The sequence below is a fragment of the Microcoleus sp. AT9b-C3 genome (assembly GCF_036705485.1).
In the GTDB taxonomy this organism is placed as follows: Bacteria; Cyanobacteriota; Cyanobacteriia; order Cyanobacteriales; family Microcoleaceae; genus Microcoleus.
Window position 1 is genome coordinate 1 of the sequence record NZ_JAUBUR010000046.1, and the last position, 44,204, is coordinate 44,204.

Consider the following 44,204-nt stretch of genomic DNA (forward strand, 5'->3'; position numbering starts at 1 on the left):
TCCTTCTTCCTTCTTCCTTCTTCCTTCTTCCTTCTTCCTTCTTCCTTCTTCCTTCTTCCTTCTTCCTTCTTCCTTCTAAACACAAAAAACACCGCTCCTCAAAACAGGAGAACGGTGTATAGGGGGTGTTATGGGTTGTTGTCTGGGATTAACCTTAACAAATCACGATCGGCTGAGGCTATGCCTTGTGATGGTTCAAAAATTGGCACAAACCTGCACTATCGCCCGCAGCTCGATCGACCTTTCGACCTTTGCGATTAGCCCAACCATTCCACAACGGCATCCTGCTTGGTATTGGTGCGCCGTTCTGGGGTTTCGCGGTTGAATTTCAAGTGGATGGCGCGGTTTTGTTCGCCGTCTGCAGCTACTGCAAAAATCGGATAGTCGATTAAGCCGTCTTGGAAGGACATCTGGAAGCGGAAAGTGCCGTCAGCATTGAGTTTAATCGGCTGTCCGCCTACGTATACGGTAGCGTCGGGTTCGGTGGCGCCGTAAACGATCAGTTCCGCATCAGCAACTAACCAGAACTGGCGGGGGCGCATCGGGGCTGCGAAGCCAACTCCCGACATACCAACACCGGACATACCGAAACCGGACATGGTGAGCCCGGACATACCGACACCCGACATGGTGAGGCCCGACATACCGACACCCGACGCGGTGAGGCCGGACATACCGACACCAGACGCGGTGAGGCCCGACATGGTGGGAGCCGCCCACATTCCGACGCCGGAGGGGAACACGTAGGAACTGAGAGCTTGTTCGTGGATGCCGACTTGCTGGACGGAACCGGCGACGTGCTGCATGGAACCGAAGATAGAACCCGCTACCCGCAGGGATTCGGCAGATTCTGCCATGCCGAAGATTTGTTCGTAGATAGCATTTTCGGTGCTGTAACCGAAGCCATTGGCTGCTTGTGCCATTTTCTTGGCCGGAGGAACCAGTTCGGCGAAGGTTTTGCCTTGCAACTCTTCTTCCCAATCCAGGGTGATGAATTGATCTTCAATCCAGTCGCTGGGATAGACGGGAGGAACGCGGACTTCTGCCGATCGAGCTAATACCAGCCAGCGACCATCTGCACAGCGGTAGCCGATGTCGATCGCGTAGTCCCGATCGCTCACGGGGATTGGCACATACCATTCCCGCGCCAGTTCGTCGCAGGGATATTCTTGAATGCTGTGCGGGCTTTGAATGTCGAGGTTAACATCTGTAACGTCGTAGATCCGCAGGGCGAGTTGCTGTCCTCCTTGGCGGCGCATTTCTTCTTTGCGATCGTTGGGAATGTCCCAGTAAGTGTAGGCCCATTCAGGGTCGCGGGGCATTAAAACCACGCGGCTTTCGCCGTAGCCGTTGGGCAAATCTGCTAAACCTTCATCTACAGACGACAAAGAACCGCCTGTTCTATCTTCTTGACCGAGTTCAAACTTTGCTGCTTCCACTGCTTCTTGTGCCTCTAGTTTGCGAGATGGGCTGTAGGAAAATTTGGTGCGCTGAATTTCTTGAATGGATGCCAGAAGTTGCGATTTCCGCATCCGGCTGTAGCGAGAGACTCCACATTCGCTAGCAACTCTGCGGAGTTGTCGCAAAGTCATCTCTTCTAATGGTGGGCGTTCTTTTGCCATGAGTTTGTTCTCCACTAATTTAGGATGGCGGGTTAGATTTTTTTCTTTCAACACAATTGTGTTGACTTTTTGAGTTAGAAACTCTTTTAAATCTACATATTATCGAGCTTCCAAATCTCTCCAACCTTTGAAGCCTTGCTGATTTTTAGCTTGTCTTTTCCCCTATGCGATCGAGGGTTTGGACTTATTGGCTTCTGCGCGCACCGTTCGATCTAAATAAAGCTTTATCTGTCGATTCTTGATTGACAAGATCGATTTTGTGAGTGCGATCGGTGCTGCTAGCAACGCTGTGCTGGCAGCACACGCGCTATTCGACTCCCAGGGCTGCTTAATCGAAGCATTTCTTTGGGATCGCTTTGTCATGACTTAATGTTGCAGACAACTTGCGATCGGGTCAAGGGGTCTTTTGCCTCAATCCTGGGTACTTATACGCATTTTCGTGATTTTGGGGATCAATATGTCAGGAAATCTTGACATTTGGGAGATCTGGGGGATCGGTGTTGAAGCGAATGTCAGGATTTGATGACAAATTGGGATAGGGGGCTGTTGGTGGGTTTGGAGGGTGGGGGCGATCGTTTAGAATGGATATGTCTTTGCGAATATGACAAAGTGGAAGACTTTCTCTACAATCCAATACGCTTGGGTTAGTGCTAAAAACAGATCGTGCGTAGGTTGGGCGGAGTGGAACGAACCCTCCGTTTCACTCCGCCCAACATTTTCGCTACAATTTTCCTTAACTGAACCGTATTGCTCTATAATCCTTCTAACAAGAAGGCTTCGCGGGAGCATCCCGATTTTGCAAAAATATTAAACTGCAAATTAACCATTCAAGTAGGCAAAACGCAGTTGTAACATTTGCGAAACACTTTCAGATTTCTACTATGAAGAATGAAATTTTTAGCCTTGTACCTATCTGCTTGACGGCTGATTCTACCGCTCCCGATCCGAGGGAGCCTGGTTGGAATTACTGACAAGTCTCATTCAATCCGATAACAACTAACTAACATCATTATTCATTTTCAATCCTCACCTGCCAAGTCTCCAAAGTAGTACCTATTATTTTATCAAGATTTGTCAAAGCATTAAAATAGGCAATTCTCGCATTAAGTTCTGCATTTCTCGCCTCTATTAAATCATTCTGAAAATTCACAATATCGATACTCCGAGAAGTTTCCAGTCCCAATCTTCTTTTGTCCTGCTCTATTTCTAATTGCTTTTGCGCTAACTCCCTTGACCTTTGAGCTAGTTCTACTTGCTTAAGATTCAAATTTATATCTCGAATTGCATTTCTGACCTCAACTTCCAGCTTTTGATTGTGCTCCTTTAAAATATTCTCAGCTTGTAACAGCTTAACACGACTATTCTGAAAATCTCGCTCAATTTCTCTATTTCCAAATTCGCGAGTCAAAACCAGTCCTGCTCTCAAATCCGAGCTGCTGTCTGAAAGATTAGTAGCATTATTATGATAACTTGCATTTACATCCAATTGCCATTTTCGATTATTTTCCGCTACGAGCAATTTATATTTAGCGATTTCCTGGTCGAGCTGTACTTGTAAATAATCAGGACTATTTGACAGAGCTAATGGTAGAATCTTAGAGAAATCCAGAGGGTAAGTCTGTACAGTAGCAGCTTCTATTGCTATTATATTAAGATTGCGATCGAGGTCTAGAACTTGCAGCAGTGCTAATCTTGCCTTCTTCAGTTGCTCCTCACTAGCTAATACTGTCACTTCCTGATCTGCCACAGCTTTTTCACTTGTAAAAATATCAACTTTTGCTAGCCTTCCTGCCTCAATTAAAACCTGATTAGTCTCCAATTCTTGACGGGCAATTTCCAGAGAGCTTTGTGAAATTTTAACTTGTTCCTGAGCCTTAATCAACTCTCGATAGGTTAAAATTACTGAGGTGATTGTCTCAATTAACGTCAATTTCAAACTCAGAATATTTCTTTTTTCACTCAGGCGAGCAATCTCAATTGGTGCTCGATTGACAGCAGCTCCAGCTCCCCTTAACACAGGTTGGGTAAAATTTAACGTTAGATTTTGACTTAAAGAACCTTCACTATTAATGCCAAAACCATTCGCATCTTGTCCTTGTTTACTACTCCAAACAAAACTTATATTCCCTCCTGTGGGAATTTTGACACTCACTTGGGCCGATAAATCGACTTCGCCAGTAGTGGCGACTCTTCCCCCATTCCTCAAAGGAATTGATGAGACGGACAGTTTCGGTGTAAAACTAGGGACAAACAAGCCTTCTGCTACGGCTAAATCTTGTTTTTGGGCGATGCGTTCCAGGTATTGATTTTTGATATCTCTGTTGTTTTCTAAGCCTAAAAATATAACTTCCGGTAGTGTCAGTTCAACCCCTAATTCATCCGCTATAGATTGCTGTTGAAGAGTTGGGTTTTGGCTATTTTCAGGTATTGGTTCTGCTGTTATATCTGGATTTGGTGGAGCTTCAAAAATTACTCTTGATTCTGGTTGAACAGGTTTTTTTTGAGTAGAAGTTGTTAATACTTGGGAATTGGGAACTGGGGATTGGGAATTGGGAAGTGGTGAGTATTTGATTTTACTTGTTGGATTTTCGCCGCGGAATTGAGGAATAACTATTCTCTGGTTTGTAGTTGGCGTTTTTCTCTGATTTTCGAGTTTAATGAGCGCCTGATTTTGCGGTAGATTTTGGATGTGTGGGAGATGTTTTTTAGTGGTAAGTGGCAAAATTTTGGGCGCGATCGCAGATTTAGAGCTAACATCAGTTTTGACTGTTGAACTAGACTTAAAAGCAACAGCAAATATCGCCAATAGCCCACAGCTTGCAACCATAACTAGGCTAAAACGAAATATCCAAGGAATCTCGTAGCGAGCAGGGGAATCGCTATTTGGGAGATAATCTTCGTGCGGTTGCTCAGTCATGCTAGCTCCAGTTATTTCTGCAAGTAATGCTGTGGCGATTTCCTACGGGATGACTACCCTTGACGCAGCGCTTTAACAGGATCGAGTTGACTAGCTCGCAGAGCCGGGAAAAATCCAGCTCCTACACCCACCGCTAATGCCGATGCTAGAGCCAAAGCTGCTGTGTTGCTGTCAAATTTATAAGGCAACTTAAAAACATCCGCAACCACCACCGTTAACCCGTGTACCGTCACAATAGCAGCAATTCCCCCCGCTAAACTCAGAATTACTGCTTCTAGAATAAACTGCAACATTATATCTCTCTGAGTAGCCCCGATCGCACGTCTCAAACCAATTTCTGGGGTACGTTCCATCACCGCCGCGATCGTAATATTAGCAATACCAACCCCTCCCACCAATAGCGAAATTACCCCCACTGCCAATAGTCCCCGTGAAGCAAGTTCCAGAGTTTCCTGCTGCTCCAAAATTTTCTTAACATTGTTCCAAGTATAAACCTCTGCCTTGGGAAAGCGCTCCTGCAAAAGTTTTTTTGCCTGCTTTTCCATTCCTTTTATATCTTTAAGATTGTAAGGGCGCACCGAAATTACCCCAATTGTCTGGCTACCTGTCATCGCTTTGTAAACCGACATCGACACTAACATTTGACCTTGTATTTTGCCAAAAAAGCTTTCCTTGCTCTCCATTACTCCAACAACAATGTAAGGTCTGCGGTTAGCATAAATGCGCTGATCTAGACGTTTGGTGCTACCTTTAAAAAGTTGTGTAGCTAGCATTTCATCAATTACCGCGACAGGTCGATAATTAGCAAAATCATTAGGGGAAAAAAAACGCCCCGCTATTAATCGCCGTCCCGATGTCAATAAATGATCTTGAGAAACAGCGGCCATACTAGCTTCCGCTTCTTCAGCCTGAAATATAACTTTTTCGTTATAACCCAACTCATTTGCTGCGCTAATTGCCCGAATTCCTTTCAGCCGATGCCCTAAAAATTCCATATCTTCTAACTTCAAACCCAAGTCATCCCCAATACGGATTTCAAGTTGAGGTGCTTCTCGCTTGGCCAGTTGTTCAGCAATTACGGCGCGACTAATATTGCCTACTTGCAGCGTTGCGCTGACCGCAGCTACACCCATAAAAACTCCGACTGTAGTTAGGGCAGAGCGCAAAAGATTGCCACTTAGGGAAATGCAAGTAAGGCGGAGGAGGTCTAAAGGAGAAAGGCTCATAATTAATTAAAAATCACAACTCAACATTTCGTACCGTAATAAAATTAGCTGATTTATCCAATTCTTTAATCTTTATTCCTCATCGGCACCGTCTGTTTTTTCTTTCTTTTTAGTTGTTTTTTCTTCCTGAATAGGAGTTCCTGGCTTTAAGGAAGGTTCAGAAGGGGGTATCACAACACTGTCACCTGGCCGCAAACCAGAAGTTATTTCTACCTGTGTTAATCCTTCTAAACCTAATGTAACTGACCGTTTCTGGGCTTTGCCTTGACTGTCCCGAATCCACACAAAAGGCTTAGACTCCGATCGCACAATTACCTCTGTATTTAAAACTACTACCTTCTGGCGCTGCTGCAAAATTATCTCCACATTCACTTGACTCCCTGGAATCAAAGTCCGGGTTGGAGCATCGAGTCTTACTGTTGCAGGAACCGTTGGTTGACTGCCTTGATTAGACTCGTCATTTCCTTTGCTATCACCACTTTGAGCAAGAATATATAAGCTGTCTACTTTTCCTGAAAACTGCTTAGGATTGGGGCCAATAATGCTGATACGGACGGACTGTTTGGGTCTAACTTTAGCAGCATTGATCGTAGAAAGCTGTAGTTTTACCCGTTCTTGTGAAGGGTCGCCTAATGTCAAAAGTTCATCACTACGTTTCACTCCGTCGCCATTTTTCACTTTAATATCAAGTACGTTACCATCAATAGATGCAGTCACAATATTGTTTTTAAGTTTTTGTTCTTTTTCTCGGTAATCAAGCTGTAAGCTTTTGAGTCCGCGACTATTTGTACTAACGTTTAACTGAGCTTCTAGCAGTTGAGACTCAGCATTAATTACGTCTTTCTGAAGTTCGTTTTCCTTACCTCTTAGTTTATTCTGCAAACTTGTAAGATCGAGCAGATCGTTCTTGATTTGAAACTGTGCCTCTCGTAAAAGTGCTTTAGCCTTGCGAACTAGGTCTTCTTGGTCTTGCACGTTATTTCCCGGAATATAACCTTTTTCAAATAATAATTTTGTATTGGTTAGTTTCCGCTCAGCAGCGGTCAAATCTTCCTCAGTTTCAACCACTTTTTTACGGTTGTTTGCCAAGATTAGTTCCCGTTTTTGGATTTCTAATAACTCGTCATTTTGGTTGGATTTATAATCTTGAAGTTTCCCTTGGGCCGCACTCAACTTTTCCTGAGCTTCGACAACTTTTTGGTGTAAGCTTTCTAGAGTGAGTTTTTGTTTCTGAATCTCCAACTCTTGCTTGATGAGAGTTGTTTTCTGTTCGGGGTTACGAAGGGTAATTAAGTTCTGACCAGATGTGATGGTTTGCCCGATCTTTACTAACACCCGATCGACAGTACCATCATCAGGAGATTTCAGAGTTTGTTGACCACCCAATTCAACAATACCGCTTTCGTTAATCGTATCTTCAATATCGCCAAGTTTGACGGGTATCAAGCCCACTTCTACAGGTTCCGGAGGTTGATTTTGATATAACCCGTAGGCAAATAAGCTGCCACCGATGCCTAGAGTGAGAAAACTAGACCACAGTAGCCATTTGACTCCTGTTTGGAAGCTATTTTTTTCTTTATATTTCACTGTCAACTCCCCCCTACAAACTGTAAATAACTGTTAAGCGTGCGCGATCGCCCTTTAACCGTTTTGGTTACTGTTTGGATAAAAAAATGGCAACTTTGGGGCTGACATATTCTAGCATCTGTTGACGTACTACTTTCTCTCTTCCCTTCTAAGGTCGCTATTTCTTCTGAATCTGTATTGCTTTCTAAGTCTGACAACCTGGAACCATTGCGAGAAAAAATGCGGGAATATAGCCTTTATCAGTAACATGAGGTGCTCTTGGGGGTTGGGGATCGGGCCTAAAAGCATGGGGCATCGAACTAGCCCGTGTATTTCACTTTCTTGAGAACCGCTATACATCGCAAATGGAGCTATTTTGGGGTGGTTAATCGATCGCAAAAATAAGAAAGTCGAAATATACAGACAAAATCAGGATGTGGAAATATTAGATAATCCCAGCACTTTGTCAGGGGAAGATGTGTTACCAGGATTTGTCTTAAATTTAACAGATATTTGGTAGTGACACCGAAAGATTCACCAACCGCAATATAATAAATTACAGCAGTACATCAATCCCAAATCTCAAATCCCATGCCCCTAACGCTTTACAACAGCTTGACCCGTCGCGAATCACCTTTTGAGCCCCTCGAACCAGGAAAGGTGCGGATGTATTGCTGCGGCGTTACGGTATACGATTACTGCCACGTCGGTCACGCCCGCGCTTACATTGTTTGGGACATGGTACGCCGCTATCTGATGTGGCGGGGATACGATGTGCGCTACGTGCAGAATTTTACAGATATTGACGACAAAATTCTCAACCGCGCCCGCGAAACCAATTCCACAATGGAAGGCGTGGCGGAACGCTTCATCGAGGAATATTTCGTAGATATGGACAAGCTGAATATTCTCAGGGCCGATGAATATCCCCGCGCCACCCATACAATCGATGGCATTAAACGGCTGATTCACGAATTAGAAAATAAAGGTTATGCCTATGCTTCCAGCGGCGACGTTTACTACAACGTGAGGCAGTTTGCCGATTACGGAAAACTTTCCGGCCGCAAGTTGGAAGAAATGCAGGCCGGGGCTAGCGGTAGATTGGAAACCGCAGAAATAGAAGCTCAAAAAAAGCAAGATTCCTCAGATTTTGCCCTGTGGAAAAGCGCTAAACCCGGAGAACCTGCTTGGGATTCATCTTGGGGAAAAGGTCGGCCCGGATGGCACATTGAATGTTCGGCGATGGTGCGCGATTGCTTGGGCGAAACTATTGACATTCACTGCGGCGGTTCGGATTTAACTTTTCCCCACCATGAGAATGAAATTGCTCAATCTGAAGCTGCGACGGGCAAGTCACTTGCTAATTATTGGATGCACAATGCTTTTGTGACTGTCAACGGCAAAAAGATGTCGAAATCTTTGCACAATTTTATTACAATTCGCGATTTGTTGGATGGGAATTGGTCGGGCGATTTGGAATCTAACCCCCCCCAGCCCCCCCTTGGTAAGGGGGGGAGTAAGAATGAAGACTCCCTTGGTAAGGGGGGGAGTCAGAATGAAGGAAGCCAGAAGTCAAAAGCGGTGGAACCGATGGCGGTGAGGCTGTTTGTGTTGATGGCGCAGTATCGGAGTCAAATAGATTTTACCGAAGAGGCGATCGCTAGCGCTCGAAATGGCTGGAATACCATCAATGAAGGTTTGCTGTTTGGCCTTCGATATGGTTCTCAACTGAATTGGGACGTTGAGAAAACTGGACAGGATGGCAAAGCTGTGCAGGAATTTCAATCAGCGATGGACAATGATTTCAATACTCCCGCCGCTTTGACTGTTTTGTTTGAATTGGCTAAGGAATTGGGCAAGGAAGGCAATGTTTTAGTGCATCAGGGAAAAACAGAAACTTCGCCGGAATTGTTGCAGCAAAAGTGGCTGACTTTGGTGAGTTTGGCAGGGGTTTTGGGTTTAGAAGTTCAGCCGGAAAGTGATAGCAATGATACTGTTAACGGTGTGAGTGATGGGGAAATTGAGGCGATGATTCAGCAGCGAAAAGATGCCCGAAAAGCAAGGGATTTTGCAGAGGGCGATCGCATTCGCAACGAACTCAAGGATCGGGGCATTACTCTGATCGATCAAAAGGATGGTACAACAATTTGGCACCGCAGTTGAAATCTAGAGTTTTTTAACCGCAGATGAACGCGGATAAACGCAGATGAAATTCCATCCGCGTTCATCTGTATTCATCTGCTGATATCTGCGGCTAAAAACTCCCATTAGTAAAGTTCAAGACAATCTAATGCGGTGTTGCCAATAAATTATTGAATTGTTTCAACTCCAGACCGAAAGATTGCTTCCACGTTACTGGTCGGTGCATTACCACATCGCAGCCAAATCACCTTCGGAGGTGATCCGTAAAGACGGCTTCGTTCAGCAAAGTCGGCGTCCTGCGTTACAATACAAAAGCCTTGAGCTTTGGCAAACTCCCAAATCTCACTATCGTCTGTTTGGGTCAGATTGTGGGACTGAACATGACTAGAGTCAGGGAAAATATCTGCAAGTCTAGTTACCAGTTTGCGGCTTAAGTTTTGGTCAAACAGAAGTTTCATAAACAGCAGTTTCAAGTGCCACCTACCACGGCAATCAGACAGCGTTCTCGGTCAGCAGCGAATTCTAAACACGCTCTAATGTCTTCCTCCGTCAACTCTGGAAAATCGTCTAGAATTTCTGTATGAGACATTCCCGCAGCCAGCCAACCCAAAACATCATAAACGCTAATTCGCATGCGCCTGATGCAAGGCTTTCCACCGCGTTTACCTGGTTCGATCGTAATGATGTTGCGATAGCTCATGATAAGACCGATTTGAGTACACTTTTCTTTAACTTTAGCTTAGTCCTGGAAAAGTTATATCGGCTTTAACTGGTTCACAAATTCGGCAACAGCCGCGACAAATTCTGCGGTTGATTCATAAGGTAAAACATTCCGCCCCGGCATTAATAAACCTTCCGCATTGGGAAAATGGGCTAAATATTGCGCTAATCTTTCATCGGGCTTCTCTTCCTTACCCGATTGACTGATACTTGAGGCTTTTTCTCCCATGACAACGAGTGTGGGTCGATCGAACTTTTGAATCGTACCGCTATAATCCTGCCGCCAAAACCCCGCTAAGAACGAGAAAACCGCGTGTCTGCTGTCAGGATTTGCCGCCCCAGCCTGCAAAGCATCCAACCATTCGCTGTCAACTTTTGCCGCATCGCCAAACAGTTGTTTTACAGAAAAAGACCGCAAAAACTCAGCGCGTCTGGCGTAGCGGTAAAAAGCGTTTCCCAAGGGAGAATTTAACAAATTCCAGACAATCCGTTGCTGTCTTTCGGTCGAATGTTTGTTCATTACCGCCCAAGCGGGAGGCCCTGCGAGAACTAAGCCGCGAATTAAATTTGAGCCGCTTTCCTGCTGCATTTTTGCTAAAGCCAAGCCTACAGACAGTAAAGCACCTTGCACGAGTACGATCGCAGGTTTTTTGACTACAGTTTCCAAGAAATTCTGCAACTGTGCGGCCCAATCGTCTGGATAGCAAGCCACAGCGGGCATTTCGCAATCGCCGCAGCCCAACAGGTCGGGATTATAAATCGGATTAGTGTTCCCTGCTTTGTACCAACTCTCACAAAATCTATGCCAAAAGATTCTTGACAAACCAACTCCTATCGGATGAATTAATAACAAAGGGATGCTATCTTCTGCCGCAGTAGTTGGGTTATAAACATCATAAGCACAGCGATAGTTTTGCCATTCGTAAAACAGCGTTGGTGATTTTATAGAGGAAATCGGGGAGAAATTTTGGGTGGAATATTGTGGCTGCATATTATTTTTTTTGAACCGATGTTATTTTTTATTATAAAATAAGTAGGGGCGGGTTTCACCCTAAATATTTTGGGTAAATCAAGAGATAGATAAACCCGCCCTCTTAGACTACATTTATTACTTAATCATGTCAGAACAGCGGATAACTATTTCTTTACCTAACTTGCTGCTCATTGTAGCATCGTCCTTGCTGCTAGTATTGCTGTGGCAATTGCGGAGCCTGCTAGTAATTCTGATGATATCAGTTGTGCTGGCCGCTTCGATCGTCCCGATCGTGAATTGGGCGCAAACGATGCGGGTTCCCCGCTGGCTGGCGGTGATTATGGTTTATTTAACTCTCATCGGCGGATTTAGCGGGACGGTAGTGTTAATCGGCCCCACGGTCATCGAACAAATAGAGTTACTGCTGCGACAGTTACCAGTTTATGTTGAAAGTTTGCGAACTGTGGCAACTAATGTATTGAGTCGGTTGAGCGACGATGCCCCAACCTTGGTGGGTCTGGTGGACACTCAATCGCTGACTAATTGGCTGATTCGATCGAGTCAACAACTCGTTTTGCGATCGTACAGTTTAACTAGAGGCATTCTCGGCGGTTTCTTCAGCTTAGTTTTAGCCTTATTTATTTCTGGTTACATGGTTGCCGACAGCGACACATTAATCAAAAGTTTGGTGCAGTTTTTCCCCAAACCTTGGGACGCAAGATTAGCCACACAAGTGGCGCCAATTGGTGAAAGAATGGGGAGTTATATTCGCGGGCGAGTATTAGTTTCAGGCATTTTAGGGATATTTATTACCACAGGTTTGAGCATTTTGGGAATGCCGGAATTTGCTTTAGGCTTGGGTGCGATCGCAGGTGTTACCAACTTGATTCCCTTCATCGGCCCCGTGTTAGGAGCAGTACCAGCATTAATCGTAGCCTTAGCTAAAGGTGGCTGGGTACTTTTGTGGGTGTTGCTGTTATTTGTAATCATCCAGAATTTGGAAACCTACGTCCTCGATCCTTTGCTGGTTGGTTCATCGGTTGGTGTGCATCCTTTATATCAATTGCTGTCTGTATTGGGAGGAGTTCAAGTATTAGGAATTATTGGAGCTGTAATTGTGCCACCTTGGTTTGCGGGAGTGGCAGCTTTGATTGAGAACTTGTATTTAAAACCCAAACTTAGGAGCGAACATCGAGAGGCAATAGATCAGGCTAAAAATAATTCTGACTTGCCACCTCTGACACCTTCAGCGTAACAGCAGCTTACGCCTTGAGAATTCAACACAGTAGACTATAATTGCAAGCAGTCGCTCACTTCTGTGGAAAATATCTGCGTTTATCCGTGTTTATCTGCCTTACATCTGCGGTTGACTATCAATCAAAGATTCATGCAATAAATCTACTATCCACCAGTCCGCTGACTAAGGACTAATTGCCACTTCAATGCGACGGTTGCGCTGCCGATTAGTATCCGAACTATTATCCACCGAAGGGCGACTTTCCCCATAGCCGATCGCCACCCAATGATACTTCTGACCGAGCACACCAGACAAATACTGCACCACAGCCTGAGCCCGCGCAAACGACACATTGCGATTGTCCGCCGCTTCCCCCGCGTCGTCAGTGTGGCCCGCAACGCGCACAGTTGCCCCCTCGTGATTGCCCAACTCCGCCACCAAATTGTCCAAAATCGCATTAGTTCCCGCGCGCAAAGAAATGCTGCCAGTATCAAACAAAACATCGCTGGGCAGAGTCACCATCAGCCCATCCCCCCCAAACACCCGATTATTGGCATTCTGTGGCGCAGTATTCACCGTTTCAGGGTTCAGACTGGGGCTGCTGCCGATCGCCGGTAAAGCAGGGGCAATACTTGCCGCCGTTTCCGGCGTCGCCAATTCCCGCGACATCAACTGCAAACGCTTTTCCAAATTTTCCGTCGGGCGGCTGCTGCCCAACTGACTCTCCAAAGCCGCCGTGCGACCAATCAGCGCGTTGAGTTCGCCCTGCAACTGTCTCAAATCCGACTGCAATTTCTCTCTCTGGGCAGGACTGACTTTTGACTGGGGAGTCGGTGTAGCGGTTGGTGCAGGAAGCGCCGGAATTGGCGTTGCTGGGGCGCGTTTCGGGGTGGAGGTCAAATTTTGAGTTACACGCAGCAATCTCTCTGCCAGCGGCATTTCCGTCGCGCCTGACGGATAAATTTGAGCGATCGCTATGCCCAAAACCCACGCAAAACCGCTGCCCACCCCCAGCAGCAGCAGTCGAAAAATCAGCGACAGTACAAGCAAACCTTTTCCCCGCGACTTGGAGACGCGAGTCGGGGGGATTGAAGGTTTTTGGTTAAAAGATTGCGTCATATTTCATCCCTCTTAGTGTACATACCAGATTAATTTCGATACTATCTTACCTATCCGATTGGGAATTTGAGATTTGAGATTTGAGATTTATCCTCCCATCTAAAATCTCAAAAAGAAACCTGCTTTCTATAAATCGGGGGTTTAGTGGCGAAGCAACAAACTAGAAACCTGGTTTCTAGTTTGTTGCGTGCCAGCCTGAATCTGTTGGATAATTCAGTAAAACTTTTGGAAAAAAAACCGATGACTGACCCTTTAAATAGCCCTTATCCCGTTCCTTGGGAATGGATTACTGCCACTCATGCTAAAGTGAGCTCCACTGCCGGCACAGGCCTCCGCTATTATCGCAGTCCATCCTTAGTTTCAACTAACGGCCAATACGCAGCTTACAGTCGAATTGAGTTGCAAGTGCAGCCGGAATTCTCCCGGTGTCGGGTTAGCAGTGTCATGTTTGTGGAAAATCTCAAAACCGGGGAACTGCAAACAGTGGCGGCGGCTTCGCCCCTGGCAGAAAGTGGGATGTATGCTAGCGATGATACAGATATGTCCGGGACGATCGCCATTTTAGTGCCTGTTTCTTGGAATCAAGACGGTTCCCGCATTCTCGCCCGCGAATTTGAAGCACTTTTCAACTCTTCGGATATGTCCGACTACGGTGTCATTTGGGACAAAAATGATAATTACACTTATACCGTTGCTCCCGCTCGCAGTCTTTACACTCATGCTGTATTGTTAGGTTGGAGTCAAGTTTGTCCCGGACAAGTTCTGTTCCGCGCCGGCAATTTGGGCGATCGATCTTGGCCTCTTTGTGCCGTTGATATGACAGGGCAAACGGTAGCAGTCACCGAGGACAAACCCCTAGTTTTCGGCAGTCAAGCCAGCACTGACTGGATCGAACCTAAAACTCGTTTTTAGATATTATGGCGGCATTTTCTTTGATCGGGCCAACATTTTTTTTAGTTTCAGGTCAGTCTTTCAACCAATTCATTTTGACCCTGGGGCTGATTATTTTAGCTGTTATTTTTGGTTTAACAGCGTTTATTTTTATTCGCGTTTTCCTCAATTGGTTGCAGGCAAAATTGGAGAACCATCACCTTTTTAGACGCTCGTTTACAAGAAACACTGGTCATTTAACCGCTAACATTTCACAACCTGAAAAAGTTTTTTTAGAACCCCGATTTGTAGAAAGTGAAGGCAATTTAACTGCTGCTATTTTTGGAGGCAAAAGCGATATTTCAATAGCTTTTGGGTCGGAGATAATTTGCGAAAATTCAGCATCAGTTGCCTATCTCTACAAGCCGATCGCTCTTTGGCACGGGCGCTTAATTTTGCCCTCAAACGAACAGCGCCAGCCCTACGGTACAGTTTTTTTTGAAGTAATAAATGCCCCCAAAAAGTATAAAGATTTTATTGGCAAAACAGCCTTTTTGAAATGGAGCACAAATCGCGAAGTACAGTTTTTTGTCCACGCAGTCAGTCAAAATATAAACTTCACACAAGAAACTAAAAAAAGTCAAAAATCTGGCAATATCCATCCAGATAGATTGAACGGCTGGCGAAATGTCGGCCCTTTAGAAACTCTAGCAGGCAGCAGACTTGAAGACAGCGTGACTGTTATGCTACGCAGGCCGGTGATTGCGATTAATTATAGCAGTAGCGAGCACCAGGAACTCACGATCGATCGCGAACCAGTACAAATTATCGGACGTTTCTGCGCCTTAGTCTCAATTTTACAGCGAAAAGAACCCGACAGCGACCAATTTATTGTCCGGCATTTCAACAAAACATCTCAACAATTTGACGGCGCAGCCGAAATTATTCGGATTCCCCAAGTACAGCCAGACAAAAATGGCGTAGCGAGGTCTACCAATCACCTGATCGAACAATCGCCATTAAATCCATACGGCTGGTACATTTACGGCGAAAGAGACGAAGACAGTATATTTGTAGTGCAGGCAATCGAGCCCCGCAAAATTGCCCAATTAACACCAGATGAAACACATTTAGGACTGGAAAAATCTCTCGCTTATTTAAGCAACAAAAATTGGGAAAATACACCAGCCCAAAAAGGGCAAGTAAAAAGAGTATTGTTAACCCCGAATGATGCTACAGAAAACGCTTCAATCTCTCCTTGGCAAGAAGGAGATATCGGGATAGTTATTCACAGTTTCGGCGGTATCGGCGGCAAAAAAGGCGAACGGCCACCGCTGGGAATTGTCACCGGACATTTTGCTTTCGGAGTAGCAAAAGTAGTGCGCGATCGCTTTACCAGCGAACTGCGTTTTGACATAGAATATAAACAAGTTTACGCCCACAATCCCGACGGAATTGTTGCCGGTTCCAGCAAATGGCAAAGTTACATGGGAGACTTGCAGCGCGGCTGGTTGGGCGATCGCCCGGTTTGCGATATCATCTGTAAATTAGACTGCGTGTGTTGCGACTACGATTTTGACGGCATCACCTTGTCGCCTTTAACCGAATTAAACCAACAACTAGATATCATGATGGCCCGTTACCGCAGCGGAGACGGCACCGGCGCAAGTTTAGTCACTCCCGCAACTTCTTGCGTCCAAGATTCAAGTCAGGCAATTTACGCGACAATTAAAAAAATCACTTCCGAAATAGAGTCAAATCCTCAGATTCAAGACTGGTTGAAAACACATCCCACCGACGCACAAACCCAAAGGTTTCACCAGTTAGTAGCTTTAGGAGATAGTTTAGAAAAAGTATTAATGCCCCTCGGCATTGTCCGTCCAGATTGGCGGAAAAATTCGAGATTAGCGGGGATAGATTCTGAACTGAAAAAAACCTTTTTTGTTGGTATAGTGAACCTGATAAAAGCTGCTATTAGTTACCGAACAATGTTACCCAGGCGCACGCAAGATGAAATCGCCAAAATTCTCTTAAAGCAGGGAGCATTTTTGTGGATAATTCGCACCAATCAAGTTGGGGGATTTGACCCAGATATTGAGCCAATCGCACCAACAGGGCTTTGAATCAGCAATCGATTTGTAGATGATTTGGATCTTGAAATCGCTACTATAAAAACCAAGTCTGCCTCCCCAGACTAAGAGATTGATATCATGTCCGGTCAATTACCCTGATTCATGTAGGGGCGGGTTCACCAACAATATTTGCTAAAAACCGACAATCTCAAAAACCCGCCCCGGCAATTGTATTATGCGTGCTCGATCCGACATGGTATGAAGCAGCATTTAAGCAGGATTTGGTATCAGTCAACAGTCAACAGTCAACCGTTAACAGTTAACCGTTAACAGTCAACAGTCAACAATCAATCATTACCAAGGAGTGACTACAACAGTGCCACCCGGTGCCAAAACTACGCGGAAATCAGCCAGCGGTTCCGCAGGTGGCCTGGTGCCAACCGGTTTGTAAAGCAACTCCGACAACGGCGTTTCGGATCTCTCGACTGCTGCCGAATTCTCCGACTTGTAACCGACAATCGCCCCGTCTTGGGCCACACTCACCCGATAAACCAACTCCGCATCAACTGGAGGCTGATTCTTCACAACTCCGTCAATTTGCTGGGAAAGTTTGCCCCTCAACAGCTCAATTTCCTCTGGATCGGTAATTGGCAGGGGTGCTGCTTCAGGGCTTGCCAAACCTTCAGCAACAGGAATGGGCGTGCTTTCCGGTGAAGCGTCCGACTGCGGTGTGGGGCTCGGTGAATCGTCCGACTGCGGTGTGGGACTCGGTGAAGCGTCTGACTGCGGCGCGGGGATCGGAGTCGGCGAAAGCGATTCAGCGTTGGGAGTTTGAGTCCCAGGCAGCAAACCGTCCGCAGGGGGCGTGGGATTGGGATTAGGCGAACCCGATCCGCCCGGATTCGGCGTCCCTTGATTTTGACCCGCTGGATTGGGCTGCGGCACCGGATCTCTAGGGCGCTGGACTTCCGGCACCGGCACCAAGAAAAATGCCATCGCCGCCAAAGCCAAACTCGACACCCCCACTACAGCAGGCAAACTCCGCTTCGCCAAAGGTTCGGCCGACTTGACGTAACGCTTGGATATTGGGGTTAATTGCAGCGACAATTCCGGCAGCGTCTGCGTGTCGGCAAAAAACTGATCGATCGCCTCTACCAAGTCAAATAGCTGTACCGTCGTCAAATCAACTTTTGCCGACAGTTCTGTTTTTTGATCGATTTGGGTTGCGCTGCCTGTGGAGGCGGGTAGAACGGTCAACCGATGCACGTTGCCGTCAATTCTGTGTAACTGCACCATACCCGCATTCGGGCCGTAGCGATCGGGATAATGCACTCCGCTCATAAATTCTTGAGCGTAGCTGCTGACAGCCCTCACCAAGCTTTCAAAAAACTCCCGTCCCCCGCTTAGGGGTTCGCCAAGACCTGTAACATAGCATTCAGCGCTCATTAATATGGAAAGCACCGGCCGTATATCTAACTGGCTGGCTGCCGAACCATCGCTCAACCCTTCTAGAACTAGGGTGCAATTTGGCAGACTGTACTGACGCCTAATAGTCATTTTTTATTCAACTTCTCCATCAAACAGGCTAACCCAGAAGCGCTGCATTCCGGCTGTGCCTGTACAAAATAGCAGTTTGCTCAACAAGTTTAAAGCTAGTTCGTTGAGCTTGTCGTCGGAATCGTAAGCTGCAACTAGCGATCGCTTGGGGTTCATGCGCGATCGAAAGTGAGCTCGAAAGCGTTCTAAATACTCGGCCAGCGGCTGGTTCTGGTTGAGGGGGATATTTTTCGATCGCAACTGCTGCGAGTCTAGCAGCAACTGCCGAATTGTGGCGGTTAACTTACGCGCCATATTACAGGCGATCGCCACCAGCGCTTTTGCCTCCACCGTGGTAAGCGAGCGGCGCTGCGTGTAGCGTCTCAGCGGGTTAGTATTACGCATCAGCCAAAGGGCAACCCGATTTTTGATAATTGATTCCAATTCCAGATCCTTTGACACGGCCAGCATTTCTTCAGCACCTCCGAGATACAAGGCTTCGATCGCCAGCAACATCAAGTCAATTTGCAATCTGGCTCGGCGGGGACATCCCCCATCGGAAGGCGACAAGTCTGGCAAACTGTCTAAAATCAACGGGTTTGACTGGGTAAGCGAAGTTTCTGACGGCATTAATATCACGGCAACATCCATTCCAAACAAACTATACGGGCACGGGGGGTCTTGAGCAAGACAAATTCTCAACCAAGGACTCTTCTGGGATACTTTATTTTTATCATTAACTTTTAGGTATATTTTCAATTTAGCAGCAACCGACCGTCACAAGCGAGCTCCGGTGACGGGAGTTCGATCGTCCACTCCCCCACCCCGCCACAGCTTTGTGATTCTTTGGTTCATGAGGAGAGAAGGGGAGAGTCAATCGATTTTCGATTTTCGATTTTCGATTTTCGATTGACCCCACGGATCAAGTCGGGGACTCCTTTATCGGATACAGGTTTTTTATTTCTGGACGGATGAATCCGGGGGCTTGTATCCTGGATGCTTTCGGTCGGAAAGCGTCAAAGAATTACCCATTTCCCATTTCTTATTCTCTATTGGGATCAATCAATGTTCCTGCTTCTGGGGTTGCACTGCCGCTTCTCTTTGAGCCGTAAAATCAGTAGCCGCCGTCTTATCAGTTAGACTAATTTTTCCCTTGAGGCTTTCTTGCTCGACAATTCCGCGCATTTTAACAGAACTGTTTTGACCGGTTGCTGTGGAGTCGCTGCAACCAGCTAAATTAGGAACCGCACCCGACAAGTTCAATCCTTGAGTTTCCCACTTACCAAGTAGAGAAGGTTTCTCCTCGGCTGTGTTTTCCCGGCCCTGCCTGCTGCCCGATCGCAAATTACCGCTCAAATAAACACCCGATTGCTGGATTGTCAATACCAAAACATCAGATTTCAGACATTCGGGCAAACTTTTAGGATCGAAGCGATAATTTCCCGCAATTGCCGGAGGAGCCTTTAAATTTGCTTCTCCATAAACAGTTACTACTTTAAACAGCAGTGAAACTGAGCCAATCGCAATCCCGTAAAATGCCAGCGATTTGAGGCTTAAATGATTCATAATCTTGGTAATTAGTAATTGGGAATTGGGCATCAAAAACTGTCAACTGTCAACTGTCAACTGTCAACTGACTACATTTGAGGAAGTACGGATGCCAAGTGCGATCGCACTCTAACGTAACATCGTGCAATCAGCAGCGAAGAATGACACTGCACAGCCAATTCATCAGTATACTGTCCCAAAGTTTGGCGCTCAATTCCCCACTCCCGACTCGTACCCGCAATAGTCAAATCAGCATTAGCAGAAGCCGCAACCACTGCTTGAATGGGTTCAGCAGCCTCGACAATCGGAGTTTCAATGCGCGATCGTACATCAACCGGCAACTGCTCCATCACTCGCTGAAACTCATAACTCAGAGCATTTTCAGCTTCCCCGTCAACGGCCACCCGCAGCACCGTCAAACGGCGTTCCTCGCTATTAACTAACAGTCTCAGCGCCAATTCTAACCCCAAATCATCGTGAATGTTTGCCGCGTAAGGTACTAACAAGTTATTCAATTTTTCCCGACCTCTGTCAACAAAAATTGCTACATCCACCTTAGCGTTGCTGAGAATTTGACCGACACGTCCTCCCAAACGGTTGCTGCTAAAAGTAGGTCTGTGCCATCCTAATAAAATCAAATCTGCGCGATCTATTTCCGCAATTTGGGCCGTTTCCCGCGCTACATCATTAGTAACCCGAATGATGGGATGTACGAATTTTTGTGCCTCCGGCAGTTCCAAACTCTCAATCAATTCTGATAATTTCGAGCGGCGCTCTTGAATAATGCGATCGGCTTCTGCAGGCGTACTTTCAAAAGCATAGTCATCATTTAATTCTATCAAACTCAGAGGATGAACCGCCGCCGACTGTAAATCATCACCACCAATACCAGCAGCCGGCTGCGCCAGCGCTACTGCTAGTCGCAGTAAACCTTTCTGCGTGCTGGGATTGGCAACAGGTACTAAAATTCGATAAGTGGGCAGCAATTTATTAGCAGTTTCTTCATTGCTGTCAGCAATTTGTGAATCTTCTAATTCTGAATCCTCCGAGTTAACTTCTGAAATATCTAATCTAATTAACCGTTTTGGATAAGTCCACTCCAACAGCGGGGAAGTCATAAAAGTTGTCACTAAAGCCATGATGACTAACATCGTAAATAGTAGCGGCGAAACTACACCCAAGGAAAGACCGATATTCAGCACAATTAGTTCAGTCAAACCACGAGTATTCATCAGCCATCCCAGGGCTGAAGCTTCGCGGTTGTTGATACCACAAACTCTCGCCGCAACGTAAGTACCGACATATTTTCCAATAATAGCCACTCCTAAAACTGCGGCACACAGCAGCCACAATTCTGGACTGTTGAGCAGGCCGATTTGAGTTCGCAAGCCGCTGTAAGCAAAAAAGATTGGCAGCAGAAATATTAGTACAAAGTCTTCGGTTTTTTCGGCTAATTCTCTGGTTAACCCCGCATTTTTAGGCATAGCAGCGCCCAGCAAAAATGCACCGAAGATTAAATGAATGCCGATCCATTCAGTAATTAAGGCAGAAGCTACAACTCCCATGTAAATGCCGGAGAGCAATAACTGTGTTAATCTGCCAGTGCGGTTGTACTGTTTGGAAAGTCGCTGCAAGAACCAGCGGACTACAGTCAGCATGAAACCGATGTAAATTAAAGATGCAATAATTGTCGGCAAAGCACCGAGCATCGAATTAGTACGAGTAACTGCGATCGCCACCGCTAACAAGCACCAAGCTGTCACGTCATCTACCGCAGCGCAAGTCAAGGCAAGCGTGCCCAATTTTGTATTCTGCAAGTTGTGTTCTGTAATAATTCTTGCCAGCACTGGAAAGGCCGTAATTGACATCGCAGCGCCTAAAAACAAAGCAAAGGCGGTAAAGGAAACGCTATTATTTGAAACGATGGGATACAGCAGCAGCGCTAGCAAGCTTCCCAGGGAAAACGGCACTAGAATGCTGACGTGAGAAGTTAAAATTGCGATATCTAAATTGCTTTTGAGATACTTGGGATTCAGTTCCAAACCAATCAAAAACATGAAAAATATTAGCCCCACCTCAGATAGCACATTGAGGAAGGGAACGGCTTCGGCTGGAAAAAGTGCTGTTGCTAAATCTGGTGCAACTAAGCCAAACAGAGAAGGCCCAAGCATAATTCCTGCTACAATTTCTCCAATGACTTGAGGTTGTTTGATCGCTCGAAATCCTAAACCTACGAGTCTCGAAAGTGCGATGACAATTAGAACTTCAAGCAGGACGAGAATGGGTATGGGCATGGCGTTTTTAGCTTTGGGATTTTTGCGGATGGAGAGGGCAGGCTACTAAAGCTGACTGAATTGCCGATCGAAAAAAATGGATACCAGCTCGATCGAAGGTAGAAGGCACTCTTAGGCGCACCAACAACGCCATTCTCTCACAAGCGAACAAAGGCTTTGGCAACCTTCCACCTGGATTTTTTGTTTTTAAGAAGCTCTTGCAAGTAACTTTAACCGCAGCGTGCACACCCCGCACCCAACCCGCCCATTAAATCTCACATCCGGGTGCCAAGCCAACCCTACGGATATCAGATTGTCAGAAAAAGTAGCGCGCTTGTGATAAACTAGAAAAGTTGTTTAAATTCGCACATCCGGGTTTTCGGGTGTTTCGAGGGCGCAAACCTTCAGAAATACGACCGGGTGGAGGATTAACCCGAATCAGGAGTTAAAAATACAATGCCAGTAGTCAGTTTGGCTCAAATGTTAGAGTCAGGGGTTCACTTCGGACACCAAACCCGTCGGTGGAACCCGAAAATGTCTCCCTACATTTTCACAGAGCGCAACGGGGTTCACATCATCGACCTCGTGCAAACCGCTCAGCTTATGGAAGACGCCTACGAGTACATGAGAGTTGCCTCAGAAAAAGGCAAAAAGTTTTTGTTCGTGGGTACGAAGCGCCAAGCTGCAGGGATTGTAGCCCAAGAAGCTCAACGCTGCGGTGCTTATTACGTCAACCAGCGCTGGCTGGGGGGAATGCTCACCAACTGGACGACGATTAAGTCCCGCGTGGAGCGCCTCAAGGATTTGGAGCGTCGCGAGGAAATCGGCGCCCTCGATTTGCTGCCGAAAAAAGAAGCTTCTGTGCTGCGCCGAGAAATGGCAAAACTCCAGAAATATCTGGGCGGGATTAAATCTATGCGGAAGATTCCCGACGGAGTGGTGCTAGTAGACCAACGCCGCGAGTATAATGCGGTGTTGGAATGCCAAAAGTTGGGAATTCCGATCGTCTCTCTGTTGGATACCAACTGCGACCCGGATTTGGTTGACATTGCGATTCCAGCGAATGACGATGCTATTCGATCGATCAAGCTGATTGTCGGCAAGTTGGCTGATGCCATCTACGAAGGTCGTCACGGTCAGCAGGGCGGTGACTCTGAGGAAGACTACGACTACGACGGTGGTTACGAAGGCGCTGAATATGATGTCGAAATCGAAGAATTGGATGACCCCGATTATGTAGATCCCGACGACGCCGACACTGACGGCGAAGAAACCGAGAGCTAGTATTGCCCTCGGAATCTGACACCAGGAAATTAAAAATTAAAGATTGAAAATTAAAAATAATAATTATTTTTAGTTGGATATTTTTAATTTTTAATTGTACATGGCACGAGTCTAAGTCATTAGTATACAACCTAGGCACAGACACTACCTGTAAGGTGCGCACTGCGCACCTTACCATCACAAGTGGTGTAAAAACAGCTCTTTTGCGTAAGTCCTATACTAGAGTTATGGCAAAAGCATTCATTCTCTCAGCCTCAGAATTAACTCTGGCGCTACAGGTACAAAGTCTGCCCTAAGACGGACTGGGTATTTCTTCACTCTGGTCTAATCATTAACATTAAAATTAGTGACTAATGACTGATGACTAATGACTGATGACTAAGGACTAATAACTAATTTTGATTGGGAACTTAAAGAAGATGGCGGACATATCTGCAAAACTTGTTAAAGAACTGCGCGAAAAAACTGGCGCGGGCATGATGGACTGCAAAAAAGCCCTCGTTGAAAACGAAGGCAATATAGAAACATCCATTGAGTGGCTGCGGAAAAAAGGTCTGGCTTCGGCAGGTAAGAAAGGGGGACGAGTCGCGTCAGAAGGACTTGTAGGCAGCTACATTCACACCGGCGGCCGCGTGGGAGTGCTGGTGGAAGTTAACTGCGAAACAGATTTTGTGGCACGTCGCGAAGAATTCCAAAAGTTGGTGCGGGATATTGCGATGCAAATTGCAGCTTGCCCGAATGTGGAATACGTGAAAGTTGAAGATATCCCCGCCGAAGTTGTCGAAAGAGAAAAGGCAATTGAAATGGGCAAAGATGACTTGGGCAACAAGCCGGAGAACATCAAAGAAAAGATTGTTCTAGGGCGGATTGAGAAGCGCATGAAAGAGTTATCTTTGATGGATCAGCCTTTTATTAAAGATCAGAATATCTCGGTGGAAGAGTTGGTGAAACAAACGATCGCCCAAATTGGAGAAAATGTCCAAGTGCGCCGCTTCGTGCGTTTTGTCTTGGGCGAAGGCATTGAAAAGGTAGAAGCTAACTTTGCCGATGAAGTGGCAGCCCAAATGGGTGTTCAATAATCCCAACTTAAGATTGAGAATTAAAAATTAAAAATGTGAAAACTTGATTTTTTGCATTTTTAATTTTTAATTTTTACAAGACTTATGGACAGACTATATTTGTAGGGTGCGCAGTGCGCACCTTACTACTACAGACATCGTAAAAAGTGAAAACTTGCATAAGTCTTAAGCTGTTGTTCATTTAAATTTTTTGTTGAGGGCGGGATCTGCTGCCCACGCCACAAAAGTGAAAATTTAATTGACCAGAGAATTTAAAGGTGGATTAGCTTATTTTAATTTTATACGAAAGATATGGTGCGACCAAGAGAGCGAATAGAGCAAGATTTGGCAGGACTCGAAGAGGCTTTAGCAGCCTTGAAGTTGGAGTTTAGCAGTACCTACGAAGGTTATTTAACTGCGTTGGGACAAGCGGTGCGACAGCAGTTAATTTTGGCTTGCTATCACCTTTGCACTCAAGCAGTACCGGAGTCGTTTCTCAAGTTGTCCTTTGAGGGGAGGCAAAAAATGCAGCAGTCTGTAAGGGCTTTAGCTGCGGCGTCGGAGGAAAAATTGCGATCGCTGGTGAGTGAATCACAAGCAGAGGAAGAGATAGAAGAAGAGGAAGACGAAGAGGAAGACGAAGACGAAGACGACTTCGACAAAGACGAAGAAGAAGAAGAAGAGGAAGACGAAGAAGACGAAAAGGAAAAAAACCAAGTTTCCGCGATTAACTATCTATTTTCATTGGCAAATTATCAATTGCCAAATGCCAATTCCCCTGAAAGTTTGGCACGCTGGCAAAATAGTATTGAAAAGTCGATCGTCAATATACTCAAGCTGCTTTCTCGCGACACCAACCGCTTGCTGCAACAGTCTGGAATCTTGCCGAGTCAATTGCCAGAACCGATTCTAGAAGCTGCTTCTGGTGCGGAATCCTCCGGCGACAGCGTTGCCGGGCCGCCTAACTTATTAAACTTAATCATTGAAACCGATGCCTCATCAGCATCGCGAAAATTGGCAGAAACCTTTGGTAGTAGGGCGCTGCACATTACAGCGATTAAACTGCGGCTATCGGAAATAGAGTTTGCCGATGCGGGAACCTCGGCTTGGCGCCAACAAATTCGTAACCTCTCTGTAAAGTTGAACTCGCTGGGCCGCGATTACCAGAAAAAGCAGCGGGAACTCGCTGTGGTGGAGGCTGAGTCGGCTTGGCGATCGAGTTGGTTTGAAGATTAGTCAGTTGTCAATTGACAGTTATCAGTTGTCAATTGTCTGGAATTCTTGAGCTATGATTAATAACTAATGACTAATGACTAATGACTAATTACTAATGACTGATGACTAATTACTAATGACTGATGACTAATAACCAACCAGAATGGCAGCGATTGCAAAAAGCTCTTTCAGTAGAAGCCGATCGCGGATTTAACGACATCCAAGGCAGTCAATACCGCTTCAGCGAGTTTCTGGGCCTGAGTTTGAGACAACTTGCAGGTTCTGTGGCCGCTTCTTCGCGCGATCGAGCCAGACAACTAGCCGCTGAATTTGACATCTATCCTCAGAAAGATCTCGAACAGCGCCAACATTCGATCGCGATTACGGTCAGTTTTTTGAGGCAAATGGAGCAAGTTTGGGAACAAGAAACTCGCCACCAGCTTGAACTTGCACGACAAGTCAGACCCGCAAACGCTAACGCTTCTGAACCAACCGCCCCAGCAGTTTCCGTTCCCCGAACTGCACCCCTGAGTACAGCACCCCCACCGCCCAGCCTAACTCTCGACCAACAGTTAACCCGCGTCACCGGCATCGGTCCCGCCAACGGCAACCGCTTGGCAAAACTCGGTTTATACACTGTATATGACTTGCTTTACTACTATCCCCGCAACCACATTGACTATGCAAAGCAAGTACAAATCCGCGAGCTGGTAGCTGGGGAAACAGTCACTTTGATCGCCCAAGTAAAGCGCTGCAATTGCTTTTCTAGTCCGAAGAATAAGAAGTTAACCATATTAGAAGTAATTTTAAAAGACCGCACCGGAGAAATAAAAATTAGTCGTTTTTTTGCAGGCCCTCGCTACAGTAATCGCGGTTGGCAAGAATTCAAAAAGCGCGAGTATTGTACCGGTGCGGTGCTGGCAGCTTCGGGGTTGGTGAAGCAGGGTAAATATGGCATTACTTTAGAAAATCCTGAGTTAGAAGTATTAGACGACTCCGGCGGTGCGATCGAATCAATGAAAGTCGGCCGCTTGATACCAGTTTATCCGCTGACGGAGGGGGTGGATGCGGGTTCGGTGAGGCGATCGATTTTGGCTGCAATGCCGGCGGCGAAAATGTTGCCAGAATCGCTACCGGAGGACTTGCGCCAGCGTTACGGTTTAATGGGCTTAGGCGATGCCGTGACTAATATTCACTTTCCCCTCGATCGAGATTGCTTGTCAGCCGCCCGCCGCCGCTTAGTTTTTGACGAATTTTTCTACCTGCAATTAGGACTTTTAAAGCGCCGCCAAACCCAAAGGAAAGCTCAAGCTAGTGCAGTCATCCTTCCTACTGGCAAATTGATCGAACATTTTTATGAAATCTTGCCTTTTGCCTTAACTAATGCTCAGGAAAGAGTAATTAACGACATCCTCAACGATTTAGCTTCGTCGCAACCGATGAACAGATTAGTGCAAGGCGATGTCGGTGCTGGCAAAACCGTAGTCGCCGTCGTGGCAATGCTAGCAGCAATTCAATCGGGCTATCAAGCCGCTTTAATGGCCCCGACAGAAGTTTTAGCAGAACAGCACTATCGCAAATTGGTAGGTTGGTTTAACTTGATGCACTTGTCTGTCGAACTGTTAACTGGTTCGACAAAAATAGCCAAGCGCCGCGAAATTCACAACCAATTAGAAACCGGAGAATTGCCTGTTTTAGTGGGAACTCACGCGCTGATTCAAGATACAGTGAATTTCCATAAATTGGGGTTGGCGGTAATTGATGAACAGCACAGATTCGGTGTGCAGCAGCGCGCTAAATTGCAGCAAAAAGGCGAAGCTCCCCACGTTTTGACGATGACGGCAACTCCCATTCCCCGGACGCTGGCGCTGACGCTGCACGGGGATTTAGATGTGAGTCAAATTGATGAACTTCCCCCCGGCAGGCAGGCGATTCAAACCACTGTACTGTCTGCCAAAGAACGCATTCAAGCTTACGATTTGATTCGGCGGGAAGTGGCGAGCGGGCGTCAAGTTTATGTAGTGCTACCGCTGGTGGAGGAGTCGGAAAAGTTGGACGTGCGATCGGCAATTGAGGAACAAGAGAAACTGCAAAAAAGCGTATTTCCTGAGTTTAAGGTGGGTTTGCTGCACGGTAGAATGAGCAGTGCCGACAAAGATGAAGCAATTTCTAAGTTTCGGGACAAAGAAACTGATATTTTAGTATCTACTACTGTGGTCGAGGTGGGAGTAGACGTGCCGAATGCCACGGTAATGCTGATTGAAAATTCTGAGCGTTTTGGACTTTCGCAACTGCACCAGTTGCGGGGTAGAGTCGGTCGGGGCAGCAACCGTTCTTATTGTTTGTTAATGCCCGGTTCCAAATCGGGGGAAGCTATGCAGAGAATGAAGGTTTTAGAACAATCTCAAGATGGCTTTTTTATTGCGGAAATGGACATGAGGTTGCGCGGGCCGGGTCAGGTTTTGGGAACTCGGCAGTCGGGTTTGCCGGATTTTGCTTTGGCTAGTTTGGTGGAGGATCAGGAGGTTTTGGAGTTGGCGAGGGCGGCGGCTCAAATGGTAATTGAGAATGATGAAAGTTTGAATCAGTGGCCGGTGGTGCGGGATGAATTGGAGCGGAGATATCAGCGGATGATGAGCGGCTCGATTTTGACTTAGATAGTTTTGAACGCAGCAACGGGATTTTTAATAATATTTTGTAGTCGCGGGTTAAGCAAATATATATCAAAGCCGCCAGTTTATTGCTGCACTCACCCACCATCCTCCCCATAGGGCGGTTTATTTGCACCTACTTCTTTAATGTCAGTAAGGTCAGAAACTGGTTTTCTTCCCATAAACTCACGTAAAATCCTAGGTTTTTTGTCAGGAAACGCGGTTTATACTTTTTTGCTGAGACTGCTGCAAAATATCAGGTTGATCGAAACGTCAAAAACACGAGTTTGTTGGAAACGAGTGCCTCAACCCAAACTACTTTAAGAGAGGATTTTGGCCTTAATCTACGCTATTTTTATCAGGAGCCAGGCTTGGGGTACTTATTCCACCCAGAATCCTTCGCAGGAATGACGAAGAAGTGTCAAAATTAAGATAGTTCTGCCAGAAACAGGGGAAAGGAAATCCGGCCTGTACTGGCGCCTAAGGCAACATTGATTCCTCGCTGGTTACGCTTGCAGGTGGTCGCCGACGGTTCGTCGCATTTAATCTCAACACTAATTATGAAAGATCTCACTCGTTATCGAAATATCGGCATCTTCGCCCACGTAGATGCTGGCAAGACCACCACAACAGAAAGAATCCTGAAACTGACAGGCAAAATCCACAAAATCGGTGAAGTACACGAAGGCGCGGCGACTACTGACTTCATGGAACAGGAGCAAGAGCGCGGTATTACGATTCAATCCGCTGCTACCACCTGCTTCTGGAACGACCATCAGCTCAACATCATTGATACTCCGGGACACGTCGATTTTACGATCGAAGTTTACCGTTCTTTGAAGGTTCTCGATGGTGGCATTGGTGTGTTCTGCGGTTCGGGTGGAGTTGAACCGCAATCGGAAACCAACTGGCGCTACGCTAACGATTCCAAAGTGGCTCGCGTCATCTACATCAACAAGCTCGATCGCACCGGTGCAGATTTTTACCGCGTTGTCCAGCAAGTCGATAAAATCCTCGGAGCTAAACCGATGGTAATGGTATTGCCGATCGGCATAGAAGAAAAGTTTTGTGGCGTAGTCGATTTGCTGACCCGCAAAGCCTGGATCTGGGATGACTCCGGCGATCCCATGAACTATCAAATTAAAGATGTCCCCGCCGATATGGTCGATGATGTCGAAACTTGGCGCGAAAAGTTGATCGAACTGGCCGTCGAGCAAGACGACGCTGTGATGGAACAGTATCTCGAAGGCAACGAGCCGAGCCTCGACGACCTCAAGCGCTGCATTCGCAAAGGTACTCGCGATCGGGCATTTTTCCCCACCTACTGCGGCTCATCGTTTAAAAACAAAGGCGTGCAGTTGGTTCTCGATGCCGTAGTTGACTATCTGCCAAACCCGATGGAAGTCACACCACAGCCAGAAGTCGATCTCGAAGGCGAGGAAACCGGCGAGTTTGCCGTTGTCGATCCCAACAGGCCATTGCGGGCACTGGCGTTTAAGATCATGGACGATCGCTACGGTGCTTTAACCTTCACGCGCCTTTACTCCGGTAAGTTGTCCAAGGGCGACACCGTACTCAACACCGCCACAGGCAAAACCGAGCGCATCAGCCGTTTGGTAGAAATGCACGCCAACTCGCGCGAAGAAATTGAATCCGCGCAAGCAGGGGACATTGTGGCGATCGTCGGCATGAAAAACGTCCGCACCGGACACACCATCTGCGACCCCAAAAATCCCGCCACCCTAGAGCCGATGGTATTCCCCGATCCCGTTATTTCGATTTCGGTCAAACCGAAACAAAAAGGCGGCGAAGAAAAAATGGGAGCAGCCCTCACCAAGATGGTGCAAGAAGACCCATCCTTCCACATGGTGACGGATCAAGAAAGCGGCGAAACGATTCTCAAGGGGATGGGCGAGTTACACCTCGACATCAAAGTAGACATTCTCAAGCGCACCCACGGCATCGAAGTAGAAGTCGGCGAACCACAGGTAGCCTACCGCGAGTCGATTACCAAGCGCCTCGAAGACGAATACACCCACAAAAAGCAATCAGGTGGTTCCGGTCAATTTGCCAAAATCGGCTATGTGATCGAGCCGGGTGAGCCTGGAACTGGCTTCCAGTTTGAATCAAAAGTGACCGGTGGTAGCGTGCCGAGAGAATATTGGCCAGCGGTCGAAAAAGGCTTTGAAAGCTGCATCGACAAAGGCGTCTTGGCCGGATTCCCTTGCTTGGACTTGAAATTCACCCTACTAGAAGGCGGTTTCCACCCCGTTGACTCCTCAGCAATGGCTTTTGAAATTGCTGCTAAAGCGGCCTATCGGCAGTCTCTGCCTAAAGCCGGGCCTCAGTTGCTCGAACCGATTATGAATGTCGATGTATTCACTCCAGATGATTACATGGGCGACGTGATCGGCGACCTCAACCGCCGCCGGGGGATGATGAAATCTCAGGAGACAAGCCAGACAGGAGCACGGATCAAGGCAGATGTGCCGTTGAGCGAAATGTTTGGTTACATTAGCGACTTGCGTACTATGACATCTGGCCGCGGCCAGTTTTCCATGTCCTTCTCGCACTATGCTCCTTGTCCGAGCAACATCGCGGAAGAAGTGATCAAGGAAGCCAAAGAGCGTCAAGCCGCGAAGTAATGTATTGAGTGCGACGAATTGATTTGTCGCACTCAATCACCAACGTTAAAAACTAGATTTTTCTAGTTTTTAACCTACATTCCGCACTTCTTAACATAGTCAGAAGTGCGGAATGTAGGCTCAAAGAAGCGCCAGAGTATCGTGTGCGCTTGAGCCCACATCAATTCATGCCAATATACCTGGGTTCGATCATTACCGTTACCAACTGCTACCTCTACGCTCAACTCAACCTAAGTTCAGAACTGTAATTGCCCTAGCTGACTGCAACAGCTATCTTCAAAATACTTTCATCTTTAGAGTTTTATGATGATTTTATCTGATAGACCTTGAATATTCAGTTCAAGCCTAGGAGAAGCATCACTGTAGAAGACTTCACAGATGTAACCACTTTCAGGAACCTTAAAAAGTAATCTGTTGCTGCCCGATACTTCCACATCTTCAACCTTACCTTTGATGGTGCATTTCCCAGAATCCAAAGTTACTTGCAATATCTTGGATGTATCATCAGTAATAGTTAGCTGCTTAATCGTCTTGATTCTCATCAATTTAAGACGACCTATGTCACGCTGTTCGACGCCATTGCCTAAAGTTTTCCAATCAGCTTCTCTCTTGACTTCCGTGTTTGATGGCTCTGCTAGTGGAACAGTAAGCTCTGGAAGGTCAGAGACTGAATCTAGATTTATGCTCCATTTACGAGCATTCTCATCAAGTTCGTCCTGTCTTTGCTTAAATTTGCCACCATCAGTGCTTCGCTCGTAGTCTACCTGCTTTTTCTTAGTGGCAATCCAACGCTCTCGTGCAAAATTTCGTAGCTTAGAGTTGGAATCATCAAAAAATTTCTCATAAAATTCTAAGCATGGCACAAACTCACCAATTCTCTCCATTGCAGCACCAACTTCTTGTACAGTTATATGGTGCTGCCAATCGGAAAAACCTCGAACTGAAGTTATAAAGTTCTGATAACGTTGGCGTTCTAATCGAGCAGTATCTGGTGTAAGATCTGAGTAAGCAATTCCACGCACAACATTAAACTTCAAACTTTTTGCTTCATTGGGATGAGGATGCTTAGCTATTGCTTCTATGGCTTTGCTCCACAATTTTCGCTGAATTAAGTAGTCAACTAACTCTTGATGCCGATTCAGGTTTTGAAGCGCTGGTAAAACATAGTCTAACCATTGATATTTATCGGGTTTTCTTTCTCTTTCCCACTCCTGAAAAATCCGCTGATTTTCTCCTTCTTTTTGCAGGTATTGTAAGCCTTCGGGAAAACCTTCGACTTCAGCTTTAGCTAAGTTATACTCGCGCTTTTGGGGAACTTCACACTGATCCCAGCAGCGCACAGCACCTTTATAATCTTTGGCTTGGTAGAAAGAACTTCCCGCCACTTCTATTGTTTTGTTATAACCAGCTTGTTGCAAGTCTTGTAATAGATTTCCAAATCGTTGCCATTGCTCACAGGTGAGACTCTGTTCGTCCATCAACTTTATATCAATTTGGCGGGCATATTGCTCGATCGCTGCTTGCCAGGGTTTGCTCGAACGGAAGTTTTTCAGTGAATTGTTCTCATTGCGTTTTTCAAGGAACTCGGTGAATTTATTGAGAACATCGAAAGATTTCGGAGCTTCCTCCATCATGAATGCCACTAAAGAAAGCTCTACTGGTTTCTGATTGGGGTTTTCTTCACACCATCGCTTCAATTCTTTCCAACAAGCTCCCTCCCAGAAACAGTTCCAAGCCTCTTCCTTCTTACCTCGCTTCAAAAAAAGTTGACCAGCCTCACTAAAATGATTATCGAATTTCAGTGCCCAAGCTTCGCAGAGGTCAAATTCTTTGGTATCTCCTAACACATAGTAATACGCTTTTGCATTTCTGAGTAACTCTGGGTTTTCCTCTGCCAACCCTTGCTTCTTCATCTGCTTTGCTTGGAGTTCTCGGTTGTCTTGATCCAGCACTTCTAGACTTTGCCCTATGCTGATAGTTCCGAGTAAATCTGTCCAATCGTGGCGTTTATCAGCTTCCAACCGCTCAAGGAATCCATCGATCCGATCGTCACTAGCCTGCTGCCACAGCAATTCATCTCCTTCTTTTGAGTCAATGACAACAAAATCAGACATCGCTCGGCTAGCCGCAACGTAAAGCTTGTTAAAGTAGTATTCTAACTCTACTGAATCTCTTTGACTATTAGCGTCAAAGTTCCATACAAAGTTTGCATTGTATTCTTGAGCCAACTCATGCCCAAATTTGTATAGGATGACAAGCGGGAACTCCAGACCCTTTGCTTTGATGGCACTGTATACGTTCTCTGGCGTTTTTCCCTCGTTGGCTTGTGGAAATAATTCCAAAAGAATTTCATCACTTTTGATATAGTCAATTTCCCCGCCAGCTTCACAGGGTAGGATAAAAATCGGCTTATTGTCGATATGGCTTTTTAAATCGTCTAACGAGAGATTCTGACCAAAAATAAACTTTTGCGGTTTAGAAAAACTGTCTTTTTTTTGCCACGGAGTTTGTGGCTTAATGTCAGGTAGCTCGAAACGAACACAGCGCCACAATTGGATTAGATTGGTCACTTTAACGATAGATGAGCTAGAGCGATAATTAACTTGTAGCTCCTTAAAATTCATCTTTAGATTAAGTTTACTTGCTGGATCGAGCCTCATTACAACTTCGTTGTAAAACAATGCCCCGACGCTATCCCAACGAAATCCAGTAGGGTTTAAGGTTTGAAAAGGATCGCCAGCAAAGGTAAAGGGTAGGACAGAAACATAGTTAAATCCAAAATCATATTTAGAAAAAACAGAAAGCTTGACGATGAGTTGCAGTTCTAGTCTCGTAAAATCTTGAGATTCATCGCAAAAAATTGCAGTGTATTCAGAAGAGAAACATTTCCGTTCGAGAACTATTCTAATTAAGTCTTGATCGTCCCAGTAGCCCTTATCTTCAATTAGCCTTTCATACCATTTCCAAACCGTTTCATAAATTCCTTTGAATGTCTCTTCTGGAATCTTGCGTTGTTCCTCGCGCGGTAATTCCTTATAATCGTCTTCGTTTATATATCCCTCAAGAGAGTAGCCTTTAATCAAAGTTCTAATAATGTACCAGCATCGCCCTGCTGAGTAGCGTTTACTTCTGGCTTCTGGCAGTGGAGAATCTTTATAAAGCTGTCGAAACTGGTTATAAGAAATGTATTTTTCTGGCTTAAATCGGTCGTATTCTGTAGATGGTAAAAAATTTAATAAAAATTTCTGGAAGGGTTGAAAAAATGGTTCTACATCTGGTATTTCTGCTTCTGGCGTTCCTCTATCTAATAAAAATTTATGATGAGATTTTAAAAGGCTTTGCACTGAATCTTTAGCTACCTTGAGCAAACTCTCGCTGTAAGTTAGAAAAAGAGGGTGTGGCTTTTGATAAAAATCATATTCTTCTGCTTGACAAGAGTTCCAGTGGCGATCGCAGTAATCAGCAAAAAGGTGGAATAACATTGTAGATTTGCCACTTCCAGCTCGTCCATTGATAAACATCGGTAGGGAAGGTTTTTGTGGAGTTGAAATAGATTCTAAAATTTGTTCTTCTTCCACTGAGAGAGCTAGATTTGATTCGTCATCTTTTTCAATAGCTAGCCAACTTTCAAAATCTAATAGTAGGTATGCTGGATAAGAACGTCGTGCTAGGCAAGTTAGCTCCTCCATACTCAATTGAGCCGGAAGATTATTAACATTTTCACCAAAGTCGGGAAGATCGATCGCCTCTACTACTTCTCTTATAGGGTCATCCGATGGTTTTTCAAGAAAAGGAGCAAGCAAAAATAAAATTTTTCTAGAGGACGTATCTTCAGTAGCAATAGTTTCGATCCTACTAAACAAAATCGATAACCCTTCCGTGTTGCTATATAACTTTACACGAGAGCAACTTGTGCTTTCATCTTCCACATCATTTTGACTAATAATGTCTAGAATAATATTTTTGAAAGTTTCCCGTCGGTCTTTGATTTTCTCTTGTCCGCACTTTTTCAACCATTGTCCGCTTTCGTAAATCACCAAGTCTTGAGAGTCTTTACTCCAGCTAGGTAGCTCTAGCCAGACTAACAGATCGTTTGGAAGAGGCTCGCGTTTGTTTTGCTGTTGACAAACCGATTCTTTTTGTTTATTTAGCCATTCCTTAATCTCATCATCATTCAGTAATGGCTCTAACTTGTCTTGACCAAATTTTTGACGTTTATTTTTGTCTGTAAATTCTTCATACTCTTGACTTTTTCGCTCCAGAATATTTAGTAAGCAGAGAATCTTCTCATTATCTACCTCTTCGATCTTTGCTAATAACCTGTATTTCCCTATTCTTCGCTTCCAGTAAGGATAAATTGGATCGAAGAGATCTAACACTTCGGAGTTATCATAAAGTTCAGTGATTTTAGGTTGAATATAATACTTTTCAGCGTTATCCTGGCACTGCTGTGTAATATAGATATACATAAGCTTTGGGAAAGTTCTGTGGTAAGTATTCAGGTAGTAGCTGACAAAATACCTCTACGGCGAATCCCAGACAACTCGTAAGTTCCGCATAGCTAGTAGACATCTCCGAAAGAATACCTTCAACCCTTGCCATGTCTGGGCTGAGAGCGAATTTGCGGAGATATCTAGTAACTATATCACATTTGCAGTATGATACCAAAGTCTGTGCAGAGGCTTTTCCTAGTTGCGCGATTACTTTGGGATTACCCTGCAACACCACAGAAACACGATCTGTGTCGAAAATTCACGAACAACATAAGCATCCAACACTTCGTTGCGGCTGACTAAAACTAAGAATTCTATATAGTGCAGCACTTGCTGTTTCAGAGAATCTGGCAACTTGACTAGGCTTTCTAGGATGGTGGTTTCTAGCATTAGATAACCTCTCGATCCATAAACTTATGATAATAATTGCCAGTTAAGCTGCTCGATCGCATTGGGGACACCAGGAAAAGTCTAAAAATCACAATTGTAATTTTTTACATTTTAGGATATCTTAGAAAGGTACTCCGTCAATGTGGCGTTATGAGCAGGATAACTATCGAGGTAACAGACGAACAGCACCAGCAAATTAAGGCAATGGCGGCTGTGCTGGGCAAATCTATTAAAGAGTTTGTACTCGAAAGGCTGTTTCCTTCTAACGATAGAGAGGAAGAACAGGCTTGGCAGGAACTCAAAGAACTGCTGAGGGAGCGCATAGCGGAAGCCGAACGCGGCGAAGTATCGGCTAAGACATTCAGCCAGGTTTTGGAAGAGAAGCTGGCGGCGATGGGAAAAGTGTAATGCCATCCTACGAACTCACCTCCTATGCAGAAGAGGATTTAGCAGATATTATCGAGTACACCGTTAACAATTACGGCATAGCCCAGGCGCGAGATTACGTTGCTGCGCTGGAAACCTGTGCTGAAAACCTTGCGGGTAGCCAGGGCTTCTATCGGGATCTGAAAAACATTCATCCCCGTTTGCGCGTAACCCGATGTCAGCACCATTATATTTTTGGCATCATGAGATCGGGAAGTCTGATGGTGGTTGTTGCTATTTATCACGAACGGATGGATGTGCTGCAACGCCTGAGAACGCGCTTGAAAAACCCACAAGAAGGATAGCTGCGATCGCCCTTTAAAGAAAATCGAATTTCACGACAATAAATCCCGATCGCCTGGAAAAAGGCGGACTGCTATATCGAGAACCCTGTCCGAGCGATCGGCGGGGCACCTATGCCGTGCTGACTGAAGCATGATTGGCAATGCAACAGCAAATGTGGACGGTTTATGCTGAGGGAATTGCAGAATACTTTGGCTGTCACCTGGACGATCAAGAACTTCAGGTGATGCAGCGAGGCTGAAGCGAATGCTTGCGGGAGTAAGTCAGTAAGGGCGAGAGTGGCGATCGAAGTAGCTGCGGAAGGAGAGCAAGTTGCCAGTATATCAATTAAGGTCGATCGCCCCTATTTCTCCTCAGTCCGCGCAGGCGGACTTTGTTTGACAAGAAGCGATTTCAATCGCCGAGTTTCAATCACCGATTTTCTGTCTATTCCCCCGCAAAATCTGCCCTAAACTTCTCCACAACTCGATTCAACTCAACTGAATGAGAAGCTTTAAATAAAATCCGATCGCCCTTTTCGACAAATCCCAACAACCGCTTTGCTAAATCTTCCCGCCCATCCTTGGCTGTAATATCTCCTATCTCCACAAAATGCAAACCCGCCGCACCCGCAGCCATCGCCGCCGCTTCCTCAAAATCAGCAAAAACAAACAAAGCATCCAGATGCAAATCTCGCGCCGCCCTTCCCACTTGTCGGTGAAATTCGATCGCCCTCTCGCCCAATTCCTTCATCGTTCCCAACACCGCAATGCGGCGCTTTCCCGGAGTATCTGCTAACAGTCTCAGCGCCGCCAACATCGACTCCAAACCAGCATTGTAAGTCTCATCCAGAATCACAATATCCTGCGGCAAATCGTAGCGGCGCGCCCGTCCATCTGGTAACTGCACAGACAAACCTTGCTTTAAAACTTGCCAATCAATACCTAAAACTTTTCCTACCGCCAAAGCCGCCAAATAATTTACAGCATTGTGACGCCCCGGCAGCGGTAGTGGCAATTCCACACCTTCTACTAACATTGTATCAGGATTGAGCAATTCTCCGCACAAGTCCCCGCCTTCTAAACCGTAAGTTAAAGTTTTTCCCTGCCAAACTTTTGACGCAGTTGCGATTAATCTGTCACCATCGTGATTGAGAATAGCAATGCTATCAGCAGGCATTTCGGCTAACAGTTCGCACTTAGCTTGGGCGATCGCCTCTTCCGAACCCAATCGCCCGATATGCGCCGTTCCTACATTAGTAATTACCCCCACAGTAGGACGCGCAATTTGCGACAGCAGCGCTATTTCGCCACGGCCGCGCATTCCCATTTCAATTACAGCATAATTGTGGGTCGGTGAAAGCTCCAACAGAGTTTTTGGTACGCCAATTTCATTGTTATAGTTATATTGAGTTTTAAGAACATTTCCCTTCGTTGACAAAACCGCCGCAATTAACTCTTTAACAGTAGTTTTACCTACAGAACCAGTAACAGCAACTATAGGTATACTGAATTGGTCACGCCACCAACTGGCGATCGACTGATAAGCTTTTAAAGTATCGTCAACGCGCAGCAGCGGAAAATTAGGCAATTCCTCTTGCCAATCTCGATCGACAATCGCAGCAATCGCCCCCAAATCCTGGGCTTTTGCCACAAATTGATGACCATCAAAATTGTCACCCCGCAGCGCCAAAAATATTTCGCCCCCCTCAAGAGTGCGCGTATCCGTGGCAATACCTGTCCCTAAAGCTGTCAAAATGCCCTCAGACACAGCAGGCAAAGGTACACTTAAAATTTCAGATAGTTGGGCGATACTTACGCGACAAACCATAACCAGCACTCACATTTCAAATAATTTTCCCAGCTAATTCTACCTCGCCCAACCTCAAATTTAACTAACAGCGGGCTGGGGATCGGGATTGACCTCGATCATCCTAATACTAAATCGTCCGCCCACCCAGAAATTATTCCCTACCCACCCACAATCTTTACCAATACTTTACAAAGTAGATGGTGATTTAAGGCCTTGCTAATTACCAACAATTCATGTCATGCTGGTGTTGGTAAATAGTTTAACTAAGCAAAAATATCGATCGGCTTAAGCTGCTGACAGCTTCTACCCATAAGCCTCATCCGGCGAGAAGCTCGGTTGACTCAATTGTTGCGATTCATTGGCCAATTCATCAAGATAATAGCGCTGAAAGCTCCTGCCTCAGCCTGGGAGGGTTAATCCACAGTGAACGACTACAACAGACAAAGCCACGAAGAAGAACAGCTACTTTACAAGCACTGGCTGGAGTTGGTACAACGAGAGCAGCCGGCCGAACTCATCAGCCGCTTTCGCACTTTGTTTATCCAAGGTATCGGATATCCCGATCGCTCGATCGCCGACGCACTCGAAAAAATAGCACGCTCAGAACACGCCGAACAAGAATTCAAATACATCCTCAACCGCTGCTGCCACATCCTGATCAACCGCTGGCAAACTTACCCCAGCAAGCAAGCAGCCATCCCTGAATTGATCGCTGTGTTTGAAGAAGCGCCCAAAATATTATTTGGATACAATCGATCGCGGGGGCGAGGCTCCATCCCCCAATTAGTAAATCAATTTACCGAAAGTGAACAGTACCTCACCCTCCAACGCTTAGCCAAAGTCATAACTCACAGCAATGAAGATAGTAGCAGCAACAGCAAAACCCCTGCTACCCTTCCCCTCGGAACATTAATTCCCCGTTACCCTTACCTCTACAAACACTGCCTCCTGAGCGACGACAGCACCTACGAACAGCAGAAAATCATTAAAAAAATCCAAGCTCAAAAGCAGCAGCAATTTGAGATCAACCTCTCCCAATACGTGGCTCACCAAGTGAGAAAATCCCAAACAGCGCGCCAGGGAACCTCAATTTCCTTCAAAAGAAGTATACAACCTATAAAAAACCCGACCCTGTTGACCGACCCGGAACTGTTCTTTGCCCTCAAGCAATTTGTGGGAAAAGTAGAAGGAGCCGATACATACAGACAGCTAGCGGGCCGTTTCACGGCGAACGCCAGCACAAATCAGTCCTACGGCTCCTTTAAAGACGACTTGTACGAATACCTGATTTCTTCTGTCACCGATGACCGCTACGGCAAACGTCTCTTTAACGAAAAATTGTATAAGCAACTACAAAATACCCTGCCCCACAGCGATGATCAGAAGTTTAATGAATTTTTAATGATTAGAACTTGCAGCCAGTTATTGAACTTTTTAGTAGTAGAGAGTCCTGTGCGGCCCAACCACTTTGTCTTCATCGACCTAATCTCCAACCTCGGACCGACCCAAACCACAGGTTTGCTGCTGAAAATCGTACTAATTTGTGGCAAAGTCAAGCCCTACCTAGAAAAGCGGCTGGCAATTTTGTTCGGTCACTACGAATGCAGTACCCGAGAAGGCGTGGTGTGGTTAGTCAAAGCCCTGGAAAACGTAAACCTAGCTTTGAGTACCAACTTTGGCAAGGTGGATGTATCTTTCCTGCGGTGAAAGCGGGCGGCATAACTTTCTCTGCTTCCACTGCAGGCAAAACATCACACCGATAAACCAGGTTTATGAATACCCTAAAAGTTTTACGTTTAATTAGAACGACTTAATTAACTGCTGAAACCTACTCAAAAGACGCTATTCTATGTTAAAGTACCAAGTGTGAATCAGATTCAGTTGCAGGCTTTGTTCATTGCTACAGAATTGTCTAAAAACTTGCCCTTCTGTATCGGCAGGGGACTCTCCGAAACTGAAATCTTCGCACTGTCTAAATTTTGGAGTTATTCCTCATGTCGATATACGTCGGTAACTTATCCTACCAAGTTACCCAAGAAGACATCACCACCGTCTTCGCCGAATACGGAACCGTTAAGCGAGTACATCTACCTACCGACAGAGAAACCAGTCGCCCCCGCGGCTTCGGTTTTGTAGAAATGTCCACAGATGCAGAAGAAGATGCAGCCATTAGTGCTCTCGACGGAGCAGAGTGGATGGGTCGCGACCTCAAAGTTAACAAAGCTAAGCCCCGCGAAGATGAAGGCCGGGGTGGTGGCAACCGGGGCGGCGGTGGTCCTGGAAAATTTGCTCGCGGAGGGGGAGGCGGAGGAGGACGTTATTAATTTCCTCGAATCCCGATTTGAGATTGGAGAGTTAAAATTGGCGCGAGAGCTCACCTAGCTCCGAACCACTTCCGGCCGTTCCGAACAACCTATGCTCTTCAAATTTCCATCTCTACCGGATTAAATATACCAAAAAGCCAAGGGCCGAACCCTTGGCTTTTTGGTATGAGGGTTGACGCTATCAGCCTGAAACCAACTGGGCGAATCTGTTGCAGTAGCGTCTGGTTCTAATCGTCAGGTTCGATGGTGCTGCTCAATCCGTGGTTATTGAGCGTTTCAGCGTAAAACTCAGCGTGTTCGAGAGCGCAAACAATCACCAATCCCATCCCGTTAGTATGGGCTTCCATCATCACATTTACCGCCTGTGGCTGAGTCAGACTTGGTACCGTCGCCATCAAAGTCTGCACCACGTACTCCATAGGATTGAAATCATCATTGTGCAGCAGAACGCGGTAGCGCGGTGCAAGCTTGCGGACTGTGGAAGGCTTTTGAATAATTTCGACAGACACTAATCTATACCTCCTGACTTGTAAAATGTTAAAATTTGTCAACAATCTTGAGCCGGATTCCTCCGCTGTGCAAGACTATCTCACTTTCAGCTATTTTATTGAAATCTGAAAATTCAGACAAGGCAGCCCCTTGGTCGATCGCGAGTTGTGAACGCACCACCAAACCCAGAGGGGGTGTCTTGGGCCCTGGGCAACCACTTTCCTAGCGCCATAATATTAGAAAGGCGCGATCGGTTAAAAATAACAAACTACTACCTGTCGAGTCTCCAGAACTGACGGAACCTTATATGAAACGCAAACCTAAATCCTACAACGACAGATTCAGTGGCGACCCATCCCGAGGAGATGAAGACTCCGACTACCCCGGCTCAATGGGCGGACAGTCGCGGCGTCAACCTCAGTCCGGCAAACCATCTTTCCTCAATTCCGCCACCCTAGGGATTTTAACAGCCGTCTTTATTCTGGGAATTGGCATTGGCATTGCCTTTAGCTCCACAGCTACAATTAGCCCAGAGAACGTAGCCTCCCGTGAATTTATCGATCGCAGCGCCCCGAACCCAGAACTTTGCGTGCAGTTTGGAGCAAGCGCGATGGTGACAGATATGCGCCTCTACGTCACCCTCAACCCCTTCAACGTCTACATCTCGCAGCCGAGTATGCGCCCCGGATGTGTCCTGCGAACCAATAACTGGGCAATTCTGGAACAAAGAAAACTCATCAGCCAAGACCAAGTGCGCGATTGCAAAAATCGCATGAACACTTTTGGGTTCACTGGCCCTCTGGAAGCTCAACCGGAAATTAACTGTATCTACCAAAACGACGGCGCTAAAAACCTGTTCCTCAACCAACCGGGTTCGATAGCTCCAACTACGGAAGGTCAAAATTTCTAAATCGCCGATATAGCGGTTTTCAGTTGAGTCAATTACAGATAGGTGGTAGGACTTAGGCAAAGCCTAAGTCCTTACTTTATTTCCTAGAACGGAGAACTGCTCGAAGAAAATATTGAACGAAGAGGTTCGAGGGAAGAAAAAAGTCTTCCATCTTCCTTCTTCCTTCTATCCTTTACATCCGTTACATCCGTTGCCGAACTTCCTTCTATCCTTTACATCCGTTACATCCGTTACACAATCCGTTGCCGAACTTCCTTCTATCCGTTACATCCGTTACACAATCCGTTGCCGAACTTCCTTCTTCCTTCAAAAACCGAACTGGTGTAAATCTTCCGTTAACTGAACTTGCAAAATTTGGCCGGGTTGAATCGTAGCAGGTTGAGGAGCAGCCACGTAAGTTGTAGCAACACCACCGGCGGCTCCCGCCAACAAACCGATACCGGAAAAGCCGCTCAGCAAGAACAAAGCTAAGCCACCAATACCAGTATTTCGCAACAAACTGCGATCGGAAGGCTGAGCTCGTCGGCCTCCCACGGGTTCCGAGCTAGCCACCAGAGGGATATTGCGACCGTTGAGACTAATAGCTTCGACCACAAATCGACTGCCGAGGTTTGTTGTTTCAAACCGACCGATGACTGGCGTATTGGCAGGTACGATCGTATTACCGAGACCGTCGAGAATTCCCCCTTGCAACAGCAGCACTTCCTCCCGGCTGGGCTTCGCTTGCAGTCGCAAAGCCCGATCGCCGGGGTATAGCAAACTGAGCTCCGTGCCCGCCGGCAACAAGACATTCGCCCCAGCCGCAGCCTGCAAAGGAGCATTTGAGCGGCCGCGAGGAAGCGGTTCACCAAAAGTAAGCGTGCGCTGTTGGGGTGCAGCAGCAGCCGTTATTTGAGGGTCTAGGCGGGGTGCAGCAGCAGCTTGTACCCCACGGCGTTCGTCAAGGCGAACATTGACTAAAGGTACTGTTATCGGCCGAATTTGGTCATTTGAAGTAGACCGCTGCGAAAAATTTGAACCGGGATTTGGGGAAGTAGGAGGCTCAGGTCGATCGACCTCTGTGGCATCTGTTGAATTGGAATCTATCGGTGGCTGGTTTTGCGGTACTTGTATTGCAGGCTGGGGTAGAGTTTCGGGAGTTTCCATAATTGGAGTCGGTTCGATCGAAGGACGCAACACCCAGCGATTTTCTACTCCGCTTCTTTGGAATTGAACTTGCCCTGCGCTGAAACCGACTCCAGGAGCCAAATTGACCAGAATTCTCGCCGTTCCCGGTTGAAGTTGACTCACCCCCACAGAACGCACTCTGCCTTGTGGGTATAGCTGAGTTGCATCTACTCCGATCTCAGTATTGGGCAAATCCACAGCAATCTGAGACGGGTTGAGTACAGAATATGTGGGGGTTGTTCCCTCTGGAAGAGTAATTTCTAGCTGATTTGTCGCCGGATCGAATTTCCAACTTGTGACGGTAGAAGCATTTGCTGGTTCTAGTGTTGTCGGCACTGTCGCAACTGCGGCGAGGACTGCTAGACTCAGACTCAGTGACTCGATCGCAAACCATCCCGCTGGTAGAGAATTAACAGTCAATTTTTGTAAGTCTTCCCAAAATCTGGTGAGTATTTTTTTGTATGGCATGGTGGCTGGGTAAAAATTTTGATCTGAAATAGATTATGGATGGGAAAATTTTGCCTTCGGAGGACGCTGAAAGTTTAGCATTATTGCGATATGAAAAATTTAACTAAATGGAAATTATTGCGATCGCGCTTCGTTCTTAACAACAAGTGGTGTCAGGTTAGACAAGATGAAATAGAATTGCCAAGCGGACAAATTATAGACGACTTTTTTGTTAATGTCCGACCCAATATCGCCCTAGTATTTGCCACGACCGAGCAGCAAGAACTTGTATTAGTGCGCCAATACAGGCACGGAGTAGGCGAGATTTTGCTGGAACTGCCTGCCGGATCTTTCGACCCTGCTGAAGAGAGCGGAAAATCGGCAGCCGCCAGAGAACTGGCCGAAGAAACGGGATATGTTGCTGAAGAAATTTTGGAACTAGCAACCTTATATGATAACCCTGTAAAAGACACCAATTCTATCTACCTATACTTTGCTAAAAATGTCAAGCTTGCCAGCAAAATACAATTAGATGTTACAGAAGATATTGAAGTAGTTTTAGTCCCCATTGCCGAAGTGTGGGTAAAAATAAAAAACCGAGAAATTTGTGTAGCAGGAAGCATCGCAGCTATTTTTTTAGGATTAGCTTTTTTGAATAAACAGCGGTAAGGTGCTGTGTTAATGGAACCTTACACACTGTTTAATGCGCTGTAGTATTAAGGAGAAAGAGTGAGAAAATCCAGAGAAGTGATAGTATTATCAGCGCCAAAAACCTGAGCCAAAACCTCAC

The 44,204-nt window shown here is 46.1% G+C and carries 34 protein-coding genes and 2 pseudogenes; 18 read left to right on the plus strand and 18 right to left on the minus strand.

The window, feature by feature from the left end; genetic code table 11:
* Positions 1-257 precede the first annotated feature (257 nt).
* Positions 258-1,622 (minus strand): DUF4912 domain-containing protein, encoded by a 1,365-nt coding sequence (locus QUB77_RS27550; protein ID WP_333179784.1) that lies wholly within the window; start codon positions 1,620-1,622, stop codon positions 258-260.
* A 238-nt stretch (positions 1,623-1,860) separates the two neighbouring features.
* Here QUB77_RS27550 and QUB77_RS27555 point away from each other — a divergent pair, with 238 nt between their 5' ends.
* Complete coding sequence (locus QUB77_RS27555; protein ID WP_333179782.1) at positions 1,861-1,992, plus strand: hypothetical protein; 132 nt, start codon at positions 1,861-1,863, stop codon at positions 1,990-1,992.
* Positions 1,993-2,144: 152 nt separating this feature from the next.
* The gene (locus QUB77_RS27560) at positions 2,145-2,270 is read left to right on the plus strand and encodes a hypothetical protein (protein ID WP_333179780.1); all 126 of its coding nucleotides are present in this window, start codon (positions 2,145-2,147) and stop codon (positions 2,268-2,270) included.
* Positions 2,271-2,441: 171 nt separating this feature from the next.
* Here QUB77_RS27560 and QUB77_RS27565 read toward each other — a convergent pair.
* From QUB77_RS27565 to QUB77_RS27580, 4 genes and pseudogenes are all read right to left on the minus strand, one after another.
* Positions 2,442-2,574: pseudogene (locus QUB77_RS27565) on the minus strand (ISKra4 family transposase); the annotation flags it as partial.
* A gap of 57 nt (positions 2,575-2,631) precedes the next feature.
* Entirely contained in the window at positions 2,632-4,539 is a 1,908-nt protein-coding gene (locus tag QUB77_RS27570) for a TolC family protein (protein WP_333179778.1), read from the minus strand.
* Positions 4,540-4,592: 53 nt separating this feature from the next.
* Entirely contained in the window at positions 4,593-5,765 is a 1,173-nt protein-coding gene (locus QUB77_RS27575; protein WP_333179776.1) for an ABC transporter permease, read from the minus strand.
* A gap of 72 nt (positions 5,766-5,837) precedes the next feature.
* Complete coding sequence (locus QUB77_RS27580; protein WP_333179774.1) at positions 5,838-7,352, minus strand: HlyD family efflux transporter periplasmic adaptor subunit; 1,515 nt, start codon at positions 7,350-7,352, stop codon at positions 5,838-5,840.
* Positions 7,353-7,686: 334 nt separating this feature from the next.
* Here QUB77_RS27580 and QUB77_RS27585 point away from each other — a divergent pair.
* Both QUB77_RS27585 and cysS read left to right on the plus strand, forming a co-directional pair.
* Positions 7,687-7,851: pseudogene (locus QUB77_RS27585) on the plus strand (Uma2 family endonuclease); the annotation flags it as partial.
* A 71-nt stretch (positions 7,852-7,922) separates the two neighbouring features.
* Positions 7,923-9,494 carry a cysteine--tRNA ligase gene (gene cysS, locus QUB77_RS27590; RefSeq protein ID WP_333179772.1) on the plus strand — a complete coding sequence of 524 codons (1,572 nt, stop codon included), beginning with the start codon at positions 7,923-7,925 and terminating at the stop codon, positions 9,492-9,494.
* 146 nt (positions 9,495-9,640) lie between these two features.
* On the opposite strand, the gene QUB77_RS27595 is transcribed toward cysS, so the two are convergent.
* From QUB77_RS27595 to QUB77_RS27605, 3 genes are read right to left on the minus strand one after another with little or no spacing between them, the layout of a single operon-like run.
* A complete protein-coding gene (locus QUB77_RS27595; RefSeq protein WP_333179769.1) occupies positions 9,641-9,931 on the minus strand; it encodes a DUF5615 family PIN-like protein in 291 nt (96 codons plus the stop codon).
* An 11-nt stretch (positions 9,932-9,942) separates the two neighbouring features.
* The gene (locus tag QUB77_RS27600) at positions 9,943-10,173 is read right to left on the minus strand and encodes a DUF433 domain-containing protein (protein ID WP_333179767.1); all 231 of its coding nucleotides are present in this window, start codon (positions 10,171-10,173) and stop codon (positions 9,943-9,945) included.
* A gap of 54 nt (positions 10,174-10,227) precedes the next feature.
* Complete coding sequence (locus tag QUB77_RS27605) at positions 10,228-11,184, minus strand: alpha/beta hydrolase (RefSeq protein ID WP_333179764.1); 957 nt, start codon at positions 11,182-11,184, stop codon at positions 10,228-10,230.
* 127 nt (positions 11,185-11,311) lie between these two features.
* Here QUB77_RS27605 and QUB77_RS27610 point away from each other — a divergent pair, with 127 nt between their 5' ends.
* The gene (locus QUB77_RS27610) at positions 11,312-12,421 is read left to right on the plus strand and encodes an AI-2E family transporter (RefSeq protein WP_333179762.1); all 1,110 of its coding nucleotides are present in this window, start codon (positions 11,312-11,314) and stop codon (positions 12,419-12,421) included.
* A gap of 165 nt (positions 12,422-12,586) precedes the next feature.
* Here QUB77_RS27610 and QUB77_RS27615 read toward each other — a convergent pair whose 3' ends face one another.
* Positions 12,587-13,522 (minus strand): OmpA family protein, encoded by a 936-nt coding sequence (locus QUB77_RS27615; protein WP_333179759.1) that lies wholly within the window; start codon positions 13,520-13,522, stop codon positions 12,587-12,589.
* Positions 13,523-13,762: 240 nt separating this feature from the next.
* Here QUB77_RS27615 and QUB77_RS27620 point away from each other — a divergent pair, with 240 nt between their 5' ends.
* Together QUB77_RS27620 and QUB77_RS27625 are read left to right on the plus strand one after the other, a co-directional pair.
* The gene (locus QUB77_RS27620) at positions 13,763-14,434 is read left to right on the plus strand and encodes a hypothetical protein (protein WP_333035185.1); all 672 of its coding nucleotides are present in this window, start codon (positions 13,763-13,765) and stop codon (positions 14,432-14,434) included.
* 5 nt (positions 14,435-14,439) lie between these two features.
* On the plus strand, positions 14,440-16,515 hold the full coding sequence (locus QUB77_RS27625; RefSeq protein WP_333179757.1) for an abortive infection protein: 2,076 nt from the start codon (positions 14,440-14,442) through the stop codon (positions 16,513-16,515).
* Between the two features lie 303 nt (positions 16,516-16,818).
* On the opposite strand, the gene QUB77_RS27630 is transcribed toward QUB77_RS27625, so the two are convergent.
* The 4 genes from QUB77_RS27630 to QUB77_RS27645 form a co-directional block, all read right to left on the minus strand.
* Positions 16,819-18,021 carry a DUF4335 domain-containing protein gene (locus QUB77_RS27630; protein WP_333179754.1) on the minus strand — a complete coding sequence of 401 codons (1,203 nt, stop codon included), beginning with the start codon at positions 18,019-18,021 and terminating at the stop codon, positions 16,819-16,821.
* A gap of 3 nt (positions 18,022-18,024) precedes the next feature.
* Positions 18,025-18,651 carry a DUF3038 domain-containing protein gene (locus QUB77_RS27635; protein WP_333179751.1) on the minus strand — a complete coding sequence of 209 codons (627 nt, stop codon included), beginning with the start codon at positions 18,649-18,651 and terminating at the stop codon, positions 18,025-18,027.
* Between the two features lie 411 nt (positions 18,652-19,062).
* Positions 19,063-19,566, minus strand: coding sequence for a hypothetical protein (locus QUB77_RS27640; RefSeq protein ID WP_333179748.1), 504 nt, complete (start codon positions 19,564-19,566; stop codon positions 19,063-19,065).
* A 71-nt stretch (positions 19,567-19,637) separates the two neighbouring features.
* Positions 19,638-21,842 carry a cation:proton antiporter domain-containing protein gene (locus tag QUB77_RS27645; RefSeq protein ID WP_333179746.1) on the minus strand — a complete coding sequence of 735 codons (2,205 nt, stop codon included), beginning with the start codon at positions 21,840-21,842 and terminating at the stop codon, positions 19,638-19,640.
* Positions 21,843-22,277: 435 nt separating this feature from the next.
* Between QUB77_RS27645 and rpsB the strand changes: the two genes are divergently transcribed.
* From rpsB to fusA, 5 genes are all read left to right on the plus strand, one after another.
* The gene (rpsB, locus tag QUB77_RS27650; RefSeq protein ID WP_333179743.1) at positions 22,278-23,105 is read left to right on the plus strand and encodes a 30S ribosomal protein S2; all 828 of its coding nucleotides are present in this window, start codon (positions 22,278-22,280) and stop codon (positions 23,103-23,105) included.
* Positions 23,106-23,524: 419 nt separating this feature from the next.
* A complete protein-coding gene (gene tsf, locus QUB77_RS27655; RefSeq protein WP_333072626.1) occupies positions 23,525-24,184 on the plus strand; it encodes a translation elongation factor Ts in 660 nt (219 codons plus the stop codon).
* 291 nt (positions 24,185-24,475) lie between these two features.
* Positions 24,476-25,399: a hypothetical protein gene (locus QUB77_RS27660; RefSeq protein ID WP_333179741.1), complete on the plus strand. Its 924-nt coding sequence runs from the start codon at positions 24,476-24,478 to the stop codon at positions 25,397-25,399.
* Positions 25,400-25,521: 122 nt separating this feature from the next.
* Positions 25,522-28,035, plus strand: a complete 2,514-nt coding sequence (gene recG, locus QUB77_RS27665) for an ATP-dependent DNA helicase RecG (RefSeq protein WP_333179738.1) — start codon at positions 25,522-25,524, stop codon at positions 28,033-28,035.
* Positions 28,036-28,589: 554 nt separating this feature from the next.
* Positions 28,590-30,674: an elongation factor G gene (gene fusA / locus QUB77_RS27670; protein WP_333179735.1), complete on the plus strand. Its 2,085-nt coding sequence runs from the start codon at positions 28,590-28,592 to the stop codon at positions 30,672-30,674.
* Between the two features lie 293 nt (positions 30,675-30,967).
* Here the strand turns inward: fusA and QUB77_RS27675 are convergent, their stop codons facing one another.
* Both QUB77_RS27675 and QUB77_RS27680 read right to left on the minus strand, forming a co-directional pair.
* Positions 30,968-35,143 carry a hypothetical protein gene (locus QUB77_RS27675; protein WP_333179733.1) on the minus strand — a complete coding sequence of 1,392 codons (4,176 nt, stop codon included), beginning with the start codon at positions 35,141-35,143 and terminating at the stop codon, positions 30,968-30,970.
* A gap of 231 nt (positions 35,144-35,374) precedes the next feature.
* Positions 35,375-35,557: a hypothetical protein gene (locus tag QUB77_RS27680; protein WP_333179730.1), complete on the minus strand. Its 183-nt coding sequence runs from the start codon at positions 35,555-35,557 to the stop codon at positions 35,375-35,377.
* A 150-nt stretch (positions 35,558-35,707) separates the two neighbouring features.
* Here QUB77_RS27680 and QUB77_RS27685 point away from each other — a divergent pair, with 150 nt between their 5' ends.
* Both QUB77_RS27685 and QUB77_RS27690 read left to right on the plus strand, forming a co-directional pair.
* Entirely contained in the window at positions 35,708-35,965 is a 258-nt protein-coding gene (locus QUB77_RS27685; RefSeq protein ID WP_333179728.1) for an antitoxin, read from the plus strand.
* Positions 35,965-36,288: a type II toxin-antitoxin system RelE/ParE family toxin gene (locus QUB77_RS27690; protein ID WP_015178023.1), complete on the plus strand. Its 324-nt coding sequence runs from the start codon at positions 35,965-35,967 to the stop codon at positions 36,286-36,288. Before QUB77_RS27685 ends, QUB77_RS27690 begins: the two co-directional genes overlap by 1 nt.
* A gap of 424 nt (positions 36,289-36,712) precedes the next feature.
* Here the strand turns inward: QUB77_RS27690 and QUB77_RS27695 are convergent, their stop codons facing one another.
* Entirely contained in the window at positions 36,713-38,095 is a 1,383-nt protein-coding gene (locus QUB77_RS27695; protein ID WP_333179723.1) for a UDP-N-acetylmuramoyl-tripeptide--D-alanyl-D-alanine ligase, read from the minus strand.
* Positions 38,096-38,500: 405 nt separating this feature from the next.
* On the opposite strand from QUB77_RS27695, the gene QUB77_RS27700 reads away from it, so the two are divergent.
* On the plus strand, positions 38,501-39,784 hold the full coding sequence (locus QUB77_RS27700) for a hypothetical protein (RefSeq protein ID WP_333179721.1): 1,284 nt from the start codon (positions 38,501-38,503) through the stop codon (positions 39,782-39,784).
* A 287-nt stretch (positions 39,785-40,071) separates the two neighbouring features.
* Complete coding sequence (locus tag QUB77_RS27705) at positions 40,072-40,401, plus strand: RNA recognition motif domain-containing protein (protein WP_172192890.1); 330 nt, start codon at positions 40,072-40,074, stop codon at positions 40,399-40,401.
* Positions 40,402-40,628: 227 nt separating this feature from the next.
* Here the strand turns inward: QUB77_RS27705 and clpS are convergent, their stop codons facing one another.
* Entirely contained in the window at positions 40,629-40,910 is a 282-nt protein-coding gene (gene clpS, locus QUB77_RS27710) for an ATP-dependent Clp protease adapter ClpS (protein ID WP_190658451.1), read from the minus strand.
* A gap of 287 nt (positions 40,911-41,197) precedes the next feature.
* On the opposite strand from clpS, the gene QUB77_RS27715 reads away from it, so the two are divergent.
* Positions 41,198-41,800, plus strand: coding sequence for a DUF3172 domain-containing protein (locus QUB77_RS27715; protein ID WP_333035210.1), 603 nt, complete (start codon positions 41,198-41,200; stop codon positions 41,798-41,800).
* Between the two features lie 306 nt (positions 41,801-42,106).
* Here the strand turns inward: QUB77_RS27715 and QUB77_RS27720 are convergent, their stop codons facing one another.
* The gene (locus tag QUB77_RS27720) at positions 42,107-43,435 is read right to left on the minus strand and encodes an AMIN domain-containing protein (protein WP_333179718.1); all 1,329 of its coding nucleotides are present in this window, start codon (positions 43,433-43,435) and stop codon (positions 42,107-42,109) included.
* A 90-nt stretch (positions 43,436-43,525) separates the two neighbouring features.
* Between QUB77_RS27720 and QUB77_RS27725 the strand changes: the two genes are divergently transcribed.
* Complete coding sequence (locus tag QUB77_RS27725; protein WP_333179715.1) at positions 43,526-44,083, plus strand: NUDIX hydrolase; 558 nt, start codon at positions 43,526-43,528, stop codon at positions 44,081-44,083.
* Positions 44,084-44,204: the final 121 nt, after the last annotated feature.

Excerpts from the sequence above, each read along its gene's own strand:
- QUB77_RS27550 (WP_333179784.1), bottom strand. The coding sequence starts at position 1,622 with ATGGCAAAAGAACGCCCACCATTAGAAGAGATGACTTTGCGACAACTC.
- QUB77_RS27560 (WP_333179780.1), top strand. The coding sequence starts at position 2,145 with ATGACAAATTGGGATAGGGGGCTGTTGGTGGGTTTGGAGGGTGGGGGC.
- QUB77_RS27570 (WP_333179778.1), bottom strand. The coding sequence starts at position 4,539 with ATGACTGAGCAACCGCACGAAGATTATCTCCCAAATAGCGATTCCCCT.
- QUB77_RS27575 (WP_333179776.1), bottom strand. The coding sequence starts at position 5,765 with ATGAGCCTTTCTCCTTTAGACCTCCTCCGCCTTACTTGCATTTCCCTA.
- cysS (WP_333179772.1), top strand. The coding sequence starts at position 7,923 with ATGCCCCTAACGCTTTACAACAGCTTGACCCGTCGCGAATCACCTTTT.
- QUB77_RS27595 (WP_333179769.1), bottom strand. The coding sequence starts at position 9,931 with ATGAAACTTCTGTTTGACCAAAACTTAAGCCGCAAACTGGTAACTAGA.
- QUB77_RS27600 (WP_333179767.1), bottom strand. The coding sequence starts at position 10,173 with ATGAGCTATCGCAACATCATTACGATCGAACCAGGTAAACGCGGTGGA.
- QUB77_RS27605 (WP_333179764.1), bottom strand. The coding sequence starts at position 11,184 with ATGCAGCCACAATATTCCACCCAAAATTTCTCCCCGATTTCCTCTATA.
- QUB77_RS27610 (WP_333179762.1), top strand. The coding sequence starts at position 11,312 with ATGTCAGAACAGCGGATAACTATTTCTTTACCTAACTTGCTGCTCATT.
- QUB77_RS27615 (WP_333179759.1), bottom strand. The coding sequence starts at position 13,522 with ATGACGCAATCTTTTAACCAAAAACCTTCAATCCCCCCGACTCGCGTC.
- QUB77_RS27620 (WP_333035185.1), top strand. The coding sequence starts at position 13,763 with ATGACTGACCCTTTAAATAGCCCTTATCCCGTTCCTTGGGAATGGATT.
- QUB77_RS27625 (WP_333179757.1), top strand. The coding sequence starts at position 14,440 with ATGGCGGCATTTTCTTTGATCGGGCCAACATTTTTTTTAGTTTCAGGT.
- QUB77_RS27630 (WP_333179754.1), bottom strand. The coding sequence starts at position 18,021 with ATGACTATTAGGCGTCAGTACAGTCTGCCAAATTGCACCCTAGTTCTA.
- QUB77_RS27635 (WP_333179751.1), bottom strand. The coding sequence starts at position 18,651 with ATGGATGTTGCCGTGATATTAATGCCGTCAGAAACTTCGCTTACCCAG.
- QUB77_RS27640 (WP_333179748.1), bottom strand. The coding sequence starts at position 19,566 with ATGAATCATTTAAGCCTCAAATCGCTGGCATTTTACGGGATTGCGATT.
- QUB77_RS27645 (WP_333179746.1), bottom strand. The coding sequence starts at position 21,842 with ATGCCCATACCCATTCTCGTCCTGCTTGAAGTTCTAATTGTCATCGCA.
- rpsB (WP_333179743.1), top strand. The coding sequence starts at position 22,278 with ATGCCAGTAGTCAGTTTGGCTCAAATGTTAGAGTCAGGGGTTCACTTC.
- tsf (WP_333072626.1), top strand. The coding sequence starts at position 23,525 with ATGGCGGACATATCTGCAAAACTTGTTAAAGAACTGCGCGAAAAAACT.
- QUB77_RS27660 (WP_333179741.1), top strand. The coding sequence starts at position 24,476 with ATGGTGCGACCAAGAGAGCGAATAGAGCAAGATTTGGCAGGACTCGAA.
- recG (WP_333179738.1), top strand. The coding sequence starts at position 25,522 with ATGACTAATAACCAACCAGAATGGCAGCGATTGCAAAAAGCTCTTTCA.
- fusA (WP_333179735.1), top strand. The coding sequence starts at position 28,590 with ATGAAAGATCTCACTCGTTATCGAAATATCGGCATCTTCGCCCACGTA.
- QUB77_RS27675 (WP_333179733.1), bottom strand. The coding sequence starts at position 35,143 with ATGTATATCTATATTACACAGCAGTGCCAGGATAACGCTGAAAAGTAT.
- QUB77_RS27680 (WP_333179730.1), bottom strand. The coding sequence starts at position 35,557 with ATGCTAGAAACCACCATCCTAGAAAGCCTAGTCAAGTTGCCAGATTCT.
- QUB77_RS27685 (WP_333179728.1), top strand. The coding sequence starts at position 35,708 with ATGAGCAGGATAACTATCGAGGTAACAGACGAACAGCACCAGCAAATT.
- QUB77_RS27690 (WP_015178023.1), top strand. The coding sequence starts at position 35,965 with ATGCCATCCTACGAACTCACCTCCTATGCAGAAGAGGATTTAGCAGAT.
- QUB77_RS27695 (WP_333179723.1), bottom strand. The coding sequence starts at position 38,095 with ATGGTTTGTCGCGTAAGTATCGCCCAACTATCTGAAATTTTAAGTGTA.
- QUB77_RS27705 (WP_172192890.1), top strand. The coding sequence starts at position 40,072 with ATGTCGATATACGTCGGTAACTTATCCTACCAAGTTACCCAAGAAGAC.
- QUB77_RS27715 (WP_333035210.1), top strand. The coding sequence starts at position 41,198 with ATGAAACGCAAACCTAAATCCTACAACGACAGATTCAGTGGCGACCCA.
- QUB77_RS27720 (WP_333179718.1), bottom strand. The coding sequence starts at position 43,435 with ATGCCATACAAAAAAATACTCACCAGATTTTGGGAAGACTTACAAAAA.
- QUB77_RS27725 (WP_333179715.1), top strand. The coding sequence starts at position 43,526 with ATGAAAAATTTAACTAAATGGAAATTATTGCGATCGCGCTTCGTTCTT.